Here is a 54141-nt window from a genome sequence, read left to right on the forward strand (position 1 = left end):
AACCCTTGAACCACCGAAGTCCCGGGGGTTAGCATGTCCGGCACGCGGCCCAGCGGAAACCAACGTCCGGCAGATCGGGAGACGGCCATGAGCGGGACACCTGCGGAGGCATCGTCGGCACAGCTGATGGTGGACCTGATCATCTCCCTGGACGGCTACGCCTCCGCCGAGGGGTGGCCCGGCTGGTGGGGCCTGGAAGGACCTGAGTACCTGGCGTGGCTGGAACAGGAAGGGAAGCAAAGCCGGACCATCCTCCTGGGCGCGAACACTTACCGGCTGATGTCCGGCATGTCGGAGGAGGCTGCGGGAGAGGGCTCCGGATACTCCGAAAATGAGGGAGCCAGCCTGACCGGCCTGGCCGCCGTGCCCAAGGTTGTGTTCTCGTCCACCCTTCAGGCGCCGTTGACGTGGCCGAATTCCGAACTGGTCACCGGCAGCGCGGTGGAGGCGGTCGCGGAGATGAAACGAACCGGCGCCGGCCCGTTCAGCACCCTTGGCAGCCTCAGCCTGTCCCGGTCTTTGCTGACGGCCGGCTTGGTGGACAGGTTCCGATTGGTGGTTTTCCCGGTGATCACCGGCCGCACCGGACGGGAGCGGATCTATGACGGCTATCCGGACGTCGCGCTCGAGATGGTGGACAGCAGGACCTTCGACGGCCGGCTCCAGTTGCTTGAGTATGTCCCCAGAGTTCTCAGCGGTCCGCCGGGTGCCCACACCGCGGAGCCGTCCCGCGGGCTGTAGCTGCAGAAGCGGAAGAAGGGGCGGATACCGTCAGGTAATCCGCCCCTTCCAGCCCCGGTGGCCTAGCCCGCGGCGACCGGAAGCGGCTCCAGGGGCACGTGGCGGACCGCGCCCTTGTCTGCGGACAGCGCGAACGCCGCATACGCGCGCAGCGCGGGGGAGACGGCCCGCTCGCGGTCGCGGGGCCGGTAGCCGGTGGTCGCTTCCAGCACTGCACGACGGCGGTCAAGTTCGGCGTCGGGCACTTCCACGGTGATGGAGCGGGAGGGAATGTCGATGGAAATCGTGTCGCCGTCCTCGACGAGCGCGATGGCTCCTCCTGCGGCCGCCTCGGGGGAGATGTGGCCAATGGACAGCCCTGACGTTCCGCCGGAGAAGCGGCCATCGGTGATCAGCGCGCACTTCGCGCCCAGGCCCAGGCCCTTGAGGAAGGACGTCGGGTAAAGCATCTCCTGCATGCCCGGTCCGCCGCGCGGGCCTTCGTAGCGGATGACGACGACGTCGCCGGCGACGATCCGTTTGCTCAGGATGGCCTCAACGGCGTCGTCCTGGGATTCAAAGACCACTGCGGGGCCGGAGAATTTGAAGATCGATTCGTCCACGCCGGCGGTCTTCACCACGCAGCCGTCCAGGGAGATGTTGCCCCGGAGCACTGCCAGGCCGCCTTCCACGGTGTGCGCGTTTTCGATGGAGCGGACGCAGCCGTTCGCGCTGTCGGTGTCCAGGGTGTCCCAGCGCTCGGACTGGGAGAATGCGGTGGCGGAGCGGACGCAGCCCGGCGCGGCGTGGAACAGCTCGACGGCGGTCTCGGTGGCCTTGCCGCCGCGGATGTCCCAGTCGTCCAGCCAGGAGCGCAGGTCAGGGCCGTGCACGGAGCGGACGTCGTGGTTGAGCATCCCGCCGCGGTCCAGTTCGCCCAGGATGGCCGGGATGCCGCCGGCGCGGTGGACGTCCTCGACAAGGTAGTCGCCGTTCGGGGCAACCTTGGTCAGGCAGGGGGTGCGGCGGGAGATCGCGTCGATGTCCTCGAGCGTGAAGTCGAGTTCGGCCTCCTGGGCGGCGGCGAGCAGGTGCAGGATGGTGTTGGACGAGCCGCCCATGGCGATGTCCATGGTCATGGCGTTCTCAAATGCGGCGCGGCCGGCAATGGCCCGCGGCAGCACGGATTCGTCGTCCCCGTCGTAGTACGCCTTGGTGATGTCCACGATCGCCTTGCCGGCGTCCTGGTACAGGTCCTTGCGGGCGGTGTGCGTGGCTAGGGTGGTGCCGTTGCCCGGCAGCGAGAGGCCCAGGGCTTCGGTGAGGCAGTTCATGGAGTTGGCCGTGAACATGCCCGAGCAGGAGCCACATGTGGGGCAGGATGTTTCCTCGATGCGGAGCAGGTCTTCATCCGAAACGGAGTCGTTCACGGCATCCGCGATGGCCGAAATCAGGTTCAGGCGCTTGCGGACGGTGCCGTCCACCAGCACGGCGGTGCCGCCCTCCATGGGGCCGCCGCTGACGAAGACCGTGGGGATGTTCAGGCGCAGCGCCGCCATCAGCATGCCGGGCGTGATCTTGTCGCAGTTCGAGATGCAGATCAGGGCGTCGGCACAGTGGGCGTTGACCATGTACTCGACGGAGTCAGCGATCAGGTCACGAGAGGGCAGGGAGTAGAGCATGCCGCCGTGGCCCATGGCGATGCCGTCGTCGACGGCGATGGTGTTGAATTCGCGCGGGATGCCGCCGGCCTCGATGATGGCGTCGGAGACGATGCGTCCCACCGGCTGGAGGTGGGTGTGGCCCGGAACGAATTCGGTGAAGCTGTTGGCGACGGCGATGATCGGCTTACCGAAGTCGTCCCCGTTGACGCCGGCGGCGCGCAGCAATGCGCGGGCGCCGACCATGTTGCGGCCGTGGGTGACTGTTCGTGAACGTAGAGGAGGCATGGAAGCAGTCAACCAGTGCGCGTGTGACGTTGGAAGACGGTGCTGGTACTAGTAGTGGGAGTGCTAGATTCTTGGGGTGAGTGATGAACGACGACGGGAGCTGGGGCAGTTCCTGCGCGACCGGCGCGGAAACCTGGTCCGGGCCGAGCTGGGGCTGCCTCCGATAGGGCGCAGCCGTACCCTGGGCCTCCGCCGCGAGGAAGTGGCGTCCTTCGCCGCCGTCAGTGTCACCTGGTACACGTGGCTCGAACAGGGCCGGGAGATCAACGCCTCGCGCCAGGTCCTCGAGGCCATCGCGCGGGTGCTGCAACTGACGGCAGCGGAGAACTCGTACCTGTTGGCCCTGGGCGGGTACGCGCCTGTACCTGTTGCGGACGTCGCTCCGCTCGAGGAAGCGCCCGCGCATGTCCAGCGGCTGCTGGATTCCCTGGATTTCCCGGCCTTCGCCGTCGCCCCGGACTGGGGCATCGCCGGCTGGAACCGTGCCTACGCCGGCCTCTATTCGCGGATTTCCGAGGTCGGCCCGGCCGAACGGAACCTGCTGTGGCTGATCTTCACGGACCCGCACCTGCGGGACATGCTGCCTGACTGGGAGGAGACGTCACGGCATTTTGTGGCCGAATTCCGGGCCGAGGCCGGAGCGCGGCTCGGCTCCGCCGCCCACACGGCGCTGATTTCCCGCCTGACCGCCGCCAGCCCCGAGTTTGCCCGGCTCTGGGCCGACCGCGGTGTGGAGCGCTTCGCCTCCCGGCAGCGGGTGTTCCTGCATCCCGACGCAGGGAAGCTGGTCTATGAGCAGCACCGGTTGGTGCCATCGGACGCACCTGAACTGCACCTGGTGATGTATGCCCCGGCGCCCGAACCCCTAAACCGCCTGGCAGCCGCACCCGCCTGACTTCCTGGCCGTTCAGAGGCCGTGCGGGGGACCGGACCGGGCGTTGAGCCACTGGCGGACCAGCCTCAGCACCTCATCGGGGTCAGCTGTGGAAACGGTGCGCGGCTCCTCGTCCGGCGCTTCGCTGTAGGTCAGCCGGGCGCGGAACCCTTGCGCCTGGTCCGGCTCGGTCCACGTCCGGATCACCAGGGCAGCCATTGCCGGGTCTGACGCGAAGTCATGGGGGACTCCTGACGGAAGATCGCCATGTGTCATTGGCCTGTCACCCTACTCTCATTCGGCGGGGTCCCGTTCAGTGGAATCCGCGGAGGCTGCCTCTGATCCTGCAGGAAAAGAATCAGCAATCGGCTTAGCTAGGCGAAAGGTTTGCTCAAGATCGCCGGGCCGGGTCGCGCCGCGCTGGTCTGTTCGCCGTGCTGGCCTGTACAACGAACACCGACCCACGGGAGACTGGCGCCATGCGCAAATTGACCTTCGCAATGAACCTGAGCGTGGACGGCTACACCGCCGCGCCCGGCGACGACCTCAGCTGGAGCGTACCGAGCGACGAGCTGTTTCAGTGGTGGTCCGACCGCGTGGGAGCGACGGACCTCGCGTTGTACGGGCGCAAACTCTGGGAGGCGATGAGCTCCCACTGGCCGACAGCCGACCAGCAGCCGGACGTCACGCCGGCGCAGGTCGAGTTCGCCCACCGCTGGCGGGACATGCCCAAGGTGGTGTTCTCCTCGGGAATAAGCACGGTCGACTGGAACGCCCGCCTGGTCACCGGCGACGCTGTCGCCGAGATCACCCGGCTCAAGGCCGAGGACGGCGGCTCCATGGACATCGTCGGGGCCACCCTCGCCGCGGCGGCCATGCGGGCCGGGCTGATCGACGAGTACGTGCTTGTGACCCATCCTGTCCTGGTGGGCGGCGGGACGCCGTTCTTCACCGCCTTAGACAACCGGGTGAACCTGAGATTGCTGGAGACCCGAACGTTTCCCGACGGCGTGGTCCTGACCAGGTACGAGACACGAAGCTGAGTGCTTGAGGGCGTCCCGTGTCAGTGCAGCCGGTCCTCCCACCCGGCAGGCACACGCCCTGCCGGACCGGGGACGGGCTGGCTGAGCGGGTGGTGCTGGGGCGGGGCCAGCATCGGCCCGTCGTAGTATTCCTCGGTGGCATAGTTCCAAAACCAGTCCTCACCCGGTTCAAAGGAACGGACAAAGGGATGGCCGGTAGCGGCAGCGTGTGCGCTGGCGTGCTGGGAGGGCGAGGAGTCACAGCAGCCGATGTGTCCACACTGGGTGCAGCGGCGCAGATGGAACCACCACCCGCCCTGCTCCTCGCAGTCGGCGCAGCCCGGGCCGCTCGGCACCGCGGCAGGATCGATCCCTGGCGGGTAGCTCATCTGACGCTCCCTTTCGCGACCGTCCACCGGTGCGGACGCGTCCTTCGCATAATAAGTGACTGAATGGATGATGCGCACGGTCAAAGGCAGCATTCGTATGGCCTATTCGGTGGCAGGCCGCCGTCGTTGCTGTTTGGTAGCTGACCGTTGTTTCTTGGCGGCGAGGTGCCGATGCTTAGAACCCCGGGTGGGCTTGGTTGCCCGGCGGCGGGGACCTTCCGGGGCAAGGGCCACGCTCACGAGGTGGGCCAGCTTGGCCAGCGCCACCTCCCGGTTGCGCAGCTGGGAACGCTGCTCAGAAGCGGTTACCCTGATCACCCCGTCGATCAGGCGTGGTCCAAGGCGTCCCAGGAGCATCAGCCGTTGGTCTTCTGACAGCACCGCCGAGTCACTGACGTTCCACAAGAGCTCCACGCGGCTGTCCGAGGTGTTGACGTGCTGGCCGCCCGGCCCGGACGAGCGCGAGAACCGCCAGCCCAGCTCCGCCGCCGGAATGGTGAGCGCGGGCGACACCTCCAAGTCCATGCGACCAGCGTCGCACACAATGCAGGCGATTGAGTCCCGGGAGCAGGCAAAGCGGTCACACCAGCGGCCACGGGTACCGCATGCCGGTGTGGTCCACCGGCAGCACCCCGTCGTGCAGTACCCGCCGGACGCGGCGCTGCAACGCGGCAACTTCGGTGTCGTCAAGGAGTTCGGCCACCTCGGCGGGCACGGCCTCGGCGAGCGGGAGGATGTCCTCGAGAAGCGCGCCGGGGATCGGTTCGCCCGCGAAGTCCCAGATGACGGTCCGCAGCTTGAAGGGCGCGGAGAAGCACAACCCGTGGTCGATGCCCCAGATCCGCCCGTCGTCGCCGCGCAGCACGTGCCCGCTCTTCCGGTCCGTGTTGTTGGCGACGTAATCGAACAGGGCCATCCGGGACAGGAAACGGTGGGTCTCGGGTGCGTCGGCGTACAGGGTGAAGTAGTGCTCGCTGAAGTCGCACTCAACGAACCACTGCAGCGACCCGATGCCCAGGGGAGCGTCCTCGCGGATCACGGTCGGCGGCACCATGCCCCACGCCAGATACTCACTGAGCAGGTAGGCCGCTCGTTCCCGGCGGTACAGCCCGGGCAGGAAATCGGACAGCGGGCGTTCGCCGGCCTCAGGCTTGTAGACCGCACGCCCCGAGTCTGCGCCGCCGGAGACCCTGACGAGGAAGGTTTCGTTGCTGCTGCGAAGGATGCGGCCGAGCAACTCCACCCGGCCTTCGCTGAGCAGGGTCAGCTCCCGGTCAGGCACCAGCCGCACCTTTTCACGGTCGGTCCCGGCTTCACGAGGGCCTCAGCCCACTCAACGGCTCGGCAGTGGAATTCACCGTGAGCACGGCGGGCGCCCTGCCCTCCACGTAGGAGATTGCCGACACGGAGCCCGGGCTGATGACAATCCGCTGGAACAGGTCCAGGTGTGTGCCCACGGCGTGGGCAAGGGCGGCCTTGATGGGGTCGGCGTGGGAAAAACAGACGACGACGCCCCCTGGGTTGGCAGCGCACAGCGCCTCAAGCGTCTCCACCATGCGTGCCTGCATCTGCACGAAGCTCTCCCCGTTGGGAAAGCGGAACGCCGAGGGATTGTGCTGGACGGTCTGCCATTGAGGCAGGCCGGCCAGCTCGGCGAGCGCGGCGCCGGTCCAGTCGCCAAAGTCGCACTCGATCAGTCCGGGGACTTCGCTCACGTCCAGCCCGCTGCGGGCGGCCGTCGGCGCCGCCGTCTCACGGGCGCGCTCCAGCGGAGAGGAGTAGAGGCCGGCCAGGGAGAGACCGGAAAGGCGGTCCGCTACGCGTTCGGCCTGGTCGCGGCCCCGGTCGGACAGATGCAGGCCGGGCGCCTGGCCCGGCAGCACCATGCCGGTGGTGGGCGTCTCACCGTGCCGGACCAGAAGCAGGAGGGTGCCCGGTGGTTCCGACGGCGGCGCCGGCTGTTCGGAAGGAGTGGATGTGATCATCAGGATCCAGCGTAATCGTTCACCACCCGCCCCGGGCAGGAATTGTGGTGAACTGCTCGATTCCCCACGGGTTCGGGGTCTACCGTAGAAGGGTGAGTGATCGCCCCGATATTTTTACCGTCGGTGAGTTGCGTGCCGCCGGCCATGTCCACAAAGACCTGCGCCTCGAAATCCGCGACAATCTGCTGGCCGCGCTCGCCGAAGGCCGCGACCCCTGGCCGGGGATGTACGGGTTCGGCCGGACCGTCCTGCCCCAGTTGGAGCGCGCCCTGCTTGCCGGGCACGACGTCGTCCTGCTCGGTGAACGTGGGCAGGGCAAGACGCGGCTCCTGCGCACGCTGGTGGGGCTGCTTGACGAGTGGTCGCCGGTCATCGAGGGATCGGAACTGAACGAACACCCCTACGAACCTCTGACCGAACAGTCCCGCGCCCAGGTCCTCACCGAAGGGGACCGCCTGCGGGTGGCATGGCGACACCGTTCGGAGCGCTATGTGGAGAAGCTCGCGACGCCGGACACCTCCGTTGCAGACCTCATCGGCGACGTCGATCCCATGCGGGTGGCTGAGGGCCGCCGGCTCGGGGACCCGGAAACCATCCACTACGGCCTCATCCCCCGCTCCAATCGCGGCATCGTGGCCATCAACGAACTGCCGGACCTCGCCGAGCGGATCCAGGTTTCCATGTTGAACGTGATGGAGGAACGCGACATCCAGATCCGCGGCTACGTGTTGCGGCTGCCGCTGGACGTCTTGGTGGTGGCCTCTGCGAACCCGGAGGACTACACCAACCGCGGCCGCATCATTACGCCGCTGAAGGACCGGTTCGGTGCCGAGATCCGCACCCATTACCCCATCGAGCTCGAGGACGAGGTTTCAGTCATCCGGCAGGAGGGCCGGCTGGTGGCCGACGTCCCGCCCGTCATCCTCGAGATACTGGCGCGCTACACCCGCGCCCTCAGGTTGTCGCCGGCCATCAACCAGACGTCGGGGGTCTCGGCGCGGTTCGCCATCGCAGGTGCCGAAACTGTGGCCGCCGCCGCCCTCCGCCGGGCCAGTGTGCGCGGCGAGGAGCAGGCAGTCGCCCGAATCATCGATTTGGAAACCGCGGTGGAAGTCCTCACCGGCAAGATCGAATTCGAATCCGGGGAGGAAGGCCGCGAAGAGGCAGTCCTTGACCACCTTCTGCGGACCGCCACCGCCGAAGCGGTGCGGGCGCATTACCAGGGCCTTGACCTGGGGCCACTCGTCGCCGCACTCGACGGGCACCGGACCGTCACCACCGGAGACCAGGTCACCGCCCGCGAATTCCTGGAAAACCTCCCGTCACTCAAAGGATCAGTTCTCTACGACGAGATCAGTGGGAGGCTGGGCGCGCAGAACGACGGTCAGCGCGCCGCCGCCATCGAACTTGCCCTGGAAGGTCTGTACCTCGCCCGGCGGATCTCCAAGGAGTCCGACGACGAGGAAACCATCTACGGCTAGCCAACCGGAGAAAGGCGAACCATGAGCCTTCACCACCGATCCTCCAAGTACGGCCGGTACGCCGGAGGGCCGGACCCCCTTGCCCCACCCGTGGACCTGGCCGAAGCCCTCGACGCCATCGCCGAGGACGTCATGGCCGGATATTCGCCCAGGCACGCCCTGCAGGAGTACCTGCGGCGCGGCGGCCGGAACCGGGAAGGGCTGGATGACCTCGCCCGCCGGGTTCAGCAGCGCCGCAGGGAACTGCTTGGCCGCCACCGGCTGGACGGCACGCTGAACGAGGTCAAAAAGCTGCTGGACACGGCCGTCCTGGAGGAGCGCAAGCAACTGGCCCGCGACGCCATGATGGACAACACCGACCGCGCGTTCCGCGAGATGCAGCTGCAGAACCTGCCCCGGTCCACGGCCGCAGCCGTTAATGAGCTTGCCTCCTACGACTGGCAGTCCGGCACCGCCCGGGAGGCCTACGAGAGGATCAAGGACCTGCTGGGCCGCGAGGTCCTTGACCAGCGCTTCGCCGGGATGAAACAGGCACTCGAAGGCGCCACGGAGGAGGACCGGGCGGCCGTGGCGGACATGCTGCAGGACCTTAACGAGTTGCTCGACAAACACCGCCGCGGCGAGGACACCGAAGCGGACTTCCAGGACTTCATGGCCAAGCACGGCCAGTTCTTCCCGGAGAACCCGCAGTCGGTCGAGGAGCTGATCGATGCCCTCGCCCAGCGCGCGGCCGCAGCGCAGCGGCTCATGCAGTCGATGTCCGCCGAGCAGCGCGAGGAACTGATGCGCCTCTCCGCTCAGGCTTTCGGCTCGCCCGGACTGATGGCACAGCTGAGCCAACTCGACGCCAACCTGCAGGCACTGCGCCCCGGCGAAGACTGGACCGGCTCCGAACGGTTCGAAGGGCAGGAAGGCCTCGGGCTGGGGGACGGCACCGGCGTGCTCCAGGACATCGCCGAACTCGACGAGCTGTCCGAACAGCTCTCCCAGTCCTACAACGGCTGGCATTTGGATGACCTGGACTTGGACGCCCTGGCACGGCAGCTCGGACAGAAGGCCGCGGTGACCGCACGCACCCTCGCCGACATTGAGCGGGCCATGCAGGACGGCGGCTACTTACGGCGCGGGGCCGACGGCGACCTGCGGCTGTCCCCGCAGGCCATGCGGCGGCTCGGCAAGTCGCTGCTGCGGGACACGGCCAAGCAGCTCGCCGGGCGGCAAGGGCACCGGGACACCCAGGTGGCCGGCGCCGCCGGCGAACAGACCGGATCAAGCCGTCCGTGGGAGTTCGGGGACGCGGAGCCCTGGGACGTCACCCGCACCATCACCAACGCCATCCGCCGGACCACGGCCGACGGCGGGGATCCGGGCAGCGGATTGCGGCTCACCGCCGAGGACATCGAAGTGGCGGAAACAGAGGCACGCACCCAGGCCGCCGTCGTTCTTTTGGTGGATGTGTCGTTCTCGATGGCTGCTGAGGGGCGGTGGGTGCCCATGAAGCGGACCGCGCTTGCCCTGCACCACCTGGTTTCGAGCCGGTTCCGGGGGGACAGGCTGCAGCTGGTCACCTTCGGGCGCTACGCCCGGAACAGGGATATCGGGGAGCTCACCGCGCTGGCGTCACAGCGGGAACAGGGAACCAACCTGCACCACGGCCTGCTGCTTGTCAACCGTTTCTTCCGGCGGTATCCGTCAATGCAGCACGTGCTCCTGGTGGTGACCGACGGCGAGCCCACCGCTCACCTGTTGCCGGACGGAGACTCGTGGTTTGATTATCCGCCCGACCCCGAAACCATCCGTGTCACCATTGCCGAACTTGACCGCCTCGGCCGCGCCGGCACCCAAATCACGTTCTTCCGGCTGGGCAACGACCCGGCACTCGAACGGTTTGTCCAGCGGATGGCACACCGGGTGGACGGCCGGGTGGTGGCCCCCGACGCCGAAGACCTGGGATCAGCCGTTGTAGGGGAGTACCTCAGGGCGCATTTCCGCGACCGGCCCTTCGGCGAAGCGGACTGGGTCTCGTAGCAATTCCCGGGCGATCCTTCACATCATCTGCGAGGATGTGGGAAGAAAAATTCCCAGGAGGATGCATGCCGTACACAGTTGATTTCAAGAACGTATCCACAATCGGCCTGGAATCGTCGCCGGTAGCGGAGGCGCTGGCAGGGCTGCGAGCCAACGAGGCACGCTACTTCAAGAACAAGTACGATCACGACTTCACCGTCCAGCCGGCGGACGAAGCGCCGGAAACGCTCGACTGGATCCACGGGATTCTCGCCAGCGAACGCGATATCGCCATCGCTGCCCGGCCGCTTGAAGTTACCTCCTTCGAGGTGGACGGTACCCGGATGGCGTACGTGTTCTATGAGTCCGGGCTGTCCATCAACGTGATGTATGGCCTCGAGGAGGGCAGCAAGCGGGCAGTAGGGTTCAAGCTCTCCGACGGTATGGAAATTCCGGAGGAGCTGGCATCAAGCTTCAAGTTCGCGCGCCAAAAGTCCAAGCTGGCAGGCACCATCCGCGGCTCCTACTTTGTGATCAAGGGCCAGCACTGACCCCGGCCAGGCCCGACCGCGGCCCCGTAGCCTCGCACCGGCGGGCTACGGTTTACCGATGATTCAATCCCGCCAACTCAGCGATGCCGTCAGCATGCGCGTGCTGCGGCCGGGGGACGCGCCTGCGCTTGCAGCCGCGTACGCGCGCAACCGTGAGTACCTTTCCCCGTGGGAGCCGGTCCGGCCTGAGGAATATTACAGCGAGGCCTGGCAGCGTGCAGACATCGCCGGACCTGGGCCTCCACCGACTCGAGGCGAGCACGCTCCTGCACAATGTCGGGTCGCAGCGGGTGCTGCAGAAGGCCGGCTTCAGGCACATTGGAATGGCACCGCAGTACCTGCGGATTGCCGGAAAGTGGCAGGACCACAACCTCTACCAAGTGATCCTGCACGACTGAACTCCGGCAAGGTGTGCAGCCCAGGCTCGCGAAACCACCCGGGCCACGTTGCGTACGTCCTGGCGTTTTTAGATGAGTCCCAGTTCGGCGAACGCGTCCACCAGTCCCTCGCGGTGCGGCGGCGCGGCAACCCGGTCCGCCAGGGCGAGGAGTTCCGGCGAGGACCCTTCGATGACGATGCCCACCCCCGCGAACGCGATCATTTCCAGATCGTTCTGGCCGTCCCCGGCGGCAATGGTGTCTTCCCGCTCGATGCCCAGCCGGGCAATGACGGCAGCGACGCCGTCGGCCTTGCTGATGCCGTGCTGGAACAGCTCGCCGGCGTGCCGCCCTTCGTTGGCGATCGAATTGGCCACCACGGCGATGCCGGCGCCAATTTCCCGCGCAAGACGCTCCATGGGGACCGGCGCTTCGAACACCGAGACTTTGGCGAAGGCAGTGGCCGCGCGGTCTGTTGTGGCGCGCACGGAGCCCAGGATGGCTGAAGAGCCTGTCGAATGCCCGTCCGGTGCACGCCGGAAATGCTCTTCGATGATGGCGCGCAGCCGCGGCTCGGCTGCCGGGGCAGCATGCAGCGAATCCTGGGCTTCAAGAATGTAGACGGCTTCGTGCCCGTCGAGGACAGCCACCGTCCGGGCTGCCAGGTCTGCGGGGAACGTGCGGTCCAGCAGGACCTCACCGTCCACCTCCGCGTAGGCGCCGGCACTTGCCACCACACCGTCAAAGCCGGCAGCGAGGATGCTCCCGGGCAGCATGGACACCGGACGTCCCGTGCAGAGCAGGACCTTGTGTCCGGCCGAACGCGCGGCCCGGACCGCCCGCAGGTGACCGTCCGGAACAACCCCGTAGTCCGCGTAGGTGCCGTCGACGTCAAGGAAAATTGCCCGGACTGTTGCCACGGAGGTGTCTTGAGGGGAAGTGGTTGGCTTGGAGCTCATGATCCCGGATTGTACCGGGGCGTTCCGGCTCGAAGGCCGGACAGCGGGCTACGATGATGTGGCTGCCGGTTCCAACCCGGCCGCAAGACCCAAGAGCAAGGAACGCTGAGATGGCACAGTCATACTTCCAGGTAGTTGTCCGCTACACGGTTAAGCCCGAGGAAACGGAAACCGTCCTCCGGCTGCTGGGCGAGATGGCTGCAGCCACCCGGGCGGAAGAAGCGAACCTCTCCTACGAGTTCTTCCAGGGCGTGGAAGACCCCACCCGGATCGTGATCCTGGAGCGCTATGCGGACGCAGCTGGCTTTACGGCCCACCGTGACTACGAGCATGTCCAGAGCATCGGTGCCGCCCAGATCATCCCGCGGCTGGAACGCCGCACCATCCAGACCTTCGAAGTCACCGAATAAGCCCGGATCCGCCTCCTCGAGGGAGGAAGTGGCGGGCCTATGTCCCTGTGGGCCGCTTCCGTGTCAGGATCAGGTATGTCCCAACGCCTGATGCTGCTCGACACCGCGTCCCTGTACTTCCGCGCCTTCTACGGCCTGCCCGACACCATTCGGCGGCCCGACGGCACACCCGTCAACGCGGTCCGCGGACTCCTGGACATGATCGCGCGGCTCACCACCGATTACCGGGCGACGCATCTGGTGGCGTGCTGGGATGACGACTGGCGTCCGCAATGGCGGGTGGACCTCATTCCGACGTACAAATCACACCGGGTGGCGGAGGTGGTGGCCAACGCCCCGGACATTGAAGTGGTACCGGACGCGCTTGAAGCCCAGCTTCCCATGATCCGCCGGGTCCTGGAACTGGCAGGCATCGCCGTTGTCGGGGCTGCTGACCATGAGGCCGACGACGTTGTGGGCACCTATGCGAGTGCGGCCAGCCTTCCCGTCGACGTGGTGACGGGCGACCGCGACCTCTTCCAGCTGGTCGACGACGACCGCCAGGTGCGGGTTATCTACACCGCGCGCGGGATGCGAAACCTCGAAGTCCTGACCGACGCCGTCGTGGTCGGCAAGTACAGGGTGTTGCCGCAACAGTATGCCGACTATGCGACCCTCCGCGGCGACGCCTCCGACGGGCTGCCGGGTGTTGCCGGCATCGGCGAAAAGACGGCAGCGGCGCTGCTGGGCGAATACGGCACCCTCGAAGGGCTGCTCGCCGCGGCGGCGGACCCGGGAAGCGGCCTGTCCGCCTCCGTCCGGTCCAAGCTCGGCGCAGCGGACGGCTACCTCAAGGTCGCGCCAACAGTCGTGAACGTCGTCCGCGACCTCGCGCTGCCGTCACTGGAGCAGGCAGGCGCGCAACTGCGGCCCGTCGCCGGGGAGCCGCGGGCGGAGCTCGAGCGGCTCGCCGGTGAATGGAACCTGGGCGGTTCGGTGGCCCGGCTCCTCGCCGCGCTCGACCTCCGGCAGTGAGAGCGCCGTCAGCGGCAACACCTCACTGACAAGCCCGTCACTGACAAGCCCGTCACTGGCGACCCCTGACTGACAAGCCAGTCTCTGACAAACGCGTCAGGGAAGGAGCTTAGGGGTGCGCGTAGGTGAGGCAATCGGCGTTGTCACGGCCGGGGCCCACATGGACCTCCGTGGCCTTGCACATCAGGTGGTCGTTGTGGACGCACTCCCCGCGCTGGCAGGCGCCGACGTCGGCCAGCACCTTGGGCAGGCCGCCGTGCATGCCGGTGTCGATGAAGGTGGCGCAGGACGCGTGGTCTTCGGCGCCGCCCACCGTGATGGCGGCGGCGTTGCAGTGGGAATGGTCGTTGAAGGAACAGTTCGCAACACTGCAGTCTGCGACGTGCGTTGTCATGGGAATCCTCCGTGTTCTGGCTGCCCGGGCGGGCTGCTCGCTCAGCCCACGGTAACGCCGCCGATCACGATCAATAAAGGCCCAGTCGTTTGACCTAATTCGTCGCGTACCTTAACTCCCTGATCTTAATCAGGGACTTTGTCAGCAGCCGGCAGGAACTGGCCGTTCCTGATCCGGGACGGCCCGCAGTCCACGGTGACGGGCGGGATGGTCCATGGTCCGCGTTCCCGCAGCGGCGGCCGGCCGACGGCGACGTGGGGCACCCAATGCGGATATCTGAAGCCCAGCGCCGGGGAGCCGAGGATAAAGTCGTCCACATTGTCCACCAGGAGTCCGTCCAGCAGGTCCCGGAGTCCCTGCACCAGGGAAACCTGGTAATCGTGGACGTGTTGCGGGACGTCCACCTCGAGTCCGGAAATCCTGCCGCCCAGGACGATCAGCCGGTCCGAGGTTCCGGCGAAGCCTGCCAGCCCAGGGAGGCAACGCAGCCACCGCACGGTGGCACGGCTCGCGTCTCCGGCGGGCGTGATGCCTTTGGTCCAGTCCTGCACGTCCTGGGCGAAGTCATCGAGGATGCCTATGTGCAGCAGGGTCAGGTGCAGCCCCTGCGGCCTGCGGAGCGACTGGACGACGTTGCCCAGTGACTCGTAGTCAGACGGACCGGAGCCGACACGGAGGACAGGAGCCTCCACCGTGATGCGGGGCGGCGCTTGCATGCGGACCTCCTCAGGCTGGCGTTCCAGTGCCATTATCCTCCGCTGCGAAACCCTCGCCCCGCGGGATCCTATTGCCGTTCAGGGCGCCATGGTGTCGAATCAAAGAAGACAATTCGGCCCGGTGGACGGCACGACGCCAGGAGGTTCCCATGTCAGTGAAGGGCGCAAAGGACGCAGCACGGACTCCGGGCCGGGGCGGGCCGGAAGCACGGCGCGGCGATGCGGCGGCAGGCATTGAAGCCGACGGTCCTGCCAACGTCAGGAACGTGGCGCTCATCGGGCACTCGGGCGCCGGCAAGACCCTGCTGATCGAGGCTTTGCTGGCCGCCAACGGCGTGATTTCACGGAAGGGCTCCATCGCCGACGGCACAACCGTCAGCGATTCGGACTCCTCGGCCGTCCGGCAGCAGCGGTCGGTGGGGCTCGCCGTGGTGCCGCTGCTCATTGGCGGGATCAAAGTGAACGTCTTGGACACTCCGGGCTACCCGGACTTCATCGGCGAGTTGCGGGCGGGCCTGCGGGCCGCCGATGCGGCCCTGTTTGTTGTCTCCGCCGTGGACGGGATCGACACCACCACCACGGCGCTGTGGGGCGAATGCGACCGCGTGGGGATGCCGCGTGCCGTGGCGATTACCAGGGTTGACCACCCCAGAGCCGATTACGACGGCGTCCTGGCCGCCTGCCAGCAGGCGTTCGGCGATGCGGTGGTGCCGCTCTACGTCCCGGTCCGGGCCGGCGGCGAGATCACGGGCCTGATTGGACTGTTGCCGGGGACTGTCGCCGAGTATTCCGAAGGAGAAACCGGCGGGCGGGCCCGGGACGCCGCGCCGGCCGAGCTCGCCGGTTCGGAAGCGGCACGGGGCCAGCTCATCGAAGGGATCATCGCCGAAAGCGAGGACGAGACCCTGATGGACCGGTACCTCGGCGGGGAGGACATCGATACTGACGTTTTGGTCACGGACCTGGAAACTGCCGTCGCCCGCGGTTCATTTTTTCCCGTGCTGCCCACCTCGGCCGTGACCGGGCTGGGGGCTGCGGAACTGCTGGAAGTCCTGGCCAGGGCGTTCCCCTCACCCCTGGAGCGGGAGCTGCCGGACGTGACAGACCTTGCCGGCGCTCCGGCGGGAGGCCTGTCCTGTGATCCGGACGGGCCCCTGGCCGCCGAGGTTGTCCGCACCACGGTGGATCCGTTCCTGGGCCGCGTCTGCCTGGTCCGGGTGTTTTCGGGCACCCTACGGGAGGACACGCCCGTTCATGTGGCCGGCCACGGGTTGGCGGCCCGCGGACACCAGGACCATGACACCGACGAGCGCGTCACCCATCTGTATTCGCCGCTGGGCGCCAACCTCCGGCCGGTGACGCACTGCGTCGCCGGCGACATCTGTGCTCTGGCCAAGCTGGGGAGTGCCGAGACCGGTGACACCATTTCCGCCAAGGACCAGCCGGTGCTCCTGTCCACGTGGGAGATGCCCGAACCGCTGATGCCGGTTGCCGTGGAGGCCGATTCACGCAGTGACGAGGATGCCCTCTCCCGCAGCCTGGCCAAGGTCGCGGCCGGGGATCCGACGCTGCGGGTGGAACGGAACGCAGAGACGCACCAGCTGATCCTCTGGTGCATGGGCGAGGCCCATGCCGACGTGGTGCTGGACAGGCTGCGGGACCAGGGCGTGAAGCTCCACACCCAGGACGTGGTAACCCCCCTGCGTGAGACGTTCGCCGGCCCCGCGGCCGGTCACGGGCGGCACGTTAAGCAGTCCGGCGGTCACGGGCAGTATGCGGTCTGTGACATCAACGTGGAACCCCTGCCGCGGGGCGGCGGGTTTGAATTCGTGGACAAGACAGTTGGCGGGGTGATCCCCGGAACGTTCATCTCGTCCGTGGAGAAGGGCGTTCGGGCCCAGATGCAGAAGGGACTGACCGCCGGGTTCCCCGTGGTGGACCTGCGCGTCACGCTGCTGGGCGGCAAGGCCCACAGCGTGGACTCGTCCGATGCTGCGTTCCAGGCGGCCGGTGCCCTGGCACTGCGGGAGGCGGCAGCGGCGGGGCGCATCCAACTCCTCGAACCGGTCTCCGCGGTCAGCATCACGGTGTCGGATGACCATGTGGGGGCCGTCATGAGCGACCTCTCGGGCCGCCGCGGACGCCTGACCGGCACAGCGTCGGCAGCCGGTGAACTGACCGAAATCAGCGCCGAGGTTCCGGACCAGGAACTCCTGCGGTACGCAGTGGAGCTCAGGGCATTGACTGCCGGGACCGGCCGGTTCCGCCGCCGCTACCTGCGGCATGAGCCGGTGCCGTCCGGCTGACGTGCGGCCACGCCGTGAACGCCTCAGCCCGGAAGATCCAACGCGTCTACCTCACCCTGACGTTGGGCAACACGCTCGCGGCCTCGTTCATCTGGGGCATCAATACGCTGTTCCTGCTGGACGCCGGACTCACCAACCTCGAGGCTTTCACAGCCAACGCGTTCTTCACCGCCGGCATGGTGCTGTTCGAAGTACCAACCGGTGTGGTCGCCGACGGCTGGGGGCGCCGGGCCTCGTTCCTCCTCGGCACGGTGACACTCGCCGTATCCACCTACCTTTACTACCTCCTGTGGCAGCTCGCAGCGCCCTTCTGGGCCTGGGCGGTGGTCTCGGTGCTTCTGGGCCTGGGATTTACCTTCTTCTCCGGAACGGTGGAAGCCTGGCTGGTGGACGCCCTGCATTTCGCCGCCTACGAGGGCGACCTGGAAACAGTACTGGGGCGGGGACAGATGGTGTCAGGCGTCGCAATGCTGGTTGGCTCCGCGGCGGGCGGCGTGATAGCCCAGGTCACCAACCTGGGCGTACCGTTCCTGATTCGCGTCGGCGTGCTGCTGGCCATCTTCGCCGTGGCGTTCCTGCTGATGCACGATGTCGGGTTCACCCCGGAACGCTCCCCGCACCCGCTGCAGGCAACCCGGGCAGTCCTGACCGCATCCATTGACGGCGGGCTCAGGAACCCGCCCATCCGGTACATCATGCTGGCAGCGCCCTTCAGCGCCGGCGTCGGCATTTATGTCTTCTACGCGCTGCAGCCCCTGCTCCTGGAACTCTTCGGCGACCCCCGGGCCTACTCCATCGCGGGCCTTGCGGCAGCCATCGTTGCCGGCGCCCAGGTGGTGGGCGGCTGGCTGGCGCCGACGCTGCGGCGCCTGGTCAGCAAGAGAACCACGGTGCTGGTGGCGACCAGCATTGTGGGCGGACTGATCCTGATGGCGCTGGGGTTCACCCGGCTGTTCTGGGTGGCGCTGCTGCTGCTGACCCTGTGGGCACTGGTCACTGCAGCAGCCACACCGGTGCGGCAGGCCTACCTGAACGACATGATTTCCTCCCGGCAGCGGGCAACAGTGCTGAGTTTCGATTCCCTCATGGGGTCCAGCGGAGGCATCGTGGTGCAGCCGCTGATGGGCCGCGCGGCCGACGTCTACGGCTATCCAGTGTCACTGGCCATGAGCGGCGTGATTGAGCTTTTTGCGGTGCCGTTCCTGCTGGCAAGCCGCCGGCGGCGCTCGCCGGCCGACACAGCCGTCGCCGCCACTGAAACACCACTCTGACCGGGTGCAGGGGCGGCTGTGGTTTGGCCTTGAGAGTGTAATTCAGGGGGAGTAACGTGACGCAAACCACACTTCGCAAAACTCTGACCAGGGAGCATCATGCCTACTTTGCGACGTCAAGTGGCTGCCGCCACAGCAGTTCTGGCCCTCAGCCTGACGGCAGGCGCCGTTGCCATCCCCGCTGTTGCGGCCCCTCGGCAGGCCGAGAAGACCGCCACCGCCACCGGGTACGGCGGAGCTGTCAGCACCGTTGACGCGGACGCTTCCGCTGCCGCCATCGGCGTTCTCCGCCGGGGCGGCAATGCGGCGGATGCGGCAGTGGCTGCTGCGGCCACCCTGGGCGTGACCGAGCCGTACAGCGCCGGGATTGGCGGTGGCGGTTATTTTGTTTTCTACGATGCCAAGTCCGGCGAAGTCCAGACCATCGACGGCCGTGAGACGGCACCGGCCACCATGCCCACAAACGCATTCATCAATGCCGCCACCAACAAGCCCTACTCCTTCGCCGAACTCGTCTCCAGCGGCGTCTCCGTCGGCGTCCCGGGCTCACTGGCCACGTGGGAGAGGGCACTGAAACGGTGGGGCACGCTGGAGCTTGGCGACGCCCTCCAACCTGCCATCGATGTGGCCCGGGACGGCTTCATCGTGGACGACACGTTCCGCCAGCAGACCCTCGACAACAAAGTCCGGTTCTCGGCGTATACCCCGACCAGGAGCCTCTTCCTGCCCGGTGGCGACGCTCCCGCCGTCGGAAGCGTCTTCCGCAACCCGGATCTTGCCGCCACGTACCGCCTCATCGCCGCGGAGGGGACTGACGCCTTCTACTCCGGTCCACTGGCCGAGGAGATGGCGTCAACGGTGCAGGCTCCGCCGAAGGACCCCGCCTGGGTGCCGCCTGCCGGCGCGCCGGCAACCAGCATCCCGGCCTTCCCGGGGTACCTGACGACGGCTGACCTCGCCGGCTACACCACACTGGACCAGGACCCCACGCACGTTGAGTACCGCGGCTACGACGTCTACGGCATGGCGCCATCCAGCAGCGGCGGCACCACGGTGGGTGAGGCGCTGAACATCCTGGAACCGTTCAACCTGGCCGACATGCCGACGGCGGCGGCGCTGCACCACTACCTCGAAGCCACCGCGCTGGCCTTCGCGGACCGCGGGAAGTATGTCGGGGACCCGGCGTTGGTTGATGTCCCCACCGGCATCCTCACCGACCCGCTGTTCGGGAAGGCGCGGGCCTGCAACATCAACCCTGCAACGGCCGCTGCCAAGCCCGTTGCGGCGGGGGACGTGTCCAAATACGGCGACACCTGCCCGGTGGCGCCGGAAGCCGCTGCCCGCGGGACGGACACCGAGAACATCTCCACCACCAACATGACCGTCGCCGACAAGTGGGGCAACGTAGTGGAGTACACCCTCACCATCGAGCAGACCGGCGGTTCCGGCATCGTGGTTCCGGGCCGAGGGTTCCTGCTAAACAACGAGCTTACGGACTTCTCTTACGACTCCACCAACCCCAAGGACCCGAACCGGGTGGAACCCGGCAAACGACCGCGGTCCTCGATGTCGCCCACCATCATCCTCAAGGACGACGAGCCGTTCCTCGCACTCGGGTCGCCCGGCGGATCCACCATCATCACCACCGTCCTGCAAACGATCCTCAACCGCTTGGACCTGGGCATGAACGTGTCAGCGGCAATCGCGGCTCCGCGTGCCTCGCAACGGAACACCGCCACTGTCACGGCCGAGCCCGGGTTCATCAGTGCCTACGGCAGCGCCTTGGCTCCGTACGGGCACAAACTGGTGCCGGCCGGTGACGCGTTCACCTCCGCCGCCGAGATCGGCGCCGCCACCGCTATCGAGTTCGGCCGGCACGGGCGCATGGTGGCAGCGGCCGAACCCGTCCGGCGCGGCGGCGGGTCGGCGATGGTGGTCAGACCCGCACCGTGACCCGTCGACCGGGCCTTCGGGGGGCGCCACCGGGCCGTTGTGGCGCCACCGCTGCGTACCGGCGCTACCCGGCCATCCCGGGGCGGACCGCAACGAACTCTATTCCGGTCTGCACCTTCTTCTTCGGCCCGCGCGAAAAGCCCTTGGCGTCGAGTTGGTTCTGCACACGGTACTCCGCCAACGCCGCATCGTAGATCCCGTTGAGCCTGCTCCCCATGAACTCTTCCTGTGAGCCGTCGTTGAAGGTGATGGTCACGGGGGTGCCGGCCGGAAAATGCCTCTTCATGCGGATGAAGCCTTCGGAGTCCTGCTGGAGGTGGATCACGGGGGTCCTGCTTTCATGATGGATGACTTCCAGTCTGACGCATCGGGCCGCGCCCGGGCTCACGCCGTTCTGCGGAGAGCGGCGACAATGGACGGGTGAGTTTCCCGAACAGACCAGACGACGCCCAGGCTGACGCCGCTGAACAGGGCCCCTTCGAGCAGGGCACCTTTGAGCAGGCCAACTTGGCGCAGGGCACCTTCAACTTGGGCGTGATCGGAACCGGCCTGGCTTTCGCAGCGTCGCTTTCCGAGCTGGCCGGGGTGCTTCGGGCGGGCGGGGCGGCAGGGACGGCAGTGGTGCAGGCACCGCCGGGGACGGGCAAAACCACACTGGTCCCGCCGCTGCTCGCCAACCTCGTCGCCGGCTCGGGGCCCGCGGCAGCCGATGCGGGGTTGCGGGTGGTAGTCACCCAGCCGCGGCGCGTCGCTGCCCGCGCGGCGGCCCGGCGCCTGGCCGCCCTGGACGGCACCCCGGTGGGGGACCGCGTCGGCTACACCGTCCGCGGAGAACGCAAGGCCGGCCCGGGCACCCTGGTGGAGTTCGTCACCCCTGGAATCCTGCTGCGACGGCTCCTGGATGATCCGGGGCTGGAGAGCACCGGCGCCGTCATCTTGGACGAGGTCCACGAACGCGGCCTCGAGACCGACCTGCTGCTGGGCATGCTCAGTGAGGTCCGCCAGCTCCGCGGGGATCTGACCCTGGTGGCCATGTCCGCAACCTTGGACGCGCCCCGCTTCGCCGCGCTGATTGGAGGGCCCGCAGTGGGAGACCAAACCGTCGCCGGAGCAGGGCACGACGACGGCGCGAGGCCGGCTGCCGTCGTCGACTGCCCGTCAGCGCTGTACCCGCTGGAGGTTCAATGGGCTCCGGCAGCCACCGCGCGGCTGGACGGGCGCGGAGTGGCACGCGGGTTCCTCGACCATGTGGCGGACACGGCGGCCGCTGCGCACGCCGCCGGTCTGTCCCGGAATCCCGGTACCGATGCCCTCGTGTTTGTCCCCGGAGCCTGGGAAGTTTCCTACGTTGCGGCCCGCCTCCGCGGCAGGGCTGCACCCGGGACGGAAGTCCTGGAGCTCCACGGCCAGGTCAGCCCGGCCGAACAGGACCGGGCCGTGTCCGGGCGCCGGCAGGGCGGCCCGGCGCGGATCATCGTCTCCACCGACCTGGCCGAATCCTCCCTGACAGTTCCCGGCGTGCGGCTGGTGATCGACTCAGGCCTGACCCGTGAACCGCGCAGGGACGCCAACCGCGGCATGTCCGGGCTGGTGACGGTCTCCTGCTCCCGGGCCTCGGCGGAACAGCGGGCCGGCCGTGCCGCCCGACTGGGACCGGGGCGTGTAGTGCGCTGCTACGACCAAAAGGCCTATGGTGCCGCTCCGGCGCACGTCACCCCCGAAATCAACGTCGCCGACCTGACGGGCGCCGCGCTAACCCTGGCCTGCTGGGGGTCGCCCGGCGGGCAGGGGCTGGCGCTTCCGGACGCACCCCCGCCGGCGGCCATGGCGGAGGCCACCGAAGTGCTGCGGGAACTGGGTGCCGTCGCCGCTGACGGTCACCCCACCCGCCTGGGCCGGACGTTGGCCAGGGTCCCGGCGGATCCCCGGCTGGCCCGCGCGCTCCTGGACGGTGCCGTGACGGTGGGCCATCACGCTGCGGCGGAAGCGGTGGCACTGGTGGCGGGGGACCAGCGGGCCCCCGGAGGCGACCTCACCGCCTTTCTTTCCGCCCTCCGCGTCGGCAGGGAGCCCTCCGCCCGCCGATGGACGGAGGACGTCCGGCGGTTGGAAAGCATCGCGCGGAAGGAAAGCGCCGCCGTCGGCCCGTCCATTGTCACTGCTCCGGTGACCCCCGCCGAGTACCTGGGCGTCGTCGTCGCGCTGGCGTACCCGGACCGGGTGGCGCGCCGGGTGCCGGGGGACGGGCCGGCGCGCTACCTCCTGTCCTCCGGGACGCGGGCGGGTTTGCCGGCGGGCACCCCGCTGACCGGGTACGACTGGCTGGCCGTGGCGGAGGTTTCGCGCGCTGCGGGCAGGGACGCGGCCGGAACCGGTGCGCTGATCCGTTCCGCCGCTCCGCTCACAGCCGATCTGGCGCAGGCCGCCGCCGGGCACCTGCTCAGCGACACCGTCGAAGCGAAATTCAGCCAGGGCAGGGTCACGGCCCGGCAGGAACGGCGGCTCGGGGCCATCAGCCTGTCCTCCACCCCTGTCCGGCCCTCGCCGGCCGAGGGGCGGGCCGCAGTGGCCCGCGCCCTGTCCGGGGAAGGGCTGGGAATCATTGGATGGTCGACGGCGGCGGATGCGTTGCGCCGCCGGCTCGCCCTCCTGCACCGCGAACTTGGTGCGCCGTGGCCTGACGTGTCCGAGCAGGCGCTGCTGGCGGACCTGGACAGCTGGCTGGGGCCCGAACTCGACAAGCTGGCCGGCGGGGCTGCCGTCAGCGGCATTGACCTCACCGACCCGCTGCGGCGGTTGCTGCCCTGGCCGGAGGCCGCCCGCCTGGGCGAGCTGGCACCGGAGGCACTGAAGGTGCCCAGCGGATCGATGGTCCGGATCGACTACCCCGAAGCGCCGGACAGTGCAGGGCCGGGCGGCACCGGCGGGCCGGACGCGGCCGGCTCTGGCCGGCCGGTTGTGGCGGTTAAGCTGCAGGAATGCTTTGGTTGGGCCGAGAGCCCGCGGTTGGTCGACGGCAGGGTTCCGGTGCTGTTCCACCTGTTGTCGCCAGCGAGGCGGCCGCTGGCGGTCACGGACGATCTCGCGTCCTTCTGGTCCGGGCCCTATTTGCAGGTGCGGGCCGAGATGCGGGGCCGCTATCCGCGCCACCCGTGGCCGGAGGATCCGTGGACGGCGCAGGCCACCGCCAGGACCAAAGCCAGGATGTGAGCCCTTCAGTAACTCAGCCCGTTCAGTAATTCAGCCGTGGGTCCGCATGAATTCCGTGACCGCCGGAGCCAGTGACGCGCCGATCTCGGCCGCATCACGCTTTTTGCCTGCCACGGCAAAGGAATGATCGCCGCCGTCGACCCACTGCAGCGCCGCTGACGGGCCGATCCGTGACACCACCCCTTCGAGCAGCTCGTGCGTTGCGAAGGTGTCGCGGGAACCCTGCAGGAACAGCATGGGCAGGGTGAGGCCGTAGAGGTGTTCGTCGCGGATCTTCTCGGGTTTGCCCGGTGGGTGCAGCGGATACCCGAGGTAGATGAGCCCGGCAGCGTCCATTCCCTCCGCGACAGCCATGGAGGCCATCCGCCCGCCGAACGACTTTCCCGCGGCCCAGACCGGGCCAGTGTCCCCGTGGGTCGTCGCCTGCCGCGCGGCTTCGTCCATGGCAGCACGCCAGGTGGCGATGGCCGCCGGCGGCCGGTCCGGGAACTTCCGCCCCGCCTCACGGTAGGGGAAGTTAAAACGCAAGGTGGCGACGCCGTCGTCGTTCAGTCCGCGGGTGAATCCGCTCATGAAGGGATGCTCCATGCCCGCGCCGGCCCCGTGCGCCAGGACCAGCGTGGCGAAGGGGCGCTCCGGGCGGGCGTAAATTCCGGAAACCTCAAGATCGCCGGCGCGGATGGTGACAGGGGATTCAACTGGGGGCATAGGTCCATGATGCCGGATCAGGAGCGGCCGCGCGCCGGGTACTGACTCGGCGGGCCGTGCAGTGTACGTTGTCCCCATGGCGAGCGAACAGACCACCATCACTGTCCCAGGACCCAACGGCGAGCGCGACATGCGCATCTCCAGCCCCAGCCGGATTTTGTGGCCGGAGCTGGGCCTGACCAAGCTTGACCTGGCGCGCTACACAGCGGAGGTGGGGGAGGCGTTCATCGCTGCCAACGGCGGCCGGCCCGTTGCGCTGCAGCGGTACTCGGACAACGTTGAGGGCGAGCAGTTTTTTTCCAAGAACCCGCCCAAGGGAACCCCCGACTTCGTTCGCTCGGTCAAGGTTACCTTTCCCAGCGCGCGTTCCCATCCTATGCTCGTCCTGGACGAGCCTGCCGCCGCGGTCTGGGCCGTGCAGATGAACACAGTGGTGTTCCATCCGTGGCCATCGCGTGCGGAAAATAATGACAACCCGGACCAGCTCCGGATCGACCTTGATCCCCAGCCCGGCACGGACTTTGACGACGCCGTCCCCGCCGCTCTGGGCCTTAAGGAGGTGCTGGCGGAGGCCGGCCTGGAGTGCTTCATCAAGACCTCCGGTAACCGCGGGCTCCACGTCTATGCGCCAATTAAGCCCCTGCATGAGTTCCTGGAGGTGCGGCACGCCGTGATCGCGGCCACCCGCGAGCTGGAACGCCGGATGCCCAAGAAGGTCACCACCTCCTGGTGGAAAGAGGAGCGCGGCGAGAAGGTGTTCCTGGACTTCAACCAGGCCAACCGCGACCGGACCATCGCCGGCGCCTAAAGCCCCCGGGCCCTGGCCCATGCACCGGTGTCCTGCCCCGTCACCTGGGAGGAACTCGAAAGCATCAGCCCGAAGGATTTCACCATCCTCACCGTCCCGGACCGGCTGAAATCCGTGGGCGATCCGTGGGCGGACATGAACGCGAACCCTGGCACCATCGACACTTTGCTGGGCTGGTGGGACCGCGACGTGAAGGCGGGTCTGGGCGAGCTGCCGTTCCCGCCGGACTATCCCAAGATGCCGGGCGAGCCGCCCCGCGTGCAGCCAAGCCGGGCCCGCAAACAGGATTAAGGCCTCTCCCCAAATTAGGGCCGCTTCGAACCTAGGGCCTATTCGAAGCGGGACGGGTCTCCGGCGCCGCGGCGCACCACTTCGGCCACACCGCTGGAGAAATCCACTACCGTGGTGGGCTCGGACCCGCAGTCGCCCGCATCGATCACCGCGTCCACCTCATGGTCCAGCCGTTCCTTGATCTCCCACCCCTGGGTCAGCGGATCCTCCTCGTCGGGCAGCAGCAGCGTGCTGGAGAGGATCGGCTCGCCCAGTTCAGCCAGCAGGGCCTGAACCACACGGTTGTCCGGGATGCGCACGCCCACGGTCTTTTTCTTGGGGTGCAGCAGCCGGCGCGGAACTTCCTTGGTGGCCGGGAGGATAAACGTGTAGCTGCCGGGCGTGACGGCCTTGATGCTCCGGAACACGTCATTGCCGATGTTCACGAACTGGCCCATTTGGGCGAAGTCCTTGCAGACCAGGGTGAAGTGGTGCTTGGCATCGAGCTTGCGGATGGTCCGGATCCGGTCCAGCGCCTCCTTGTTGCCCAGCTGCGCGCCCAGGGCATAGCAGGAGTCCGTGGGGTACGCGATCAGGCCGCCGTCCAGCAGCATGCTGACAGCCTGCGTGATTGCACGGGGCTGGGGATCGTGGGGATGAACGTCAAAGTATCGTGCCATGCTCCTGAGCCTACGTCCCGCTGCCCTATAAGTGCACGGACGGTGCGAGGATGGGCTCATGACGCCTGATGCGGATTTGCTGCTGGAGGGGCCTCGGGGCCGGCGGCTGTGCCTTGAGCTGGCGATGGACCTGGACCCTGACATCAGGCTGATGGTCTTCCGGCTGGGCTACTACCTGGATTCGGGCCGCGGAACCTCCCGGGTGCTGCTGACCGCTGATTCAGCGGACGACGCCGGCACTCCTCCGGCTGCTCCGTCACCCGGGGTGCTGGCCGCCGCCCTCAGGCACCTGGCGGCCGCGGACCTTGACGATGCGCCGGTGCAGTCTGCCCTGGAGCGGGCCGTGGACACCGCAAGGTACTGGCAAGAGCCCGACGGCGAGGATGTCCTCGCGGGGCTGCCGCTGGTCCGAGCCGCACTGCTTCCCCTCGCCCGCCGTGTGATCGCCGCCCCGGGGGCCCGCTGGTGGAACGAGGGCCGCGGCGTGGAGCAGTGGGCCATTGACTGGCGCCCTGCTGATGATCCGGCGCCGTTGAAGGTTCCGCAGTCAACTCTGGTCGAATGGGTGATGCGGGTGCGTGAGGCGGAGGTCCGGGCCGCGCATGACCTTCCTGCCGACCCGCACGCTCCCGTGTCCGGAGGCTGGTGGTCGGTCCCGCCCGATCCTGTCCGCACTGTGGGGCGGATCCCGGCCGGGCTAAGCCTCGTGGAGGATTCCCTCGGCTGGGAGGTTGCAACCACCATCCCCGTCCGGGGCGTTGGCCGGACGCTGGAGATCCGCACACCCGGCGACTGGACGAACTTGTGCCAAAGGTTTCCCTTGGACGTCACGGCGTCCCGGCGCCATGACTGGTTCCGAACCACGGGCCGCGACGGGCGGTGGGTGATCCCCGACTGGGAACGCGTGGCGGACGAGTGGGACGCCGTGCACCTGACGGTCCTCGGCTACCTCAGCGGGGCCGGGCGTGCACTTCCGGTCAGCCCTGGCACGGCGACAGTCATTGCCGGCTGGGACCCGGACAGCACCATATGGCTGACGGATGTGGCCCGTGAGTGGGAGGGCCCGCGGCAGTCGTGGCACCGGGTATCCCGGGACCGGTCCTGGCGTCGCCTCCATTAGATCTGCCTACGCAAAAAGCACCCTTTGAACGGGACCGGAATTGCGGCAGGATGGGGATTGTTCACTGCCCCTTCGTTTCAGTCTGCAAGGAGAACCGGCCATGCCCACGACCCTCAATCCTTACCTTGGTTTCCGTGACAGCGCGCGGGAGGCCATGACCTTTTATCATTCGGTCTTCGGCGGCGACCTGGTCCTCAGCACTTTTGGAGAATTCCACGCGAGCGAAGATCCGGCCGAAAAAGACAAGATCATGCACGGCATGCTGACCACTCCGGGCGGCCTGGTCCTGATGGGGTCCGACACTCCCAACAGCATGGACTACACGCCCGGCAGCACCATTTCCGTCTCGCTCAGCGGCGACGACGAAGCTGAACTGCGCGGCTACTGGGACAAACTTGCCGGCGACGGCGGCACCGTCACAGTTCCCCTGGAGCCCGCACCGTGGGGCGATGTCTTTGGCATGTGCACTGACCGGTTCGGGACGTCCTGGCTGGTTAACGTCAACGGTGCAGGTGCTGCTCCAGCGTCCTAAGCGCACTGACAAGTAAGGCCCCCTCGGTTGAGGGGGCCTTACTTCTCAGTGCGGGGGATCTAGATCCATTTCGGTGCAGCCGGAACTGCGTCCAAGGGTGCACCGTCCCGGGTGGCGGTGACGCCGTCGGTACCCCTGCCGGTGGCCCACCGGACCACGCCGGCAAGCGGGCCGGAGATCACCAGGGGAGCGTCCGGCCCCGCGCCGCCGAACTCAAGCTCCGGCTGCCGGCCGGTGACCCGGACCAGCAACCCGGTGTCGGTGCCGCGGGTTTTCCACGCGCCGGTGATGTCTTGAAGCAGGCGCTCGAGCACCGGTGCGGGAATGTCGGAAAACGTGGCTCCGTTGTCCAGGTCCACTGCGTGGGTCCAGACCTCGCGGGTGCGCATCCAGACGGTTTCCTCGGCCGGGACAGTCCGGCCCTGGGCGGTCTTGACTTTGTGGTGCCAGGAGTCTGCTGGCAGGTCGCGCCATTCGACGTTCAGGTGCACCGCTGAGTGGTCGAAGAGGTGCCGCAACGCGATCGGCGGGAGGGTGGCCCCGAAGTTGATTTCGTGGTCCCGGACCTCGGTGGACGCGTACATGGGTGTTTCCACGCCGGTCGCGGCCCATTCGATGAGCCGGGCGATGGCGCGGGCGTTATAGCCGATGTGTGCGGTCACGTGGCGGCGGGTCCAGCCCGGCAGCAACGAGGGGCCGTCGAGGTCCGCGTCGGAGAGCTCGTTGAGCTTGCGCGCGAAGAACGCGGTCCCACGCCGGGCCTGCAGCAGCGATTCGAGCAGCTGCGGGTCCGACGTCTGGTCGTGGCGCGCGACCATCAGGCTTCCTTGACCACGCGGTTGTTCAGCTGGCCCAGGCCCTCAATGGTGGTGACCAGGAGCTGGCCTTCCTGCAGGTACCGCTTCGGGTCCTGGGCGTGGCCCACGCCGCCGGGGGTGCCGGTGGCGATCACATCGCCCGGGTTCAGGGTGATGATGGTGGAGATGTAGGAAACCAGGAATTCCGGGGTGAAGACCACGTCGTTCGTCGGCGTGGACTGCTGGACTTCGCCGTCCACCGCGGTGGTCATGAGGCCGCCGCTGAATTCGTCCTTGGTGACCAGGGCGGGACCGAACGGGGTGGACTTCTCCCAGGTCTTGCCCTGCAGCCACTGGATGGTGCGGAACTGGTAATCGCGCATGGACACGTCGTTCAGGACGGCGTAGCCGGCGATGTGGTCTGCGGCGTCGGCTTCGGAAATCCGGCGGCCCTTCTTGCCGATGACGACGGCGAGTTCAGACTCCCAGTCAACGGTGTCGGACTCCTGCGGCAGGGCCAGGTCATCGTTGGGTCCGATGAGTGACTCGGCGTACTTGGCGAACAGGGTGGGGTACTCGGGGACTTCCCGGCCCATTTCCTTGATGTGGTTGCGGTAGTTGTGGCCCACGCAGATGATCTTGCCCGGTGCGGGGACAACGGCGTCGAGGTCGGCGCCTTCGAGCGGGTGCGTGGCGCCGGAGGCGGCCTGGGCGATGGCTTCCCAGTTGCTGTCCTTCAGGAGCGCTCCGACGTCGGAGAACCCGTCAATTTCGGTCAGCGTGTCGCCGTCCTGGCGGACAGCCTTCGTGACGGTTTCTGCTCCCTGGGAGAGACGGAGGGTGAGGAGTTTCATGCGTTCTTGCGTCCTTCGGTGTAGGTGCGGTTAAAGTTCAGCCGTTCAAAGATCGGGGCGTCGCTGAAGCGGAACAGATCAAACTCTGTCTCGGCCTGCAGGGACCATTCGGCCCAGGACGGGACCACGAACAGGTCGCCCTTGTCCAGGGTCCTGGTCTCGCCGTTCAGGACTACACTGCCACGGCCTTCGAAGACCTGCCACACGCTGGAGCCGACCTCGTGCAGGGGTTCGGTGGACGCGCCGGCCCGGAAGCGGTGGAATTCCGCCCGGATCGTGGGCATCACGTCCCCGCCGGTGGTCGGGTTGGTGTAGCGGACGGCGGCGTGGCCCTGGGAGACGGTGGCCGGGTGGCCCTCATCTTCGAGCAGGAGCTGCTCGCGCAGCGCGGCGTCGGTGTACTTCCAGCGGTAGGCGGCGATGGGGGAGCTGGTGGTGTCATCCAGGCCGGAGAGGGGGCGCAGGCCGGGGTGGGCCCAGAGCCGCTCGGAGCGGGAGATGTCCGGGGTCGCCTCGTCGGTGACGCGCTCGGTGCCGAACTCGAAGAATCCGGCGTCGGCGTAGTGCACGAACGGGATGTCCAGGCCGTCGATCCAGGCCATCGGCTCGTCGGTGTCGTTGTGGTGGCCGTGGAAGTTCCAGCCCGGGGTCAGCAGGAAGTCACCGCGGGACATCCGTACCGGGTCCCCGTTAACGACCGTCCAGACGCCTTCGCCCTCAACAACGAAGCGGAACGCGTTCTGGGAGTGGCGGTGTTCCGGTGCGGTCTCACGGGCACCGAGGTACTGGATGGCAGCCCACAGCGTCGGGGTGGCGTAGGCGGTGCCGGCAAGGCCGGGGTTGGCCAGCGCGATAGCACGGCGTTCCCCGCCACGGCCCACGGGAACCAGATCGCCGGCACGGGCGGCGAGGGGGTACAGGTCACTCCACCGCCAAACGTGCGGCACGGCCTTGGGCGACGGGACCATGGGCATGAGGTCCGCGATCTGCGTCCACAGCGGGATCAGGTTCTCCCGGTCAAAATCCTTGTACAGCTGTTCGAGCTGCGCCGCCTCTTCAGGCGTCGGCTCAGGGACAGTCTGCCCCGCGGCGACTGATTCATGGGTCGTGTTCTCGGCGCTGATGGACACGTCGGCCTCCTTTAAGGTCAAAACACTTTTTGGCGTAGTCAGACTCTACGGACCCGGCGTTGTGACCCCCAACATATTCTGCCAGCCAGAATATGCTGGAGGGAGTTGCTTTTTCGCTTAGTCCGGATCGGCCGGATTGGCGGCAATGTCGATCTCCAGCTGACGGCAGGTTTCGCGCAGGGCCGGGACGAGGCCGGCATCGAACACCTTGCGGAAACGCGTGGCCGGCGTGGCAACACTGAGGGCCCCCACCACGTGGCCGTGCCTGTTGTGCAGCGCCATCCCCAAAGCGCTGACGCCCTCCTCGGTACCTTCGAAATTAGCGGCGAAGCCGTTGGCGCGGATGGATTCGAGCTCCCGCAGGAAGGCGGGGTAGTCCTGCGCAGGAATGGTGTCGCCGCCGATTTCCGCGTTGTGGCTGCGGAAGAGCTGCTCAATCATGGGGGCCTCGAGCTCCGCGAGCATGACTTTGCCGCCGGAGGTCTTGTCCGCGGGCATCACCGTCCCCTGCCGGTCGCCAATCCGCAACACATTATTTCCCTCCACGGTGGCCAGGAACCGCACCTTGGTTCCTACGCGCACCATGAGGTTGACCGTCTCGTTGAGCCGGGAGGAGAGCAGCTCCATGTGCGGCTGGGCCAGTGTGCGGAGCAGCCGGGACCAGCTCAGCCCCGCCGGACCGACCCCCATGGCCGGGCCGGGAACGTACCGGCGGGTTTCATCCTGGATGGCAAAACCCCTGTAGACCAGCATGGCCAGCAGGCGGTGGGCAGTGGAGGGGGCCACCCCCAGTTCCTCGGCGGCGTCCTTGAGGCGCAAGGTCCCGCCGTCGCGGAGCAACTGCAGCAGCTGCAAGGCGTTATCCACCGCCTCGATGGAGTACGTGGGCCGCTTCTGGAGGGGCTTCCTGGCCGCCTTGGCAGCCGACGTGGACACTGACCGCGAAGTGGGGTTTTTCTGCACATCAGAATTGTATTGTGGTTCACCTTGGGGTGCCATGACAGTAGTGGGATGAATCACACACTTCCCGCTGCAGTGCCGCAACGGCCTTCGCCGGGGGCTTCCGGCCCGCTTACCGCCGACGGTCCCGGTACGAGGTTCTCCAAAGCTTCGGCCGCTGCCGTCCTCGTCTGCTGGCTCCTGGTGGTCTTCGATGGGTATGACCTCATCGTCTACGGCACCGTCCAGTCTTCCCTTATCTCCGAGACGGGCTGGGGCCTGACCAAGGCCACCGCCGGAACAATCGGATCCATGGCCTTCGTCGGCATGATGATCGGCGCGATCTTCGCCGGCCGCATGGCCGACTCGTGGGGTCGCCGCCGCACCATCCTCGGCTGCGCCGTGGTCTTCTCGGTCTTCACCGTGCTGTGCGCGTTCGCTCCGAGTGCAGCCATCTTCGGAGTCCTTCGGCTCCTGGCCGGCATCGGACTCGGCGGCCTGGTGCCGTCAGCGAACGCGCTCGTTGCAGAACTTGTACCGGCCAAATGGCGGTCCACGATAGCCACCCTGATGATGTCCGGTGTCCCGATCGGCGGATCCATCGCCGCCCTCGTCGGGATCCAGCTGATCCCCGCCTTTGGGTGGGAATCGATGTTCCTGGTGGCCATCCTCGCCCTCGTGGTCGTCGTACCGCTGGGTCTGAAGTACCTTCCGGAGACCCTGGCTCCGGCCACTGCCGCGGAAAAGGCAGCCCGCAAGGCCGCCGGCAAGGACAAGGCCACCCAGCGGCCCGCCGGCTTCTCCTCCCTGCTCCGTGCCCCCTACCTGGGCATCAGCATGCTGTTCGCCGTGGCAACGATTGCCACCCTGTTTGCGTGGTACGGTTTGGGCACCTGGCTGCCAAACCTGATGCAGCTTGCCGGCTACAACCTGGGTTCCGCATTGACGTTTGCCCTGGCGCTGAACCTGGGTGCGGTGGCCGGTTCGGTGATCACGGCCTGGGCCGGAACGCGGTTCGGTCCGGTACCCACCGCCATCGCCGCAGCCGGAGTCGCCGCCCTCGCGCTCCTGGTCCTGGTCACGGGGCCGCCGGTCACGGTCGTGTACCTCATGCTGGTCCTGGCCGGCGTCGGCACCCACGGCACACAGTGCCTCATCATCGCCGCGGTGGCCAGCCACTATCCCGGACACCTCCGCGGAACAGCGCTCGGCTGGGCACTCGGTACCGGCCGCATCGGTGCCGTTGCCGCTCCCCAGATCGGCGGCCTCCTGCTGGCCGCCGGGCTGGGCGTCAATTCCAACTTCCTGGCCTTCGCCGGTGCAGCCGCCATCGCCGCGGTCCTGCTGGCCGCCGTCGGCATCAATCTCAAGTCAAAACTCGCAACATCTCAAGGAGTAAACAATGTCTGAGCACGCCACATCCACTGATGTCCTCGTCATCGGAGGAGGAATGGCCGGGCTGGCCGGAGCACTCGCACTGCGTGAAAACGGCGCCGAAGTGACCCTTGTGGAGCGGGCTCCTGAATTCGGTGAGGTGGGTGCAGGCCTGCAGATGGCACCCAACGCGTCGCGCGTCCTGCAGCGCTGGGGACTCCTGGAAAAGGCCCTTGAGATCGGTGTCCAGCCCAAGCACCTCGTGTTCCGCGATGCAGTCACCGGTGAGGAACTCACCCGCCAGACCCTCGGCGGAGAGTTCGCCGAACGCTACGGAGCACCGTACGTTGTGATCCACCGCAGCGACCTGCACCGTGTCCTGCTTGAAGGCTGCGAGGCTGCCGGCGTCAAGCTCGTGAACGACGTCATGGTCGAAAGCGTTGAAACCGTCAACGGCCGCGGCGTGGCGCACACCGCCGCCGGCGTTGACTACGAAGCTGACGTGGTGATTGGCGCCGACGGACTCAAATCCACGCTGCGTCCCCTCGTCGCCAGCGACGAGCCGGTTCCCTCGGCCTACGTCGCCTACCGCGGCACCGTGCCGATCACCGAAAACACCCCCAAGGCCGACCTTGAAGACGTCATCGTCTACCTCGGACCGAACTGCCACCTGGTGCAGTACCCGCTGCGCAAGGGTGAGCTGCTGAACACCGTGGCGGTCTTCAAGTCGGCATCCTTCGAACGCGGTGAAGAGCAGTACGGCGGAGTGGATGAGCTTGAAGCAGCCTACAAGGACTGTGTTCCGGCCGTGCAGGAAGCACTCAAGAACCTGGCCACGGGCATCCGCTGGCCCATGTACGACCGCGACCCCATCGAGAACTGGGTAGCCGGCCGCATGGTCCTGATGGGCGATGCCGCACACCCGATGCTGCAGTACCTGGCCCAGGGTGCCTGCCAGGCCCTCGAAGACGCTGCCGTGCTGCAGGACGCCACCACCGGAACGGTCTTCACCGCCGACGGCGTCAACCCCGAAGCCTGGGACGCTGCCATCAAGGAGTTCAACGGCATCCGCGCCGGCCGCACCGCCCGCGTCCAGCGGACTGCCCGTGTCTGGGGCGAGTCCTGGCACGTATCCGGCCTGGCCCGGACTCTCCGCAACCTGCTGTTCAAGAGCCGCAAGGACGGGGACTTCCAGTACAACGACTGGCTGTACGGCCAGGACCAGCCCGGCACCCCGGAGCGCCGCGAGGCTGCCCAGCCGGAGAAGGTTTCTGCCTGAACTGAATTGAACTGAACTGGGCTGAACTGGGCAGAGCTCCGTTCCAGCCGGCCCGGAAGGTCAGGAGTCCTTGAGTAGGGGCTGCACGCAATGCAACCATTGATGCGTGCAGCCCCTACTCGTTTTAAGGGCCGGTCACGTGTCCGGCTGCCGGAGCGGCCTGGCCGGCCTGGCCGGCCGGGGGCTCCGTGACGGGGAGGCCCCGTGCTGAATGTCACCTTGTATTTGGACGTCGACGGCGTGGTGTGTCCGTTTGGGGCAACCGGCACCACGCCGTGGGGTTCCGCCTGGAGCCTCGCGAACGCCGGCATGCTCGAAGTCGCCTACGCAGGGGAGCTGGTTGCCGGATTGAACGGCCTTGCCCGGCTCCCCGGCCTGCGCTGCGTCTGGCTGACCAGCTGGGAGGACATGGCTCCCCGGTACCTCTGCCCGGCCGTCGGACTCGACGGCCGCCAATGGCCCTGGCTGACCGCTGAGTCCGGCACGGGGGAGGGGTGGTGGAAACTTGCCGCCCTTCAGGAGGATGTTGCCACTACCGCCCCGGCCGGGATCGTGTGGATTGACGACCAGCTCCGCTATGAACCGGATGCGCAGGCGTGGGCGGCCATCCTCGGGGCACGGATCCTTGCCGTCTCACCCGATCCGCGCCGCGGAATTTCGCCCGCCGAGCTCGCCGCCGTGAGTGCCTTCGTCGCCGCGCCTGTGTTTTGACGTCATGCCGCAGGCGCGTACGATCGGTAAGGTTTCATACCGGTCCTGTCCCACACCGCAAGTCACTCCGCGTGAACTTCAGGTGAATTATGCTATGCAGGGCAGGCGGGGGTTTAAGGAACTGCTGACCGTCGACTCTGCAGATTGGGCAACAGGTGGATATCACCTTTATGGTGGCGCTGGTCATCGGACTGGCACTATTTTTCGACTTCACTAACGGTTTCCATGACACCGCCAACGCGATGGCCACGCCCATCGCCACCGGCGCCATTAAACCGAAAACGGCTGTGACCTTGGCCGCAATCCTGAACCTGGTGGGTGCATTCCTTTCCACGGAAGTTGCCAAGACGGTTTCCGGCGGCATTATCCGCGAAGGCTCAGACGGGGTCCTGATCACCCCGGACATCATCTTTGCCGGCCTGATGGGTGCCATCCTCTGGAACATGATCACCTGGCTCAAAGGCCTGCCCTCGAGTTCCTCCCATGCGCTGTTCGGCGGCCTGATCGGTGCAGCCATTGCGGGGATCGGCTTCAACTCCGTGAACCTGGAGACCCTGCTCCAAAAGGTCATTCTGCCGGCCGTCTTCGCCCCGGTGATTGCCGGGATCGTGGCCTACGTCTGCACCCGGCTCGCTTACGCGCTGACGGCCCGCCACGACCCCGAAACCGGAAGCAAGCTCACTCAGAAACGCGGCGGCTTCCGGACCGGGCAGATCTTCACCTCCAGCCTCGTCGCCCTGGCCCACGGCACCAACGACGCCCAGAAGACCATGGGCATCATCACCCTGGTGCTGATCGCCGCCGGAACCCAGGCACCGGGTACCGGTCCCCAGCTGTGGGTCATCGCCTCCTGTGCCCTTGCCATCGCCATCGGAACCTACTCCGGCGGCTGGCGTATCATCCGGACCATGGGATCGGGCCTGACCGAGGTCAAACCCGCCCAGGGCTTCGCCGCCGAGACCAGCACGGCCTCGGCCATCCTGGCCTCGTCGCACCTCGGCTTCGCGCTCTCCACCACGCAGGTGGCCTCGGGCTCCGTCATCGGATCGGGGATGGGACGCAAGGGCACCACGGTCCGCTGGAACATGGTGGGCAAGATCGCCCTCGGCTGGCTGTTCACCCTGCCCGCGGCCGGCATTGTGGGCGCCCTGACGGCGCTGCTGGTCAAGACCGGCGTGGTGGGCGTCGTGATCGCCGCCGTCGCCGGCACCGCCGCAGTGATGTTTATGTTCTTCTTCTCGCGCAAATCCCACGTGGGCCACCACAACGCCGTGGAAGTCGAGGAAGCAGGGCAGGCGGTCCGCTTCGCCAAGAAGAAGGCCCTCGCCCGGGCACGTGCCCGGGCGAAAGCGAAGGCAGACACGGACACGCCAGTCACTGCCGGCAACACAGACGCCGGCGCCACCGACGCCAGCAACGTAAAGGACGGTCAGCGATGAAGTGGTTGGAACTCCTGACCGTGGCCGGTGCCACCCTGGTGGCGGCCGTGACCGTGGTGGTTCTCTATTCGTTGGGCGTCCGTTTGACGGCCATTGCCGGGGATGCCAGGCAGGCATCACCGCGCGCCAAACGGGCATTTGCCAACATTTGCTTTGGCCTGTGCGGCGCGGCAGTCCTGTTCGGCCTGTACCTGATCATCCCGTATTTCAGTAAGTAGGGCTTAGCGAGCCACCGCCCCGCGGCTACGCTGGGTCCATGTCCAGGATCCAGTATTTCGTCGCCGCCTCCCTCGACGGCTTCATCGCCACAGCCAAGGATGACCTCGCGTGGCTGCTTGAGTTCGACGGTTTTGAGGGCGGCCAGGAAAGCTACGAGTCGTTTATGGGCGACGTCGGCTGCATCGTCATGGGTGGCGACACGTTCGCCTGGCTGATGGAGCATGAACCCGGCAAGTGGCCTTATCCCGGCACGCCCTGCTACGTCTTCACGCACCACGAGTACGCCGCACCGCACGGGGCGGACGTGACGTTCGTCCGCGGCCCGGTGCAGGAATTCATCCCGGACTTCACCTCCGACGCCGGCACAAAGAACATCTGGGTGGTGGGCGGCGGCAACCTCGCTGCGCAGTTCGCTGCCGCCGGGCGCCTCGACGAGATCATCCTGTCCGTCATCCCGGTGGTGCTGGGCGACGGAAAGCGCCTGCTTCCTGTGGAAGGTCCGACGCCGGCGCTCGAGTTGACGGCATCGCGCACCATGGGGCGGGGGATCGTGGAGCTGCGCTACCGGTTCCCGTCCGCGGAGCAATCAGCCGGCTGACTGTTCTCCGGAGGGGTTGTCCCGCAGCATGTTGGTGATCCGGGCCGTCGAGAGGCGCCGGCCCTGATCGTCGGTCATGACAATTTCGTGCGTTGTCAGGGTCCGGCCCAGGTGGATGGCGGTGCAGGTTCCTGTAACAGTGCCCGCCGCAATGGCCCGGTGGTGGGTGGCACTGACTTCGATGCCCAGGGCATGCCGGCCGGCCCCTGCGTGCATTCCGGCAGCAAACGAACCCAGCGTTTCGGCGAGGACCACGTGGGCGCCGCCGTGCAGGATCCCTGCCACCTGCGTATTGCCGTCCACCGGCATCGTCGCCACCGACCGTTCCGGGCTCATCTCCAGGAAGTGGATCCCCATCTTGACCACCAGGGCGCCGATGCCGAACGGGCCAAGCCACTCATGAAGGTGTTCCGGGATACCCGCTGTGACTAATTCCTCAGTGAAGGGGCCGGGCGTGAAATTGTCCATCATGGGAACTAGGCTGGCACCTGTGAGTGAAACTACCAAACCGGCCCCTTTCCCGTCTGAAACCGCTGTGCTTGATGCGGACGCCGCCCTCCAGAACGTCAGCGTCCCGCCGTCAGCCGGGGGCCGGGTTTCCGCCACCGAAGCTCCCGTGATCCCCCTGACCGGCCAGCCGCGCCTGCTGGTGCTGGATGGTCACTCCATGGCCTTCCGTGCCTTCTTCGCCCTGCCGGCGGACAAATTCTCCACCGCCAACGGCCAGCACACCAACGCGATCCACGGCTTCACGTCCATGCTGATCAACCTGATCAAGGAGCAGAAGCCCACTCACGTCGCCGTCGCGTTCGACGTTTCGGATGACACCACTCACCGCAAAGCCGAGTACAGCGGATATAAGGGCGGCCGCAACGAAACCCCGCGCGAAATGAACGGGCAGATCGACCTGATTGACAAGGTGATGCAGGCCTGGGGCATCACCACCATCAAGATGCCCGGCTACGAAGCCGACGACATCCTGGCCACCCTTGCCGCCATGGGTGAAAAAGCCGGCTTCGAGGTGCTCCTCGTCTCAGGCGACCGGGACGCCTTCCAGCTCATCACCGAAAACGTCTTTGTGCTGTACCCGCGGAAGGGAGTCAGTGATATCCCGCGCATGGACGCGGCGGCCATCCAGGAAAAGTACTTCGTGACCCCGCCGCAGTACTCCGACCTCGCGGCGCTGGTGGGGGAGACCGCAGACAACCTCCCCGGCGTTCCGGGCGTCGGGCCCAAGACCGCGGCTAAGTGGATCAACCTGTACGGCGGACTCGAAGGGGTGCTCGAAAACCTGGACGCCATCGGGGGCAAGGTGGGTGATGCCCTCCGCGAGAACGTTGAGGACGTCAAGCGCAACCGGCGCCTCAACCGGCTGCACACGGATCTGGAACTCCCTGTGACGCTGGAGGACCTCGCTGAACCGCGGCCGGACGAGGCTGCCCTCGAGCAGTTGTTTGACGAGCTGGAGTTCAAGACCATCCGTACCCGGTTGTTCGCGCTGTACGGCACCGAGGACCTGGAACCGGCCGAACGCGAAAGCCTGGACATCCCGGAGTACGCAACACCCGCCGACGCAGCGGAACTTTCGGCGTTCCTGGCGGCCGGGTCCGGTCAGCGCTCGGCGGTGGCCGTCGACCTGATGCCCGGCCGGATCGGCGAGGACGCCACGGCCGTCGCGATCGTCCGTGACCACACGGCCGTTTACCTGGACCTGGCCGCCCAGGATGCCGAAGCCGAAAATGTCCTGGCGGCCTGGCTGCGGGATCCTGCCGCCCCGAAGGTCATGCACGGCTACAAGGCAGCCCTGAAGGCCTTGTCCGCCCGTGGCCTCGGCCTGGAAGGCGTGGTGGATGACACCTCGATCTCCGGGTATCTCATCCAGCCTGACCGCCGGACGTATGAGCTGGCTGAACTGGCCCAGCACCACCTGAACGTCAGCATCGCGTCCGAGACGTCCAAGACGGGCCAGCTTGAGCTGGCGCTTGACGGCGCCGATACCGCGGCTGCGGACGCCCTGGTGCACCAGGCGGCGGTTGTCCAGGCCCTCAGCCGGCACTTCGAATCGGAACTGATCGAGCGGAAGGCAGGCGATCTGCTGACCACCCTTGAACTGCCCGTCAGCCGTGTCCTCGCCGAGATGGAAACTGCCGGCATCGCCGTGGACATGCAGCGCATGGAGGAGCAGCTCGCCGACCTGGCCAAAGTGATCGACAATGCCCAGGAACTGGCCTTCGCCGCGATCGGACACGAGGTCAACCTTGGATCACCCAAACAGCTGCAGACCGTCCTGTTCGACGAACTCCAGCTGCCCAAGACCAAGAAGATCAAGTCCGGGTACACCACCGATGCCGCGTCCCTGAAGAACCTCCTGGAGAAGACCGGGCATGAGTTCCTGGTCCAGCTGATGGCGCACCGCGAGTCAGCCAAGCTGCGCCAGATGATCGAATCACTGAAGAAATCAGTGACCGAGGACGGCCGTATCCACACCACGTATGCCCAGAACGTGGCCGCCACCGGACGCATCTCCTCCAACAACCCGAACCTGCAGAACATCCCCATCCGCAGTGAGGAAGGGCGTCGGGTCCGCGGCATCTTTGTGGTCAGCGAGGGCTATGAGTGCCTGCTGTCCGCGGATTACTCCCAGATCGAAATGCGCATCATGGCCCACCTGTCCGGCGATGCCGGCCTGATCCAGGCGTACCGGGACGGCGAAGACCTGCACCGTTTTGTGGGCTCGAATATCTTCCACGTTCCTACCGACCAGGTCACCAGTGCCATGCGCTCCAAGGTCAAGGCCATGTCCTACGGCCTCGCGTACGGCCTGACCTCGTTCGGGCTGTCCAAGCAGCTGGAAATTTCCGTGGACGAGGCCCGCACCCTCATGAAGGACTACTTCGACCGTTTCGGCGCCGTGCGCGACTACCTCCGCGGCGTCGTGGACCAGGCCCGGATCGACGGCTACACGGCCACGATCGAAGGCCGCCGCCGCTACCTCCCGGACCTCACCAGCACGGACCGGCAGCTGCGCGAGAACGCGGAGCGCATCGCCCTGAACTCTCCCATCCAGGGATCGGCCGCGGACATCATTAAGCGCGCCATGCTCGGTGTGCAGGCGGAACTGACCGCCCGGGGCCTCGCCTCGAGGATGCTCCTGCAGGTCCACGACGAACTGGTGCTGGAAGTGGCGCCCGGTGAACGGGAAGTGGTGGAGAAACTCGTGACCGAGCAAATGGGATCGGCCGCGGACCTCAGCGTCCCGCTGGACGTCCAGATCGGTGTCGGGCCCAGCTGGTACGACGCCGGCCACTAGCCGCGCCGGCACAGGGGTGTGACCTCGCCGGCCGGAGTGTCCTGCCGGCCGGCGTGTTCCTGCTGGCCAGGGGCGGGAATTATTGGTTAGGCTCGGCTTTGTGCCTGAACTGAGCGAGGACTATGAAATCCGGCGTTTCGACGCCGCCGTCCAGGGGGAGCCAGGCTACCCGGAAGCCGAAAAGTGGGTCAAGGCGGTCTCGTTCGGCTTCCATGAGTCCACCCGGTCGCCCGACCACGTGGCCAAATCCCTGGAGACGTACCGCGCAGACCAGCGGATCATGACCGGGGTGTACCAGACCCAAGACGTGGCACCCGGGTCGCTGGCTGCGGACATTCCCGTGGCCACTTTCGGCACCCTCCGCAAAACGCTCAACGTCGGTTTCGGCAGGATGCTGGCGACCCACCTGGTCACGGCCGTGACGGTGCGGACATCGCATCGGCGCCGTGGCCTGCTGCGCCGCATGATGTCGGAGGACCTGGCGCTGGCCAAGTCGGAGGGCCTGGCGATGGCCGCCCTGACCGCGTCCGAAGGATCAATTTACGGCCGCTTTGGCTATGGCGTGGCCAGCTTCGAGCGTACGGTCAAAGTAGATACCACCGCCCGGTTCCGGCTCGACCACCAGGCTGTCGGAAGTGTGGATGTTGCCGAGCCAAAGGTGCTGCTAGAGATCGCGCCGGAGGTTTTTGAGCGGGTGCACCGGCTCACACCCGGGTCGATCGACCGCCAGGAATGGTACCGCCAGCTGGCCTCAGGCTCCCTTGGCCGGGACGGCAAGGAAGACCCCGCGGTCAAGGTGGCCCTCCACTATGGGCCGGACGGCGACGTGGACGGCTATGTGTCCTACAAGTTCCTGGGCTGGGAGACCGAACCGCACACCATGCACGTGGTGGACCTGGTGGCGGCCACCCACGAGGCCTACCTGGAGCTGTGGCAGTTCCTGGCCGCCATTGACCTCGTCGATCGGATCACGTGGGAGGAGGCGCCCTTGGATGATCCGCTGACGTGGGCGCTTGCCGATCCGCGGTGCATCGACTCGTCGGACAGCAGGGACATGCTGTGGCTCCGCATCCTGGACGTGGTGCGGGCGCTGGAAGCGCGGCGCTATCCCGGGGACGGACGGCTGGTTCTGGAGGTCCTGGACCCCCTGGGCCTGACGGCCGGAACCTTCACCCTGGCGGTCAGCGGCGGTGAGGCTGCCGTCGAACGCGCGGAGGCCGGGGTGGCTCCGGACCTGACGCTGGACGTCTCGGCACTGTCATCGATTTTTCTGGGCGCGGTCTGTCCGGTTACGCTGACGGCGGCTGGGCGGATCCGCGAACACAAGCATGGCGCGTCGCTCCAGGCCCGTGGTCTGTTCGCCGTCGAGCGAGCTGCCCACTGCCTGACCCATTTCTAGGGGCCCCTGCGTCATCGAAGGACTACCTGTGAGGGATATCCACGCGCCGGGCATGCCCGGACGCCGGTCTGTGCTGCTCGGTATGGCCGGGCTGGCTTCCGCGGCGCTTTCGGGGTGCATGGCCACCGCCCGCGCGCACGACGAAGAGGTCCCCGCACCGGAGGCATCGAACCCCGTGGATCCGGCCGACCCCGCTCCCTCCCGCACCGCCCCGGCGCAGACCCCTGACATCGAGCCCCACCGTCCCACGCCCCCGACGAAGCAACAGATCGTCGCTGAATTCGGATCACGCCAACCCCGCGAATGGGGCCTGCAGGTCACCGGCACCGCGGGCAAATCCGCGGCCCGGGACATCGCGCTGACGCTTGACGCCTGTGGAGGCCCCGGCGGGACCGGCTGCGACCAACAACTGCTGGGAACGTTGCGGAAGCTCAATGTTCCGGCCACCCTGTTCCTCAACGAACGGTGGATCCAGGCCAACCCGGCGCTGACGGCTGAGCTGGCCCGGGACCCCCTGTTTGAACTAGCAAACCACGGTTTCCTGCATCGTCCCCTGTCCGTGAACGGGAAGTCGGCCTACGGCATCGCGGGGACAACGGACATTGGCCAGGTCTACGACGAGGTCATGGGGAACCAGGCCATCCTCCAGGACGTCACCGGCCATGTTCCGGGATTCTTCCGCCCCGGAACGGCGCATTGCGACGACGTCGCAGCGGCCATTGCCCGCCGGCTGGGCGTCGTGCCGGTGAGTTTCTCCATCAATGGCGACGGCGGTGCCACGTTTGCACCGGCCACCGTGGCGGCAGAGGTCGGCAAGGCCCGGAGCGGGGATATTGTCATTGCCCACGTCAACAAACCTGGCAGCGGCACGGCGGCCGGGCTTGCCCAGGCACTGCCCCGGCTCCTCGGTCAAGGCGCAACGTTTGCGAAACTGGGGGCCGTCCTGCCGGCATGACCCGCCGGCGCTTTGACCCGTGTTGGCTGCTGCGACTAGACTGAAACGCGCGTGTACTACGTGCATGTTAAACACCAATTCACAGAATCAGGATGACCCGGCAGATCCGTGGGATCTGCCGTAACCTGTGCGCGCGTTCCATAACGCGGGTGCGGCGGTCTGCCTGACCGACTAACTATCCACAACGGAGCCCCTACTACATGACCATCACCTCCACCGAGAAGCCCGGTACCCCCGTAGTCGCGATTAACGACATCGGTACCGCTGAGGACTTCCTCGCAGCAGTCGACGCCACGATCAAGTACTTCAACGACGGAGACCTCGTCGAAGGTACCGTCGTCAAGGTTGACCGCGACGAAGTCCTGCTCGACATCGGTTACAAGACCGAAGGTGTCATCCCCTCCCGCGAGCTGTCCATCAAGCACGATGTTGATCCCGGAGACGTCGTCTCCGTTGGCGATCAGGTCGAAGCCCTGGTGCTCACCAAGGAAGACAAAGAAGGCCGTCTGATCCTCTCCAAGAAGCGTGCTCAGTACGAGCGTGCCTGGGGCGACATCGAGAAGGTCAAGGAAGAAGACGGTGTTGTCACCGGCACCGTCATCGAGGTTGTCAAGGGTGGTCTTATCCTCGACATCGGCCTGCGCGGCTTCCTGCCCGCATCCCTCGTCGAGATGCGCCGTGTGCGCGACCTTGCTCCGTACATCGGTCAGCAGATCGAAGCCAAGATCATCGAGCTGGACAAGAACCGCAACAACGTTGTGCTGTCCCGCCGTGCATGGCTCGAGCAGACCCAGTCCGAGGTCCGCTCTACGTTCCTCAACAAGCTGGAAAAGGGCCAGGTCCGTCCCGGCGTCGTTTCCTCCATCGTCAACTTCGGTGCCTTCGTGGACCTGGGCGGCGTAGACGGCCTGGTTCACGTTTCCGAGCTGTCCTGGAAGCACATCGACCACCCGTCCGAGGTTGTCGAAGTTGGCCAGGAAGTCACCGTCGAGGTTCTCGAGGTGGACCTGGACCGCGAGCGTGTTTCCCTGTCGCTCAAGGCTACTCAGGAAGATCCGTGGCAGACCTTCGCCCGCACCCACGCCCTCGGCCAGGTTGTTCCGGGTAAGGTCACCAAGCTGGTTCCGTTCGGTGCGTTCGTTCGCGTCGAAGACGGCATCGAAGGCCTGGTCCACATCTCCGAGCTGGCTGTCCGCCACGTTGAACTGGCAGAGCAGGTTGTCTCTGTTGGCGACGAACTGTTCGTCAAGGTCATCGACATCGACCTGGAACGCCGCCGCATCTCGCTGTCCCTCAAGCAGGCCAACGAGGGCGTCGACGCCGACAGCACCGAATTCGATCCGGCTCTGTACGGCATGGCTGCAGAGTACGACGAAGAGGGCAACTACAAGTACCCGGAGGGCTTCGACCCGGAGTCCAACGAGTGGCTTGAAGGCTACGAGAACCAGCGCGCCGCCTGGGAGCAGCAGTACGCTGACGCCCAGACCAAGTGGGAAGCACACAAGAAGCAGGTTGCCCAGCACGCTGCCGACGACGCTGCAGCTGCAACGTCCGGTGACAGCGATTCCGGCACCACCAGCTACTCCTCGGAGCCGGCTGCAGAGTCCAACGCCGGTGCAGGCACGCTTGCATCCGACGAGGCTCTCGCCGCTCTGCGCGAGAAGCTGACCGGCAACTAATTGCCACCGGCCCGGGAAATTTCCGGGCCAACACTGCGGGCCCCTGCGAAAGCGGGGGCCCGCAGTGTTTAACCCGCCAGGTGGCTGGCAGCTGACGCTGCCACAGGAGCTTCCGGTGCGGCTACTCCGGGCCGGATGAAAGTTCGACGGCGGCACTCACCGCACCGCCGTCGTCGTGCGTCAGGATGGCGCCCGCCGCGGCGAGGATCCGCCGGGCGCCTGCATTGGCTGCCGTGGTACGGGCGGTGACCCGCCAAAACCCGGCAACCCTGGCCTCGGCGAGGACCAGTTTCAGGGCGGCCGCGCCCACGCCGCGCCCGCGGTAGCTCCGTGCCAGCCAAATGCCCGTCTCCGCCGTGTTCGCTTGCGCCGTCCGCTTCAGGCGGATGGAGCCCGCAGGCTTTCCTGCACACAGCACCACCCAGCTTTTCTCGCCCGCGGGCCCGTCCAGGCCGGCCGCCGCCGCACGGTGATATGCGCGGAACCAGTCGAACCGTTCTGTATTCCACCCGGTCCCGTGGCCCAGGGGAGGGGTCACTTCGTCTGGCGCCGCGTCCAACCGCGCGATGTCCACCAGCAACGCCAGCATTGCTTCGTCCACGTCCGCCAGCCTGATTTCAGGGGAGGGGGACATCGATCCACTCCGTCCCGCCGGGGACCAGTTCCACCGTTCCTGCGGTGAACGACAACATGCGTTCCGCCGCGGCGGAGAGTTCCGCTGCGACGTCCGGGATGGCCACGCGCAGGGTGGTCTCGTGGGCGCCGTAGCTGGTTTCGGCCATCACAAATCCGGCCGCCCGCAAGTCATTCTCCAGCCGGCCGACCGCGGAGTGGGGAACCGCCGCCGCGCAGATCCGCAGCCGGCGCCGCCCCACGAGGGGAGCGCGATCGATGGCCGCGGACACCGATTCCGAATAGGCCCGCACCAGGCCGCCCGCGCCCAGCAGGATGCCGCCGAAATAGCGCACGACGACGGCGCTGATGTCGCTCAGGTCTGCCACCCCCGGAGCGGTTTCACGTTTAAGGATGGCCTCCAGCATGGGAATGCCTGCGGTGCCGGACGGTTCGCCGTCGTCACTGGAGCGTTGGGTCCCGCGGTCTGCTCCGAGGACGAACGCCGAGCAGTGGTGACGGGCGTCGTGGAACTCGCGCCGCAGCCCTGCCACGACGTCCCGGGCGGTTTCCTCATCTTCAGCGCGGCGCAGCACGGTAATGAACCGGGACCGTTTGATCTCGATCTCGTGCCGGAAGTCCGGTCCTGACGCGAGGGTGGTGTAGGAGGTGGTCCGGCTCTCTTGCTGTTGCACCGCCCCAGTCTAGGGCGGTTGGGTCACGCCGACGGGGATTAGGCTGATGGGGTGCTGAAAATCGGGTTGACGGGCGGGATCGCCTCAGGGAAGTCAGTGGTGGCCTCGCGCCTGGCGGAGTTAGGGGCCGTGCTGGTCGATGCCGATGCGCTGGCGCGCGAGGTGGTGGAGCCCGGCACACCCGGGCTGGGACGGGTAGTGGAGGCCTTCGGGGCCGGCATGCTCGACGCCGGCGGCCGGCTTGACCGTGCCCGGCTGGGTGCGATGGTCTTTGGAAATCCCGCGCAGCTGGCTGTCCTCAACGGCATTGTCCATCCGCTGGTCCGGGCGGCCGCGGACGGACTCATCGCCAAGGCCCCGGCCGGTGCCATCGTGGTCCAGGACATCCCCCTGCTGGTGGAGTCGGGACAGGGGAGCAGGTTCCATTTGGTGCTGGTGGTGGACGCGCCGGATGATGTCCGCATCGCCCGCATGCTTGAGCACCGCGGGATGACCCGAGAGGAGGCCGAGTCCCGGATGGCTGCCCAGGCCTCGCGTGCCCGCCGGCTTGCCGCCGCGGACGTGGTGTTGGACAATTCCGGTTCCCTGGATGCGCTGTTGTCGCAGGTGGACAGGCTCTGGGCCGAACGGCTGGTGCCGTTTGCGGACAATCTCGGTCGCGGCGCCCGGGCGGCCAGGCCCGGATCAGCAGTCCTGTCGGGACCGAAGGAGGATTGGGCCAGCCAGGCCGCGCGGCTCGGCGCCCGGATCATGGCCGCAGCACCCGATGAGATTCTGGCCGTTGACCATATCGGCTCCACCGCGGTGCCGGGCCTGGCAGCCAAAGACGTGATCGACCTTCAGGTCACGGTGGCAGGCCTCGACGCCGCGGACAGGCTAGCGCCGCTGCTGGCGGCGGCCGGCTTCCCGGCCGTGCCCGGTGCCGGTGCGGACACCCCCAAACCTTCGGACCCGGACCCCGCGCAATGGCAGAAGCGGTTCCATGCCAACGCGGACCCTGGCCGTGCCGTGAATGTACATGTCCGGGCGGCCGGTTCGTCCGGCTGGCGGTACGCGCTGCTCTTCCGGGACTGGCTCAGGAACGATCCGCAGGCCGCCGCCATGTATGAGGTGCACAAGCGCGCCCTGACCGAAAAGTTCGCCGGTACCCGAGGAACCTACGCCTATGCGGAGGCCAAGGAGCCCTGGTTCACGGACTTCGCGTGGCCGCGCATGGATGCGTGGGCTGCGCGCACGGGCTGGCAGCCGCCGTCGTACGTCCCTGGAAGTCTCCGCGCCTGAACCGGACTGTTCGCCGGTAACGGATCCCGGCGCGGGTGTCGGCGCCCGGTTGTAGATTAGATGCATGAGCCTTGCGCAGGATATCAGCCGAGTTGTCGCGCCTTTCGAAGTCATCAGCGAATTCCAGCCCGCCGGTGACCAGCCCGCCGCCATTGCCGACCTGACGGAGCGGATCAGGAACGGCGAAAAGGACGTCGTACTGCTCGGTGCCACCGGTACCGGCAAGAGCGCCACCACGGCCTGGCTCATCGAACAGGTCCAGCGGCCCACCCTGGTGTTGGTCCAGAACAAGACCCTCGCAGCCCAGCTGGCCAACGAATTCCGGGAACTGCTGCCCAACAACGCTGTGGAGTACTTCGTCTCCTATTACGACTACTACCAGCCGGAAGCGTATGTGGCGCAGACGGACACCTTCATCGAGAAGGACTCCTCCATCAACGAGGAAGTCGAGCGGCTCCGCCACTCCGCCACCAATGCGCTGCTCACCCGCCGTGACGTCATTGTGGTGGCCACCGTGTCCTGCATCTACGGCCTGGGCACGCCGGAAGAGTACATCGCGGGAATGGTCACGCTCCGCAAGGGTGCCGAGATGAACCGCGACGATCTGCTCCGGAAATTCGTCTCCATGCAGTACGCCCGCAACGACATGGACTTCCACCGTGGAACCTTCCGGGTCCGCGGCGACACCGTGGAAATCATTCCGATGTACGAGGAACTGGCCATCCGGATCGAGTTCTTCGGCGATGAGATTGAGAACATCCACACCCTTCATCCGCTGACCGGCGAGGTCATCCGGGACGAAGAGGAAATGTACGTCTTCCCCGCCTCGCACTATGTGGCCGGCCCCGAGCGGATGGCCCGTGCCATCAAACGGATTGAGGACGAACTGGCGGAACGGCTCCAGGAGCTGGAGAGCCAGAACAAGCTGGTGGAAGCGCAGCGGCTCCGCATGCGCACCACCTATGACCTTGAAATGATGCAGCAGATGGGGTTCTGCAACGGCATCGAAAACTATTCGTCCCACATTGACGGGCGGGCCCGCGGAACCGCGCCGCACTGCCTGCTCGACTACTTCCCGGACGACTTCCTGCTGGTGATCGATGAATCGCATGTCACGGTGCCGCAGATCGGCGCCATGTACGAAGGCGACATGTCCCGCAAACGGAACCTGGTGGATTTTGGCTTCCGGCTGCCGTCGGCCATGGATAACCGTCCCCTCAAATGGGACGAATTCCTCGAACGCGTGGGCCAGACCGTCTACCTGTCCGCCACCCCGGGCAAGTACGAGCTCGGCAAGGCTGACGGTTTCGTCCAGCAAATCATCCGGCCCACCGGCCTGATCGACCCCGAGGTGGTGGTCAAGCCCACCAAGGGCCAGATCGATGACCTGCTCGGCGAGATCAAGACCCGGACCGCCAAGAACGAACGCGTCCTGGTCACCACACTGACCAAACGCATGGCAGAGGACCTCACCGACTACCTCCTGGGCCACGGCATCAAAGTGGAATACCTGCACTCCGACGTCGACACCCTCCGCCGGGTGGAACTGCTCCGCGAACTCAGGATGGGCGTTTTTGATGTCCTGGTGGGCATCAACCTGCTCCGTGAGGGCCTCGACCTCCCCGAGGTCTCGCTGGTGAGCATTTTGGACGCGGACAAGGAAGGATTCCTGCGGTCCTCCACCTCCCTGATCCAGACGATCGGCCGCGCCGCCCGCAACGTCTCGGGCCAGGTGCACATGTACGCGGACCGCATCACCGACTCCATGGCCCACGCCATCGATGAGACCAACCGGCGCCGTGCCATCCAGGTGGCGTACAACACGGAAAAGGGCATTGATCCGCAGCCGCTGCGGAAGAAGATCGCGGACATCACGGACCAGCTGGCCAAGGAAGATGCCGATACCCAGGAGCTGCTGAACAACAACCGCCTGGCCAAGGGTGCCAAGCGCGGGAAGTCAGCCGCCAAGGGCGCGGCGCAGGTCCGCAAGGACGGCCTCGCCGCCGCCCCGGCCGAAGACCTCGTGGGACTCATCGAGCAGCTGACCGAACAGATGCACGGCGCAGCCGCCGAACTGCAGTTCGAGGTGGCCGCGAGGATCCGCGACGAAGTCAGTGAGCTCAAAAAGGAACTCCGGCAGATGCAGGCCGCCGGCCACGCCTGAGTCCGGTTCCTTTCCGGCCGCGCGGTGGACTGTGTCCGCACGGCCCCGCGGCTGCGGTAGAGTTAACGCCACGTAGGGGAGTATCCCAAGCGCTACGATCGTCAACACGCCAGGCATAGTTGCCTGGCCGGGCGTAGCGGGTCGCCAATTCAGCACCAAGTGCACAGGCCGGCCGGAGAGACTTACACCGCTTCTGTGTACCCTGCGAAAGGCTCCCCGTGCCCGAGTTACCTGTGTGGTTTGAGGTCGGCTCCCTCGTCGTCCTCGGCCTGATCCTCCTGATTGACCTGTTGCTTGTTGTCAGGCGCCCCCACGAACCCTCCATGAAGGAAGCCGGACTGTGGGTGGCCTTCTATGTGACCCTGGCGCTGGTGTTTGCCGGCGCGATGTTTGCCTTCACGGGCCATGAGTTCGGCGGCCAGTTCGTTGCCGGCTGGGTCACCGAATACAGCCTCAGCATCGACAACCTGTTTGTCTTCATCATCATCATGGCCCGGTTCTCCGTACCCCGGAAATACCAGCAGGAAGTCCTGATGGTGGGCATCATCATTGCCCTGATCCTGCGCGGCATCTTCATCCTCCTCGGCGCCATCGTGATCGAGCAGTTCAGCTGGGTCTTCTACATCTTCGGTGCGTTCCTGCTCTGGACCGCCTGGAAGCAGGCCCAGGACGAAGGCGAGGACGAGGAAGACAAGGAAAACCCGCTCATCGCGCAGATCCGGAAGATCATCCCCATGTCGGAGAAATTCGACGAAGGAAAGCTCCGCACCGTGGTGGACGGCAAGAAGGTCTTCACCCCCATGCTGGTCGTGTTCATCACCATCGGCCTGACCGACCTTCTGTTCGCAGTGGACTCCATTCCCGCGATCTTCGGCCTTACGCAGAGCCCGTTCATTGTGTTCACCGCGAACCTGTTCGCGCTGATGGGCCTGCGCCAGCTGTACTTCCTCCTCGGCGGCCTGATGAACCGCCTAATCTACCTGAAGCACGCGCTGTCCGTCATCCTGGCGTTCATCGGTGTGAAGCTGGTCCTCCACGCCATGCATGTCAACGAACTGCCGTTCATCAACGGCGGCCGGCACATCGAATGGGCGCCGGAGATCCCGACGTTCGTCTCCCTGGCCGTTATCGTCGTCACGATCGTCGTAGCCGTAGTGGCCAGCCTTATGAGCTCCAAGGCAGGGACCACCCCCGTGGATGCCCGCCTTGAGGACGACGCACGGAAGAGCCTCAGCGAGTCAGAGTAGGCGGACACTCAGCCCGCACGTCCCGGCAGCCCCGGTCGTGGCGGTCCCTGCAGTCCCGGTCGCCCAGCGGCCGGGACTGCAGGCTTTAATCAGCTGCCGGCCGGGCGCACCATGCCCAGGAGGCGGCTGAAGATGGCCTCGCCGTCGTCGGAAATGCCGTCATGGTGGAACTCCGCCGTCTCCCAGACCTGGAGGCCGCGGACGGCGGCCGCGGTTGCCAGTGACAGGTCCCGGTCCACGTAAATATCGTCGCGGTAGACCGCCGCGGCCGTCGGCACGGTGTTGGCGGCCAGGCGCCGGCGATCATACAGCGGCTTCCAGTCCGGTTTGGCGGCGAGGAGATTGGCCACCTCCCGCAACGGTTCCAGCGCCGCGTCCTGATCGAAGTACCACGGGTACACCATCTCGCCGGTCAGCAGCAGGGGCGACGCGTCGGGGCGGAACTCCGGATGCTCGGCCAAAATGCGCCAAGCAGCCCAGTCGGTAGGCCGGCCCTGCCCGTAGATGGACTCGTGCATCAGGGCATACAGCGGATTGCTTCGGCGCGACACTATTCCCTGCACCTGCTCCAGGAACGTATCGGACAGCCGGGGTCCGCCCGGCGCGTCAATCAGGGCTCCCTCCAGGAGGTAGTGCAGGCCGTCCACGCGGGTGTTTCCGCCCAGGAAAGAACCCACCATCTGGAAGCGTTCCACGGTCAGCCTGCCGCCGTCGGGAAGGAACTCCTCGGTCTGGCGCAGGTGGGCGGCGATCCGCTCCACCGTGCCGCGGTCCTCCGGATACCAGCCGAAGTATTCGGTGTTGCGCGCGGCGACGCGCGCGAACGTGGCACGGTAGACGTCGTCGGCAGGCCCGTCCAGCGGCGCCAGGCCTCCGGTGATGAGGGCTTCCCGGACGCCCTCAGGGGCAAAGGAAAGGTACGTGAGCGCGCAGAATCCGCCGTAGCTTTGTCCGTAGATGCTCCAGGGTCCGGAGCCGAGTGCGGCACGGATGAGCTCCGCGTCGGCCACGATCGAGTCCGCGCGGAAGTGCTCCAGATAGGCGGCCTGCGCCTCGGACGTCCCCAGCGCCGGCAGCGTGTTCCGGTCCAGGGGCGAGGAAAGGCCGGTGCCGCGCTGGTCCAGCATGAGGATCCTGAACTCCCGGGCCGCCGCCTTGCTCCAGCCACCCAGTGAGGCCAGCCTGTTCCCGCGGCCGCCCGGTCCGCCCTGGAGATAGAGCAGCCAGGGAAGCTTCTCGGCCTCAGCGATGGTGTGGTCCGAGGAGACGTACTCCCGGGCAAAGACAGTGATGGTTTCCGCCGCGGGGGAACTGCCGCCCGACGCCGGCGCGAAGTGGTCCAGCGGCACGGTGAAGTAGTGTTCGGCGGTGCGCATGCCGCGGAATTCGTGGCGGGCCTTGACCATGTGGCGGACGGGAAGCGCGGTGCTGAGGGCTACGGCGGATGCGGGCTGTTCAGGCACGGGCGGCCGCCGGCGTGTTGGTGCCGAAGCTCTCCAGCGCTGCGCCGGTCAGCCGGAACGTGGACCAGCCGTCCATGGGACGGGCGCCCAGGCTCCGGTAGAAGTTGATGGACGGCTCGTTCCAGTCCAGGACGCTCCACTCAACGCGGGAGTAGCCGTTTTCGACGGCGGTCGCGGCCAGGTGCCGCAACAGCGCCTTGCCGTGGCCTTCGCCGCGGGCGTGCGGGCTGACGTACAGGTCCTCCAGGTAGATGCCGTGGGTGCCTTCCCAAGTGGAGTAGTTCAGGAACCAAAGCGCGAACCCCTGGACCTCACCGCCGGCGTTTTCAGCCATGGTGGCGAAGACCCGGGGGTTGTCGCCGAACAGGACCCCTGCCAGCATGTCAGGCGTGTTGCGGACTGCATTGGGTTCCTTCTCGTAGATGGCCAGGTCATGGATCATCTGCAGGATGGCGGGGACGTCTTGCCGGGTGGCGGGGCGGATTACACTCATGGGTTGAGTTTACAAGGGGTGGTGCGGCGACCTGGTTGCCGGTCGGCTAACGTGCCTGCTGCTGCCAGCGCAGGGGAGAAGTCCCGTAGCGGACGGGTGCCTTCGCATAGGCCAGCGGCACGCCGTCCGCGAGAATGGGCGGCCCCACGAAACGCAGGCTCCCATAGGGGCTGTCCATAACGCGGAAGTCCAGTCCGGGCAGGGGGCCATCCACGTCCCGGGCGTCCGGGAGCCGCATCAGTTCCTCAGCAGTTCGGGCCAGGGACAGTGTGGCCGTCCCGCCCTTGCCGCTGCTGAGCCGCTCGGCCAGCAAGGCAAGCGCTGCGGCTGCCATGCCGTATCCGGTGGCGTGATCCAGTGCCTGCACCGGGAGCGCGCCGGGAATCCACCCGTTGCCGTCAGATTTGCCATACCGTTCGGCAATCCCGCAGGCTGCCTGCACCAGGCTGTCGAAGCCGCGCCGGCCGTTCCAGGGGCCGCCGTCACCCCAGGCACTGAGGGTGACCACCACCAGGCCGGGCCGGGCCGCCATGAGCGAGTCAGCCCCCAGCCCGAACCGGTCGAGGCCACCGGCCCGGTAACCTGTCACCACCACGTCGGCGGATTCAGCAAGGCCCCTCACGGCATCCCATCCTGAAGGGCTCCTCAGGTCCGCCACTGCGCTGCGTTTGTCGAAACCCGAGTCAATGAACGCGTCGATCAGTTCCGGAAGGTCCGGCGGGTCGATGCGCAGGACATCCGCCCCGAGAGCTCCGAGGAGGCGTGTGGCGGTAGGCCCGGCGATGACGCGGGTCAGGTCCAATACCTTGAGGCCGGCCAAAGGACGCAGTGGATCCGGCGAGGGCTCCCAGAACGGGAGCGCCGCGTCGGGCTGGGGCTGCCGGGGCGGGGGATGCCCGGGAGGGCGGGAGATGCGGATCCACGGGCCCGCAGCTGCCGCCGCATGCATCGGCGTCGCGAGCCAATCACCGCGCCGGCGAACGGCAGCAGCTACCCCGTTGTGGGCTGAGATGGCTTCCTCCGCCTCGAGGGAGGTCATGCGCAGAAGTGCCTGATCCACGTCCGGTGGCGTGCCGGCGTCGAGCGCGGCCATCAGGCGGGCCGCGTGGTGCGGATAATTGGCATGCAGGCGGATCCAGCCGTCCGCGGTGGGTCGGAAGCCGGAGGACGGGGCAAAACCTTCCGCCTTCCTGCCGGCGATCCGCAGGTGCCCCAATGAATCGAAGGAAGCTGCCGTGGAACCAGCGGCCAAGCCATATCTCCCGGGAGAGTCCGTCAGCGCGTTCAGCGCTGTCGCCGCGGCCTGGACGGCGCCAAGGGCAAGGCCCTCAACATCCAGCGGGCCGTGCCACCACCGCCGCGGCCCCTCCCACGGCGCCACAGGCTCCGCCTTCAAAGCGGCCAGCACCCGGAGGCTGGCGGTCAGGTCAGGGACGGACCCCACGGCGCGGGCACCTACAGCCGGTTGACTTCGGTGACCCGGACCATCGCGGTTCCGGTTTCGTCCGACGCCGCCAGGTCCACCTCGGCCGAGATGCCCCAGTCATGGTTGCGTGCCGGATCGTCGAAGATCTGCCGGACCTTCCAAAGCCCTGGTTCCTCGGTGATGATCAGCAGCCCGGGGCCGCGGGCGTCCGGCCCGGTGCCGATGTCGTTGTGTTCGTCAAAGTAGTCGTCCAGGACGTCTTCCCACCGGTCGGCATCCCAGCCCGCTCCGGCGTCGAGCTCGCCCAGCGCGGCCGCATCCTCGTCGGCGAACAGTTCCACGCGGCGGAACATTTCGTTGCGCACCATGAC

51 protein-coding genes and 1 pseudogene are annotated in these 54141 nt (G+C 66.9%); 29 read left to right on the top strand and 23 right to left on the bottom strand.

The genetic code is table 11. The annotated features are described in order from the left end of the window. Positions 1-87: 87 nt before the first annotated feature. Positions 88-741 carry a dihydrofolate reductase family protein gene (locus NQJ30_RS15985; RefSeq protein ID WP_255771061.1) on the top strand — a complete coding sequence of 218 codons (654 nt, stop codon included), beginning with the start codon at positions 88-90 and terminating at the stop codon, positions 739-741. 62 nt (positions 742-803) lie between these two features. Here the strand turns inward: NQJ30_RS15985 and ilvD are convergent, their stop codons facing one another. Then, positions 804-2669 carry a dihydroxy-acid dehydratase gene (ilvD, locus tag NQJ30_RS15990; protein WP_255771063.1) on the bottom strand — a complete coding sequence of 622 codons (1866 nt, stop codon included), beginning with the start codon at positions 2667-2669 and terminating at the stop codon, positions 804-806. A 76-nt stretch (positions 2670-2745) separates the two neighbouring features. Here ilvD and NQJ30_RS15995 point away from each other — a divergent pair, with 76 nt between their 5' ends. Beyond that, a complete protein-coding gene (locus NQJ30_RS15995) occupies positions 2746-3564 on the top strand; it encodes a helix-turn-helix transcriptional regulator (protein WP_255771065.1) in 819 nt (272 codons plus the stop codon). A gap of 12 nt (positions 3565-3576) precedes the next feature. On the opposite strand, the gene NQJ30_RS16000 is transcribed toward NQJ30_RS15995, so the two are convergent. After that, the gene (locus NQJ30_RS16000) at positions 3577-3819 is read right to left on the bottom strand and encodes a hypothetical protein (RefSeq protein WP_255771066.1); all 243 of its coding nucleotides are present in this window, start codon (positions 3817-3819) and stop codon (positions 3577-3579) included. Between the two features lie 203 nt (positions 3820-4022). Between NQJ30_RS16000 and NQJ30_RS16005 the strand changes: the two genes are divergently transcribed. Next, the gene (locus tag NQJ30_RS16005) at positions 4023-4586 is read left to right on the top strand and encodes a dihydrofolate reductase family protein (protein WP_255771067.1); all 564 of its coding nucleotides are present in this window, start codon (positions 4023-4025) and stop codon (positions 4584-4586) included. Between the two features lie 20 nt (positions 4587-4606). Here NQJ30_RS16005 and NQJ30_RS16010 read toward each other — a convergent pair whose 3' ends face one another. The 4 genes from NQJ30_RS16010 to NQJ30_RS16025 all read right to left on the bottom strand — a co-directional run bounded on the left by NQJ30_RS16010 (position 4607) and on the right by NQJ30_RS16025 (position 6939). Beyond that, a complete protein-coding gene (locus tag NQJ30_RS16010) occupies positions 4607-4954 on the bottom strand; it encodes a UBP-type zinc finger domain-containing protein (protein WP_255771068.1) in 348 nt (115 codons plus the stop codon). A gap of 102 nt (positions 4955-5056) precedes the next feature. Further along, positions 5057-5479 (bottom strand): alternative ribosome rescue aminoacyl-tRNA hydrolase ArfB, encoded by a 423-nt coding sequence (gene arfB / locus NQJ30_RS16015; protein ID WP_255771070.1) that lies wholly within the window; start codon positions 5477-5479, stop codon positions 5057-5059. Positions 5480-5534: 55 nt separating this feature from the next. Next, positions 5535-6236 (bottom strand): SCO1664 family protein, encoded by a 702-nt coding sequence (locus tag NQJ30_RS16020; protein ID WP_255771071.1) that lies wholly within the window; start codon positions 6234-6236, stop codon positions 5535-5537. A gap of 31 nt (positions 6237-6267) precedes the next feature. Beyond that, on the bottom strand, positions 6268-6939 hold the full coding sequence (locus NQJ30_RS16025) for an MSMEG_4193 family putative phosphomutase (protein ID WP_255771072.1): 672 nt from the start codon (positions 6937-6939) through the stop codon (positions 6268-6270). Positions 6940-7031: 92 nt separating this feature from the next. Between NQJ30_RS16025 and NQJ30_RS16030 the strand changes: the two genes are divergently transcribed. The 4 genes from NQJ30_RS16030 to NQJ30_RS19090 all read left to right on the top strand — a co-directional run bounded on the left by NQJ30_RS16030 (position 7032) and on the right by NQJ30_RS19090 (position 11376). Next, positions 7032-8420 (top strand): sigma 54-interacting transcriptional regulator, encoded by a 1389-nt coding sequence (locus tag NQJ30_RS16030; RefSeq protein WP_255771074.1) that lies wholly within the window; start codon positions 7032-7034, stop codon positions 8418-8420. A 21-nt stretch (positions 8421-8441) separates the two neighbouring features. After that, entirely contained in the window at positions 8442-10448 is a 2007-nt protein-coding gene (locus tag NQJ30_RS16035; RefSeq protein WP_255771079.1) for a vWA domain-containing protein, read from the top strand. Positions 10449-10513: 65 nt separating this feature from the next. After that, positions 10514-10978, top strand: a complete 465-nt coding sequence (locus NQJ30_RS16040; RefSeq protein WP_255771081.1) for a phage tail protein — start codon at positions 10514-10516, stop codon at positions 10976-10978. 215 nt (positions 10979-11193) lie between these two features. Next, the gene (locus NQJ30_RS19090; protein ID WP_308215262.1) at positions 11194-11376 is read left to right on the top strand and encodes a GNAT family N-acetyltransferase; all 183 of its coding nucleotides are present in this window, start codon (positions 11194-11196) and stop codon (positions 11374-11376) included. Positions 11377-11444: 68 nt separating this feature from the next. Here the strand turns inward: NQJ30_RS19090 and NQJ30_RS16050 are convergent, their stop codons facing one another. Further along, positions 11445-12314 carry an HAD-IIB family hydrolase gene (locus tag NQJ30_RS16050; protein WP_255771083.1) on the bottom strand — a complete coding sequence of 290 codons (870 nt, stop codon included), beginning with the start codon at positions 12312-12314 and terminating at the stop codon, positions 11445-11447. 110 nt (positions 12315-12424) lie between these two features. On the opposite strand from NQJ30_RS16050, the gene NQJ30_RS16055 reads away from it, so the two are divergent. Continuing rightward, positions 12425-12724, top strand: coding sequence for a putative quinol monooxygenase (locus NQJ30_RS16055; protein WP_255771084.1), 300 nt, complete (start codon positions 12425-12427; stop codon positions 12722-12724). Positions 12725-12799: 75 nt separating this feature from the next. Beyond that, entirely contained in the window at positions 12800-13738 is a 939-nt protein-coding gene (locus NQJ30_RS16060) for a 5'-3' exonuclease (protein WP_255771085.1), read from the top strand. Positions 13739-13847: 109 nt separating this feature from the next. On the opposite strand, the gene NQJ30_RS16065 is transcribed toward NQJ30_RS16060, so the two are convergent. Both NQJ30_RS16065 and NQJ30_RS16070 read right to left on the bottom strand, forming a co-directional pair. Beyond that, positions 13848-14132 carry a DUF1540 domain-containing protein gene (locus NQJ30_RS16065; RefSeq protein WP_255771086.1) on the bottom strand — a complete coding sequence of 95 codons (285 nt, stop codon included), beginning with the start codon at positions 14130-14132 and terminating at the stop codon, positions 13848-13850. A 125-nt stretch (positions 14133-14257) separates the two neighbouring features. After that, complete coding sequence (locus NQJ30_RS16070; RefSeq protein ID WP_255771088.1) at positions 14258-14848, bottom strand: hypothetical protein; 591 nt, start codon at positions 14846-14848, stop codon at positions 14258-14260. Between the two features lie 149 nt (positions 14849-14997). On the opposite strand from NQJ30_RS16070, the gene NQJ30_RS16075 reads away from it, so the two are divergent. From NQJ30_RS16075 to NQJ30_RS16085, 3 genes are all read left to right on the top strand, one after another. Next, positions 14998-17154, top strand: coding sequence for an elongation factor G-like protein EF-G2 (locus NQJ30_RS16075; protein WP_255771090.1), 2157 nt, complete (start codon positions 14998-15000; stop codon positions 17152-17154). A 14-nt stretch (positions 17155-17168) separates the two neighbouring features. After that, complete coding sequence (locus tag NQJ30_RS16080; protein WP_255771092.1) at positions 17169-18425, top strand: MFS transporter; 1257 nt, start codon at positions 17169-17171, stop codon at positions 18423-18425. Between the two features lie 99 nt (positions 18426-18524). Next, entirely contained in the window at positions 18525-20378 is a 1854-nt protein-coding gene (locus NQJ30_RS16085; RefSeq protein WP_255771094.1) for a gamma-glutamyltransferase family protein, read from the top strand. A gap of 64 nt (positions 20379-20442) precedes the next feature. Here NQJ30_RS16085 and NQJ30_RS16090 read toward each other — a convergent pair whose 3' ends face one another. Further along, the gene (locus tag NQJ30_RS16090; RefSeq protein ID WP_255771096.1) at positions 20443-20703 is read right to left on the bottom strand and encodes a hypothetical protein; all 261 of its coding nucleotides are present in this window, start codon (positions 20701-20703) and stop codon (positions 20443-20445) included. A 182-nt stretch (positions 20704-20885) separates the two neighbouring features. Here NQJ30_RS16090 and hrpB point away from each other — a divergent pair, with 182 nt between their 5' ends. Then, a complete protein-coding gene (gene hrpB / locus NQJ30_RS16095) occupies positions 20886-23588 on the top strand; it encodes an ATP-dependent helicase HrpB (RefSeq protein WP_255771147.1) in 2703 nt (900 codons plus the stop codon). A 30-nt stretch (positions 23589-23618) separates the two neighbouring features. Here the strand turns inward: hrpB and NQJ30_RS16100 are convergent, their stop codons facing one another. Next, positions 23619-24296: an alpha/beta hydrolase family protein gene (locus NQJ30_RS16100; protein WP_255771098.1), complete on the bottom strand. Its 678-nt coding sequence runs from the start codon at positions 24294-24296 to the stop codon at positions 23619-23621. Between the two features lie 76 nt (positions 24297-24372). On the opposite strand from NQJ30_RS16100, the pseudogene ligD reads away from it, so the two are divergent. Continuing rightward, positions 24373-25395: pseudogene (gene ligD, locus NQJ30_RS16105) on the top strand (non-homologous end-joining DNA ligase). A gap of 38 nt (positions 25396-25433) precedes the next feature. Here the strand turns inward: ligD and NQJ30_RS16110 are convergent. Beyond that, positions 25434-26054, bottom strand: a complete 621-nt coding sequence (locus tag NQJ30_RS16110; RefSeq protein WP_255771101.1) for an L-threonylcarbamoyladenylate synthase — start codon at positions 26052-26054, stop codon at positions 25434-25436. Positions 26055-26112: 58 nt separating this feature from the next. Between NQJ30_RS16110 and NQJ30_RS16115 the strand changes: the two genes are divergently transcribed. Together NQJ30_RS16115 and NQJ30_RS16120 are read left to right on the top strand one after the other, a co-directional pair. Then, entirely contained in the window at positions 26113-27174 is a 1062-nt protein-coding gene (locus tag NQJ30_RS16115; protein ID WP_255771104.1) for a hypothetical protein, read from the top strand. Positions 27175-27274: 100 nt separating this feature from the next. Then, positions 27275-27706 carry a VOC family protein gene (locus tag NQJ30_RS16120; RefSeq protein ID WP_255771105.1) on the top strand — a complete coding sequence of 144 codons (432 nt, stop codon included), beginning with the start codon at positions 27275-27277 and terminating at the stop codon, positions 27704-27706. Between the two features lie 59 nt (positions 27707-27765). Here the strand turns inward: NQJ30_RS16120 and NQJ30_RS16125 are convergent, their stop codons facing one another. From NQJ30_RS16125 to NQJ30_RS16140, 4 genes are all read right to left on the bottom strand, one after another. Continuing rightward, positions 27766-28524: a maleylpyruvate isomerase family mycothiol-dependent enzyme gene (locus NQJ30_RS16125; protein ID WP_255771106.1), complete on the bottom strand. Its 759-nt coding sequence runs from the start codon at positions 28522-28524 to the stop codon at positions 27766-27768. After that, entirely contained in the window at positions 28524-29357 is an 834-nt protein-coding gene (locus tag NQJ30_RS16130; RefSeq protein WP_028268262.1) for a fumarylacetoacetate hydrolase family protein, read from the bottom strand. The genes NQJ30_RS16125 and NQJ30_RS16130 overlap by 1 nt, the downstream gene beginning before the upstream one ends. Then, complete coding sequence (locus tag NQJ30_RS16135; protein ID WP_255771113.1) at positions 29354-30487, bottom strand: cupin domain-containing protein; 1134 nt, start codon at positions 30485-30487, stop codon at positions 29354-29356. Before NQJ30_RS16135 ends, NQJ30_RS16130 begins: the two co-directional genes overlap by 4 nt. Before the next feature lie 117 nt (positions 30488-30604). Next, entirely contained in the window at positions 30605-31450 is an 846-nt protein-coding gene (locus NQJ30_RS16140) for an IclR family transcriptional regulator (RefSeq protein ID WP_255771114.1), read from the bottom strand. Positions 31451-31498: 48 nt separating this feature from the next. Between NQJ30_RS16140 and NQJ30_RS16145 the strand changes: the two genes are divergently transcribed. From NQJ30_RS16145 to NQJ30_RS16170, 6 genes are all read left to right on the top strand, one after another. Beyond that, entirely contained in the window at positions 31499-32836 is a 1338-nt protein-coding gene (locus tag NQJ30_RS16145; protein WP_255771116.1) for an MFS transporter, read from the top strand. After that, on the top strand, positions 32829-34079 hold the full coding sequence (locus tag NQJ30_RS16150; RefSeq protein WP_255771121.1) for an FAD-dependent oxidoreductase: 1251 nt from the start codon (positions 32829-32831) through the stop codon (positions 34077-34079). Before NQJ30_RS16145 ends, NQJ30_RS16150 begins: the two co-directional genes overlap by 8 nt. A 204-nt stretch (positions 34080-34283) precedes the next feature. Then, positions 34284-34790, top strand: a complete 507-nt coding sequence (locus tag NQJ30_RS16155) for an HAD domain-containing protein (protein WP_308215263.1) — start codon at positions 34284-34286, stop codon at positions 34788-34790. A gap of 155 nt (positions 34791-34945) precedes the next feature. Beyond that, positions 34946-36229 (top strand): inorganic phosphate transporter, encoded by a 1284-nt coding sequence (locus NQJ30_RS16160; protein ID WP_308215264.1) that lies wholly within the window; start codon positions 34946-34948, stop codon positions 36227-36229. Beyond that, positions 36226-36447, top strand: coding sequence for a hypothetical protein (locus NQJ30_RS16165; protein WP_255771122.1), 222 nt, complete (start codon positions 36226-36228; stop codon positions 36445-36447). The genes NQJ30_RS16160 and NQJ30_RS16165 overlap by 4 nt, the downstream gene beginning before the upstream one ends. Positions 36448-36485: 38 nt before the next feature. After that, a complete protein-coding gene (locus NQJ30_RS16170) occupies positions 36486-37046 on the top strand; it encodes a dihydrofolate reductase family protein (RefSeq protein ID WP_255771123.1) in 561 nt (186 codons plus the stop codon). On the opposite strand, the gene NQJ30_RS16175 is transcribed toward NQJ30_RS16170, so the two are convergent. Next, positions 37035-37517 carry a hotdog fold thioesterase gene (locus NQJ30_RS16175; RefSeq protein ID WP_255771126.1) on the bottom strand — a complete coding sequence of 161 codons (483 nt, stop codon included), beginning with the start codon at positions 37515-37517 and terminating at the stop codon, positions 37035-37037. The two genes, NQJ30_RS16170 and NQJ30_RS16175, sit on opposite strands and share 12 nt — an antisense overlap. Before the next feature lie 196 nt (positions 37518-37713). Between NQJ30_RS16175 and polA the strand changes: the two genes are divergently transcribed. The 4 genes from polA to rpsA all read left to right on the top strand — a co-directional run bounded on the left by polA (position 37714) and on the right by rpsA (position 44389). After that, positions 37714-40356 carry a DNA polymerase I gene (gene polA / locus NQJ30_RS16180; RefSeq protein WP_374113278.1) on the top strand — a complete coding sequence of 881 codons (2643 nt, stop codon included), beginning with the start codon at positions 37714-37716 and terminating at the stop codon, positions 40354-40356. 109 nt (positions 40357-40465) lie between these two features. Then, on the top strand, positions 40466-41755 hold the full coding sequence (locus NQJ30_RS16185) for a GNAT family N-acetyltransferase (protein WP_304664208.1): 1290 nt from the start codon (positions 40466-40468) through the stop codon (positions 41753-41755). A 28-nt stretch (positions 41756-41783) separates the two neighbouring features. Continuing rightward, the gene (locus NQJ30_RS16190; RefSeq protein WP_255771135.1) at positions 41784-42710 is read left to right on the top strand and encodes a polysaccharide deacetylase family protein; all 927 of its coding nucleotides are present in this window, start codon (positions 41784-41786) and stop codon (positions 42708-42710) included. Between the two features lie 200 nt (positions 42711-42910). Next, positions 42911-44389 (top strand): 30S ribosomal protein S1, encoded by a 1479-nt coding sequence (gene rpsA / locus NQJ30_RS16195; protein ID WP_190989028.1) that lies wholly within the window; start codon positions 42911-42913, stop codon positions 44387-44389. Positions 44390-44510: 121 nt separating this feature from the next. On the opposite strand, the gene NQJ30_RS16200 is transcribed toward rpsA, so the two are convergent. Both NQJ30_RS16200 and NQJ30_RS16205 read right to left on the bottom strand, forming a co-directional pair. Then, on the bottom strand, positions 44511-45023 hold the full coding sequence (locus tag NQJ30_RS16200; protein ID WP_255771137.1) for a GNAT family N-acetyltransferase: 513 nt from the start codon (positions 45021-45023) through the stop codon (positions 44511-44513). Beyond that, positions 45007-45696 carry an IMPACT family protein gene (locus NQJ30_RS16205; RefSeq protein WP_255771138.1) on the bottom strand — a complete coding sequence of 230 codons (690 nt, stop codon included), beginning with the start codon at positions 45694-45696 and terminating at the stop codon, positions 45007-45009. Before NQJ30_RS16205 ends, NQJ30_RS16200 begins: the two co-directional genes overlap by 17 nt. Positions 45697-45747: 51 nt before the next feature. Between NQJ30_RS16205 and coaE the strand changes: the two genes are divergently transcribed. The 3 genes from coaE (at position 45748) to NQJ30_RS16220 (ending at position 50388) form a co-directional block, all read left to right on the top strand. Then, on the top strand, positions 45748-46977 hold the full coding sequence (gene coaE / locus NQJ30_RS16210; RefSeq protein WP_255771141.1) for a dephospho-CoA kinase: 1230 nt from the start codon (positions 45748-45750) through the stop codon (positions 46975-46977). A 64-nt stretch (positions 46978-47041) separates the two neighbouring features. After that, positions 47042-49141, top strand: coding sequence for an excinuclease ABC subunit UvrB (gene uvrB, locus NQJ30_RS16215; RefSeq protein WP_255771142.1), 2100 nt, complete (start codon positions 47042-47044; stop codon positions 49139-49141). A 218-nt stretch (positions 49142-49359) separates the two neighbouring features. Next, on the top strand, positions 49360-50388 hold the full coding sequence (locus NQJ30_RS16220) for a TerC family protein (protein WP_255771143.1): 1029 nt from the start codon (positions 49360-49362) through the stop codon (positions 50386-50388). Between the two features lie 89 nt (positions 50389-50477). On the opposite strand, the gene NQJ30_RS16225 is transcribed toward NQJ30_RS16220, so the two are convergent. From NQJ30_RS16225 to NQJ30_RS16240, 4 genes are all read right to left on the bottom strand, one after another. Next, positions 50478-51764 (bottom strand): alpha/beta fold hydrolase, encoded by a 1287-nt coding sequence (locus NQJ30_RS16225; protein WP_255771150.1) that lies wholly within the window; start codon positions 51762-51764, stop codon positions 50478-50480. Positions 51765-51843: 79 nt separating this feature from the next. Continuing rightward, the gene (locus NQJ30_RS16230) at positions 51844-52344 is read right to left on the bottom strand and encodes a GNAT family N-acetyltransferase (RefSeq protein ID WP_255771144.1); all 501 of its coding nucleotides are present in this window, start codon (positions 52342-52344) and stop codon (positions 51844-51846) included. A 46-nt stretch (positions 52345-52390) separates the two neighbouring features. Further along, positions 52391-53788 carry a CoA transferase gene (locus NQJ30_RS16235; protein ID WP_255771145.1) on the bottom strand — a complete coding sequence of 466 codons (1398 nt, stop codon included), beginning with the start codon at positions 53786-53788 and terminating at the stop codon, positions 52391-52393. Between the two features lie 11 nt (positions 53789-53799). Next, positions 53800-54141, bottom strand: a 342-nt coding sequence (locus NQJ30_RS16240) for a DUF3516 domain-containing protein (RefSeq protein ID WP_255771146.1), incomplete at its 5' end; no start/stop codon positions are given.

Source organism: Pseudarthrobacter sulfonivorans (assembly GCF_024391045.1).
GTDB lineage: Bacteria > Actinomycetota > Actinomycetes > Actinomycetales > Micrococcaceae > Arthrobacter > Arthrobacter sulfonivorans_B.

Coding starts and splice junctions, on each gene's coding strand:
- NQJ30_RS15985 (WP_255771061.1), top strand. CDS start 88: ATGAGCGGGACACCTGCGGAGGCATCGTCGGCACAGCTGATGGTGGAC.
- ilvD (WP_255771063.1), bottom strand. CDS start 2,669: ATGCCTCCTCTACGTTCACGAACAGTCACCCACGGCCGCAACATGGTC.
- NQJ30_RS16000 (WP_255771066.1), bottom strand. CDS start 3,819: ATGACACATGGCGATCTTCCGTCAGGAGTCCCCCATGACTTCGCGTCA.
- NQJ30_RS16005 (WP_255771067.1), top strand. CDS start 4,023: ATGCGCAAATTGACCTTCGCAATGAACCTGAGCGTGGACGGCTACACC.
- NQJ30_RS16010 (WP_255771068.1), bottom strand. CDS start 4,954: ATGAGCTACCCGCCAGGGATCGATCCTGCCGCGGTGCCGAGCGGCCCG.
- arfB (WP_255771070.1), bottom strand. CDS start 5,479: ATGGACTTGGAGGTGTCGCCCGCGCTCACCATTCCGGCGGCGGAGCTG.
- NQJ30_RS16025 (WP_255771072.1), bottom strand. CDS start 6,939: ATGATCACATCCACTCCTTCCGAACAGCCGGCGCCGCCGTCGGAACCA.
- NQJ30_RS16035 (WP_255771079.1), top strand. CDS start 8,442: ATGAGCCTTCACCACCGATCCTCCAAGTACGGCCGGTACGCCGGAGGG.
- NQJ30_RS16040 (WP_255771081.1), top strand. CDS start 10,514: ATGCCGTACACAGTTGATTTCAAGAACGTATCCACAATCGGCCTGGAA.
- NQJ30_RS16050 (WP_255771083.1), bottom strand. CDS start 12,314: ATGAGCTCCAAGCCAACCACTTCCCCTCAAGACACCTCCGTGGCAACA.
- NQJ30_RS16055 (WP_255771084.1), top strand. CDS start 12,425: ATGGCACAGTCATACTTCCAGGTAGTTGTCCGCTACACGGTTAAGCCC.
- NQJ30_RS16060 (WP_255771085.1), top strand. CDS start 12,800: ATGTCCCAACGCCTGATGCTGCTCGACACCGCGTCCCTGTACTTCCGC.
- NQJ30_RS16065 (WP_255771086.1), bottom strand. CDS start 14,132: ATGACAACGCACGTCGCAGACTGCAGTGTTGCGAACTGTTCCTTCAAC.
- NQJ30_RS16070 (WP_255771088.1), bottom strand. CDS start 14,848: ATGCAAGCGCCGCCCCGCATCACGGTGGAGGCTCCTGTCCTCCGTGTC.
- NQJ30_RS16075 (WP_255771090.1), top strand. CDS start 14,998: ATGTCAGTGAAGGGCGCAAAGGACGCAGCACGGACTCCGGGCCGGGGC.
- NQJ30_RS16085 (WP_255771094.1), top strand. CDS start 18,525: ATGCCTACTTTGCGACGTCAAGTGGCTGCCGCCACAGCAGTTCTGGCC.
- NQJ30_RS16100 (WP_255771098.1), bottom strand. CDS start 24,296: ATGCCCCCAGTTGAATCCCCTGTCACCATCCGCGCCGGCGATCTTGAG.
- NQJ30_RS16110 (WP_255771101.1), bottom strand. CDS start 26,054: ATGGCACGATACTTTGACGTTCATCCCCACGATCCCCAGCCCCGTGCA.
- NQJ30_RS16115 (WP_255771104.1), top strand. CDS start 26,113: ATGACGCCTGATGCGGATTTGCTGCTGGAGGGGCCTCGGGGCCGGCGG.
- NQJ30_RS16120 (WP_255771105.1), top strand. CDS start 27,275: ATGCCCACGACCCTCAATCCTTACCTTGGTTTCCGTGACAGCGCGCGG.
- NQJ30_RS16125 (WP_255771106.1), bottom strand. CDS start 28,524: ATGGTCGCGCGCCACGACCAGACGTCGGACCCGCAGCTGCTCGAATCG.
- NQJ30_RS16130 (WP_028268262.1), bottom strand. CDS start 29,357: ATGAAACTCCTCACCCTCCGTCTCTCCCAGGGAGCAGAAACCGTCACG.
- NQJ30_RS16145 (WP_255771116.1), top strand. CDS start 31,499: ATGAATCACACACTTCCCGCTGCAGTGCCGCAACGGCCTTCGCCGGGG.
- NQJ30_RS16150 (WP_255771121.1), top strand. CDS start 32,829: ATGTCTGAGCACGCCACATCCACTGATGTCCTCGTCATCGGAGGAGGA.
- NQJ30_RS16165 (WP_255771122.1), top strand. CDS start 36,226: ATGAAGTGGTTGGAACTCCTGACCGTGGCCGGTGCCACCCTGGTGGCG.
- NQJ30_RS16170 (WP_255771123.1), top strand. CDS start 36,486: ATGTCCAGGATCCAGTATTTCGTCGCCGCCTCCCTCGACGGCTTCATC.
- NQJ30_RS16175 (WP_255771126.1), bottom strand. CDS start 37,517: ATGATGGACAATTTCACGCCCGGCCCCTTCACTGAGGAATTAGTCACA.
- polA (WP_374113278.1), top strand. CDS start 37,714: ATGGCCTTCCGTGCCTTCTTCGCCCTGCCGGCGGACAAATTCTCCACC.
- rpsA (WP_190989028.1), top strand. CDS start 42,911: ATGACCATCACCTCCACCGAGAAGCCCGGTACCCCCGTAGTCGCGATT.
- NQJ30_RS16200 (WP_255771137.1), bottom strand. CDS start 45,023: ATGTCCCCCTCCCCTGAAATCAGGCTGGCGGACGTGGACGAAGCAATG.
- uvrB (WP_255771142.1), top strand. CDS start 47,042: ATGAGCCTTGCGCAGGATATCAGCCGAGTTGTCGCGCCTTTCGAAGTC.
- NQJ30_RS16225 (WP_255771150.1), bottom strand. CDS start 51,764: ATGCGCACCGCCGAACACTACTTCACCGTGCCGCTGGACCACTTCGCG.
- NQJ30_RS16230 (WP_255771144.1), bottom strand. CDS start 52,344: ATGAGTGTAATCCGCCCCGCCACCCGGCAAGACGTCCCCGCCATCCTG.